The organism is Pseudomonas sp. 13B_2.1_Bac1, from assembly GCF_025466155.1.
Lineage (GTDB): Bacteria > Pseudomonadota > Gammaproteobacteria > Pseudomonadales > Pseudomonadaceae > Aquipseudomonas > Aquipseudomonas aylmerensis.
Genome location: NZ_JANLOH010000115.1, coordinates 1 through 57671 on the forward strand (window position 1 = coordinate 1; position 57671 = coordinate 57671).

47 protein-coding genes (1 of these 47 running past the window's edge) are annotated in these 57671 nt (G+C 60.7%); 21 read left to right on the forward strand and 26 right to left on the reverse strand.

Annotated features, from left to right (window positions below):
* Positions 1 to 227 precede the first annotated feature (227 nt).
* The 5 genes from NTD80_RS29895 to kdgD all read right to left on the reverse strand — a co-directional run bounded on the left by NTD80_RS29895 (position 228) and on the right by kdgD (position 6879).
* Entirely contained in the window at positions 228 to 1169 is a 942-nt protein-coding gene (locus tag NTD80_RS29895; RefSeq protein WP_021491890.1) for an AEC family transporter, read from the reverse strand.
* A gap of 187 nt (positions 1170 to 1356) precedes the next feature.
* Entirely contained in the window at positions 1357 to 2910 is a 1554-nt protein-coding gene (gene garD, locus NTD80_RS29900; RefSeq protein ID WP_106805154.1) for a galactarate dehydratase, read from the reverse strand.
* An 11-nt stretch (positions 2911 to 2921) separates the two neighbouring features.
* Entirely contained in the window at positions 2922 to 4286 is a 1365-nt protein-coding gene (locus tag NTD80_RS29905) for an MFS transporter (RefSeq protein ID WP_065900680.1), read from the reverse strand.
* A 181-nt stretch (positions 4287 to 4467) separates the two neighbouring features.
* Positions 4468 to 5913 (reverse strand): aldehyde dehydrogenase family protein, encoded by a 1446-nt coding sequence (locus NTD80_RS29910; RefSeq protein WP_065900678.1) that lies wholly within the window; start codon positions 5911 to 5913, stop codon positions 4468 to 4470.
* Between the two features lie 54 nt (positions 5914 to 5967).
* A complete protein-coding gene (gene kdgD / locus NTD80_RS29915) occupies positions 5968 to 6879 on the reverse strand; it encodes a 5-dehydro-4-deoxyglucarate dehydratase (protein WP_034102171.1) in 912 nt (303 codons plus the stop codon).
* A gap of 245 nt (positions 6880 to 7124) precedes the next feature.
* Between kdgD and NTD80_RS29920 the strand changes: the two genes are divergently transcribed.
* Positions 7125 to 8282, forward strand: coding sequence for a phospholipase (locus tag NTD80_RS29920; protein WP_262135817.1), 1158 nt, complete (start codon positions 7125 to 7127; stop codon positions 8280 to 8282).
* Between the two features lie 127 nt (positions 8283 to 8409).
* Here the strand turns inward: NTD80_RS29920 and NTD80_RS29925 are convergent, their stop codons facing one another.
* The 8 genes from NTD80_RS29925 to rplM form a co-directional block, all read right to left on the reverse strand.
* Positions 8410 to 9159 carry a FadR/GntR family transcriptional regulator gene (locus tag NTD80_RS29925; protein ID WP_025856285.1) on the reverse strand — a complete coding sequence of 250 codons (750 nt, stop codon included), beginning with the start codon at positions 9157 to 9159 and terminating at the stop codon, positions 8410 to 8412.
* A 158-nt stretch (positions 9160 to 9317) separates the two neighbouring features.
* The gene (locus NTD80_RS29930) at positions 9318 to 9737 is read right to left on the reverse strand and encodes a ClpXP protease specificity-enhancing factor (protein ID WP_065900671.1); all 420 of its coding nucleotides are present in this window, start codon (positions 9735 to 9737) and stop codon (positions 9318 to 9320) included.
* Between the two features lie 17 nt (positions 9738 to 9754).
* Positions 9755 to 10372: a glutathione S-transferase N-terminal domain-containing protein gene (locus NTD80_RS29935; RefSeq protein ID WP_010213164.1), complete on the reverse strand. Its 618-nt coding sequence runs from the start codon at positions 10370 to 10372 to the stop codon at positions 9755 to 9757.
* A gap of 146 nt (positions 10373 to 10518) precedes the next feature.
* On the reverse strand, positions 10519 to 11298 hold the full coding sequence (locus tag NTD80_RS29940) for a cytochrome c1 (RefSeq protein ID WP_065900669.1): 780 nt from the start codon (positions 11296 to 11298) through the stop codon (positions 10519 to 10521).
* Positions 11298 to 12509: a cytochrome b gene (locus NTD80_RS29945; RefSeq protein ID WP_065900667.1), complete on the reverse strand. Its 1212-nt coding sequence runs from the start codon at positions 12507 to 12509 to the stop codon at positions 11298 to 11300. Before NTD80_RS29945 ends, NTD80_RS29940 begins: the two co-directional genes overlap by 1 nt.
* Entirely contained in the window at positions 12509 to 13105 is a 597-nt protein-coding gene (gene petA, locus NTD80_RS29950; protein ID WP_065900662.1) for a ubiquinol-cytochrome c reductase iron-sulfur subunit, read from the reverse strand. The genes NTD80_RS29945 and petA overlap by 1 nt, the downstream gene beginning before the upstream one ends.
* 266 nt (positions 13106 to 13371) lie before the next feature.
* Positions 13372 to 13764: a 30S ribosomal protein S9 gene (gene rpsI, locus NTD80_RS29955; protein WP_002555064.1), complete on the reverse strand. Its 393-nt coding sequence runs from the start codon at positions 13762 to 13764 to the stop codon at positions 13372 to 13374.
* Positions 13765 to 13778: 14 nt separating this feature from the next.
* Positions 13779 to 14207 carry a 50S ribosomal protein L13 gene (gene rplM, locus NTD80_RS29960; RefSeq protein WP_003171742.1) on the reverse strand — a complete coding sequence of 143 codons (429 nt, stop codon included), beginning with the start codon at positions 14205 to 14207 and terminating at the stop codon, positions 13779 to 13781.
* Between the two features lie 248 nt (positions 14208 to 14455).
* Here rplM and NTD80_RS29965 point away from each other — a divergent pair, with 248 nt between their 5' ends.
* Positions 14456 to 15496 (forward strand): NADP(H)-dependent aldo-keto reductase, encoded by a 1041-nt coding sequence (locus NTD80_RS29965; protein WP_101266500.1) that lies wholly within the window; start codon positions 14456 to 14458, stop codon positions 15494 to 15496.
* Positions 15497 to 15679: 183 nt separating this feature from the next.
* Here the strand turns inward: NTD80_RS29965 and NTD80_RS29970 are convergent, their stop codons facing one another.
* Positions 15680 to 16816: an acyl-CoA dehydrogenase family protein gene (locus NTD80_RS29970; RefSeq protein WP_201143534.1), complete on the reverse strand. Its 1137-nt coding sequence runs from the start codon at positions 16814 to 16816 to the stop codon at positions 15680 to 15682.
* Between the two features lie 220 nt (positions 16817 to 17036).
* Between NTD80_RS29970 and NTD80_RS29975 the strand changes: the two genes are divergently transcribed.
* Positions 17037 to 17957: a GlxA family transcriptional regulator gene (locus NTD80_RS29975; RefSeq protein ID WP_177343923.1), complete on the forward strand. Its 921-nt coding sequence runs from the start codon at positions 17037 to 17039 to the stop codon at positions 17955 to 17957.
* Positions 17958 to 18696: 739 nt separating this feature from the next.
* On the opposite strand, the gene zapE is transcribed toward NTD80_RS29975, so the two are convergent.
* The 3 genes from zapE to NTD80_RS29990 form a co-directional block, all read right to left on the reverse strand.
* Entirely contained in the window at positions 18697 to 19791 is a 1095-nt protein-coding gene (zapE, locus tag NTD80_RS29980) for a cell division protein ZapE (RefSeq protein WP_065900657.1), read from the reverse strand.
* Positions 19792 to 19870: 79 nt separating this feature from the next.
* Complete coding sequence (locus NTD80_RS29985) at positions 19871 to 21226, reverse strand: tryptophan--tRNA ligase (protein ID WP_262135818.1); 1356 nt, start codon at positions 21224 to 21226, stop codon at positions 19871 to 19873.
* A gap of 24 nt (positions 21227 to 21250) precedes the next feature.
* Complete coding sequence (locus NTD80_RS29990; RefSeq protein WP_213550585.1) at positions 21251 to 21880, reverse strand: alpha/beta hydrolase; 630 nt, start codon at positions 21878 to 21880, stop codon at positions 21251 to 21253.
* A gap of 147 nt (positions 21881 to 22027) precedes the next feature.
* On the opposite strand from NTD80_RS29990, the gene NTD80_RS29995 reads away from it, so the two are divergent.
* On the forward strand, positions 22028 to 22465 hold the full coding sequence (locus NTD80_RS29995) for a YhcB family protein (protein WP_017138275.1): 438 nt from the start codon (positions 22028 to 22030) through the stop codon (positions 22463 to 22465).
* Positions 22466 to 23446: 981 nt separating this feature from the next.
* Here the strand turns inward: NTD80_RS29995 and NTD80_RS30000 are convergent.
* The 3 genes from NTD80_RS30000 to NTD80_RS30010 all read right to left on the reverse strand — a co-directional run bounded on the left by NTD80_RS30000 (position 23447) and on the right by NTD80_RS30010 (position 27088).
* Complete coding sequence (locus tag NTD80_RS30000) at positions 23447 to 25171, reverse strand: ABC transporter ATP-binding protein/permease (RefSeq protein WP_065900650.1); 1725 nt, start codon at positions 25169 to 25171, stop codon at positions 23447 to 23449.
* Positions 25172 to 25272: 101 nt separating this feature from the next.
* On the reverse strand, positions 25273 to 25833 hold the full coding sequence (locus NTD80_RS30005; protein ID WP_003171731.1) for a response regulator transcription factor: 561 nt from the start codon (positions 25831 to 25833) through the stop codon (positions 25273 to 25275).
* Entirely contained in the window at positions 25826 to 27088 is a 1263-nt protein-coding gene (locus NTD80_RS30010) for an ATP-binding protein (RefSeq protein WP_065900649.1), read from the reverse strand. Before NTD80_RS30010 ends, NTD80_RS30005 begins: the two co-directional genes overlap by 8 nt.
* Positions 27089 to 27337: 249 nt before the next feature.
* Between NTD80_RS30010 and NTD80_RS30015 the strand changes: the two genes are divergently transcribed.
* From NTD80_RS30015 to NTD80_RS30060, 10 genes are all read left to right on the forward strand, one after another.
* On the forward strand, positions 27338 to 28051 hold the full coding sequence (locus NTD80_RS30015; RefSeq protein ID WP_106805161.1) for an SIMPL domain-containing protein: 714 nt from the start codon (positions 27338 to 27340) through the stop codon (positions 28049 to 28051).
* A 90-nt stretch (positions 28052 to 28141) separates the two neighbouring features.
* A complete protein-coding gene (locus NTD80_RS30020; protein WP_262135819.1) occupies positions 28142 to 29743 on the forward strand; it encodes an ABC transporter substrate-binding protein in 1602 nt (533 codons plus the stop codon).
* Between the two features lie 258 nt (positions 29744 to 30001).
* Complete coding sequence (locus tag NTD80_RS30025; protein ID WP_065900641.1) at positions 30002 to 31630, forward strand: ABC transporter substrate-binding protein; 1629 nt, start codon at positions 30002 to 30004, stop codon at positions 31628 to 31630.
* 305 nt (positions 31631 to 31935) lie between these two features.
* Entirely contained in the window at positions 31936 to 33540 is a 1605-nt protein-coding gene (locus NTD80_RS30030) for an ABC transporter substrate-binding protein (protein ID WP_065900636.1), read from the forward strand.
* Between the two features lie 171 nt (positions 33541 to 33711).
* Positions 33712 to 35106 carry an OprD family outer membrane porin gene (locus tag NTD80_RS30035; RefSeq protein ID WP_065900634.1) on the forward strand — a complete coding sequence of 465 codons (1395 nt, stop codon included), beginning with the start codon at positions 33712 to 33714 and terminating at the stop codon, positions 35104 to 35106.
* An 80-nt stretch (positions 35107 to 35186) separates the two neighbouring features.
* Positions 35187 to 36785: an ABC transporter substrate-binding protein gene (locus NTD80_RS30040; protein WP_262135820.1), complete on the forward strand. Its 1599-nt coding sequence runs from the start codon at positions 35187 to 35189 to the stop codon at positions 36783 to 36785.
* Between the two features lie 76 nt (positions 36786 to 36861).
* Positions 36862 to 37872: an ABC transporter permease subunit gene (locus tag NTD80_RS30045; protein ID WP_017739471.1), complete on the forward strand. Its 1011-nt coding sequence runs from the start codon at positions 36862 to 36864 to the stop codon at positions 37870 to 37872.
* A 10-nt stretch (positions 37873 to 37882) separates the two neighbouring features.
* Positions 37883 to 38794 carry an ABC transporter permease subunit gene (locus tag NTD80_RS30050; RefSeq protein ID WP_027604858.1) on the forward strand — a complete coding sequence of 304 codons (912 nt, stop codon included), beginning with the start codon at positions 37883 to 37885 and terminating at the stop codon, positions 38792 to 38794.
* Positions 38795 to 38804: 10 nt separating this feature from the next.
* On the forward strand, positions 38805 to 39773 hold the full coding sequence (locus NTD80_RS30055) for an ABC transporter ATP-binding protein (protein WP_024073411.1): 969 nt from the start codon (positions 38805 to 38807) through the stop codon (positions 39771 to 39773).
* Positions 39773 to 40744: a peptide ABC transporter ATP-binding protein gene (locus NTD80_RS30060; RefSeq protein WP_025856265.1), complete on the forward strand. Its 972-nt coding sequence runs from the start codon at positions 39773 to 39775 to the stop codon at positions 40742 to 40744. The genes NTD80_RS30055 and NTD80_RS30060 overlap by 1 nt, the downstream gene beginning before the upstream one ends.
* Before the next feature lie 129 nt (positions 40745 to 40873).
* Here NTD80_RS30060 and NTD80_RS30065 read toward each other — a convergent pair whose 3' ends face one another.
* From NTD80_RS30065 to NTD80_RS30075, 3 genes are all read right to left on the reverse strand, one after another.
* Positions 40874 to 41140: a hypothetical protein gene (locus NTD80_RS30065; RefSeq protein WP_262135822.1), complete on the reverse strand. Its 267-nt coding sequence runs from the start codon at positions 41138 to 41140 to the stop codon at positions 40874 to 40876.
* Between the two features lie 97 nt (positions 41141 to 41237).
* On the reverse strand, positions 41238 to 41495 hold the full coding sequence (locus tag NTD80_RS30070; RefSeq protein WP_262135823.1) for a hypothetical protein: 258 nt from the start codon (positions 41493 to 41495) through the stop codon (positions 41238 to 41240).
* Positions 41496 to 42530: 1035 nt separating this feature from the next.
* The gene (locus tag NTD80_RS30075; RefSeq protein ID WP_065900628.1) at positions 42531 to 44114 is read right to left on the reverse strand and encodes a peptide chain release factor 3; all 1584 of its coding nucleotides are present in this window, start codon (positions 44112 to 44114) and stop codon (positions 42531 to 42533) included.
* A 295-nt stretch (positions 44115 to 44409) separates the two neighbouring features.
* On the opposite strand from NTD80_RS30075, the gene NTD80_RS30080 reads away from it, so the two are divergent.
* The 5 genes from NTD80_RS30080 (at position 44410) to NTD80_RS30100 (ending at position 49533) form a co-directional block, all read left to right on the forward strand.
* Positions 44410 to 45162 (forward strand): ABC transporter permease, encoded by a 753-nt coding sequence (locus tag NTD80_RS30080; protein ID WP_257235904.1) that lies wholly within the window; start codon positions 44410 to 44412, stop codon positions 45160 to 45162.
* Between the two features lie 20 nt (positions 45163 to 45182).
* Complete coding sequence (locus NTD80_RS30085; protein ID WP_262135824.1) at positions 45183 to 46076, forward strand: glycine betaine ABC transporter substrate-binding protein; 894 nt, start codon at positions 45183 to 45185, stop codon at positions 46074 to 46076.
* 11 nt (positions 46077 to 46087) lie between these two features.
* Positions 46088 to 46741, forward strand: coding sequence for an ABC transporter permease (locus NTD80_RS30090; RefSeq protein WP_065900622.1), 654 nt, complete (start codon positions 46088 to 46090; stop codon positions 46739 to 46741).
* Positions 46738 to 47895, forward strand: coding sequence for a betaine/proline/choline family ABC transporter ATP-binding protein (locus tag NTD80_RS30095; RefSeq protein ID WP_065900620.1), 1158 nt, complete (start codon positions 46738 to 46740; stop codon positions 47893 to 47895). Before NTD80_RS30090 ends, NTD80_RS30095 begins: the two co-directional genes overlap by 4 nt.
* 474 nt (positions 47896 to 48369) lie before the next feature.
* Positions 48370 to 49533, forward strand: coding sequence for a type III PLP-dependent enzyme (locus tag NTD80_RS30100; protein ID WP_025856258.1), 1164 nt, complete (start codon positions 48370 to 48372; stop codon positions 49531 to 49533).
* Positions 49534 to 49620: 87 nt separating this feature from the next.
* Here the strand turns inward: NTD80_RS30100 and NTD80_RS30105 are convergent, their stop codons facing one another.
* Positions 49621 to 50373, reverse strand: coding sequence for a tetratricopeptide repeat protein (locus NTD80_RS30105; RefSeq protein WP_262135825.1), 753 nt, complete (start codon positions 50371 to 50373; stop codon positions 49621 to 49623).
* Position 50374: 1 nt separating this feature from the next.
* Positions 50375 to 51055 carry a Fe2+-dependent dioxygenase gene (locus tag NTD80_RS30110; protein WP_065900613.1) on the reverse strand — a complete coding sequence of 227 codons (681 nt, stop codon included), beginning with the start codon at positions 51053 to 51055 and terminating at the stop codon, positions 50375 to 50377.
* A gap of 205 nt (positions 51056 to 51260) precedes the next feature.
* On the opposite strand from NTD80_RS30110, the gene NTD80_RS30115 reads away from it, so the two are divergent.
* Both NTD80_RS30115 and NTD80_RS30120 read left to right on the forward strand, forming a co-directional pair.
* Positions 51261 to 53564, forward strand: a complete 2304-nt coding sequence (locus NTD80_RS30115; protein ID WP_262135826.1) for a TonB-dependent receptor — start codon at positions 51261 to 51263, stop codon at positions 53562 to 53564.
* Positions 53565 to 53700: 136 nt separating this feature from the next.
* A complete protein-coding gene (locus NTD80_RS30120) occupies positions 53701 to 56226 on the forward strand; it encodes a sulfite reductase flavoprotein subunit alpha (RefSeq protein WP_262135827.1) in 2526 nt (841 codons plus the stop codon).
* A gap of 54 nt (positions 56227 to 56280) precedes the next feature.
* Here the strand turns inward: NTD80_RS30120 and NTD80_RS30125 are convergent, their stop codons facing one another.
* On the reverse strand, positions 56281 to 57671 hold the 3' portion of the coding sequence (locus tag NTD80_RS30125; protein WP_262135828.1) for an alkaline phosphatase D family protein. 151 nt of this gene lie beyond the right edge of the window; only the last 1391 of its 1542 coding nucleotides appear in the window; its start codon lies off the right edge, out of view — the gene reads right to left on this strand; its stop codon occupies positions 56281 to 56283.

Below are 57671 nucleotides of genomic sequence, written 5' to 3' on the forward strand. Positions count from 1 at the left end.
ATTTGATCTCCATATGCCCGGGGGCCTGAGCCATACCTCAATTCCTGTGGGAGCGGGCTTGCTCGCGAAGGCGGCGTGTCAGTTGATGCATCAGGTGCCTGATACGCCGCCTTCGCAGGCAAGCCGGCTCCCACATTTGATCTTCATATGCCCGGGGGCCTGAGCCATACCTCAATTCCTGTGGGAGCTGGCTTGCCTGCGATTGGCCCTCAAGAGCCCAGCAACCTTCAGATCCAACCCCCCGCCTGCAACACGAAAATCCCGATATTGGTGGTCACCGCCGCCATCAGCGTGGTGATCACGATAATCGCCGCCGCCAGCTCATGATTGCCCTCGGCCGCCCTGGCCATGACAAAGCTGGCCGCTGCGGTCGGCGCGCCGAAGTACAGGAACAAGATCCCCAACTCCGGCCCGCGAAAGCCCAGCAGCCATGCGCCCAGCGTCGCCACCACGGGCAAGCCGATCATCTTCACCAGACTCGCACTCAGCGCCATGCTGCCGCTTTTGCGCAAAGCCGCCAGCGACAGCGTGCCACCGATGCAGATCAGCGCCAGGGGCAGGGTCATGTCCGCCAGGTACTGGCCCGACGACTCCAGCCAACCCGGCAGGCCAATCTGGAACACCGCGAACGGCGTGGCGGCGATCACGCTGATGATCAGCGGGTTGGCCACCACACTCTTGCAGATGCTCCACGGGTCGGACTTGATCACCGGGCTGTACACCGCCAGCACGATGGTCGACAGGGTGTTGTAGAACAGGATCACCAGCGCCGCGAGAATCGCACCGAGGGAGATACCGTAGTCGCCGTACATGCTGGCGGCCAGCGCCAGGCCGATCACGCCGTTATTGCCGCGAAACGCGCCCTGGGTGTAGATGCCACGGTCTTCACGCGGGCAGCGAAAAATCGCCCACCCCCAGGCCAGGGCAAAGCTCAACAGCGTGGCGACAGCGAAGTAGATCAGCAGGCCCGGCTTGAGCGCCGAGTGCAGGTCGGCATGCAGGATGCCAAGAAACAGCAGCGCCGGCATGGTGACGTTGAACACCAGGGACGAGGCCGTGTGGATAAAGTTGTCGTTGATCCAGTTGACGCGCTTGAGCAACACCCCCAGAAACAGCATGGCAAACACCGGCGCGGTGATGGTGAGGGTTGTGAGGAAAATTGCCAGCATGCCGGGGAGAACCTTGGTGAGCGTCGTCAGGTGGCTAATGATAAGCCAGTACGAACCGGTTCGTCTGGTTGACACTCGCTCAATGTGGGAGCTGGCTTGCCTGCGATGGCGGTGTGTCAGGCGTTACATCGGTTACTGATACACCGCCATCGCAGGCGAGCCAGCGCCTACAAGGTCCGCGCCAGTCTCAGGTAATCGGCGCGGGGTTGAACAAGGTGATGTCGTTATGCAGCTTATGCTGCTCGGCCCACGTCTGCTTCTTACCGCTGGCCACGTCCAGGTAGAAATGGAACAACTCCCAGCCCAGCTCCTCGATGGTCGCGCGCCCGGTGGCGATGCGCCCGGCGTCGATATCGATGAGGTCCGGCCAGCGCTGTGCCAGCTCCGTACGCGTGGAAACCTTCACCACCGGCGCCATCGCCAGCCCATACGGCGTGCCGCGCCCGGTGGTGAACACGTGCAGGTTCATCCCCGCCGCCAGTTGCAAGGTGCCACAGACAAAGTCGCTGGCCGGTGTCGCGCAGAAGATCAGGCCCTTGCTCTTGAAGCGTTCGCCCGGGCCCAGCACGCCGTTGATCGCGCTGCTGCCGGACTTGACGATAGACCCCAGGGACTTCTCGACAATATTCGACAACCCGCCCTTCTTGTTACCCGGTGTGGTGTTGGCGCTGCGATCTGCCTCGCCCTTGGCCAGGTAGCGGTCGTACCAGTCCATTTCCCGCACCAATTCCTCAGCGACTTGCCGGGTCTGCGCGCGGGAGGTCAGCAGGTAGATCGCGTCGCGCACTTCGGTGACTTCGGAAAACATCACCGTCGCCCCGGCCCGCAACAACAGGTCCGACGCATACCCCAGCGCGGGGTTGGCGGTGATGCCGGAAAACGCATCACTCCCTCCGCACTGCATGCCCAGGATCAACTCGGATGCCGGCACGGTTTCGCGGCGGCGCTGGTCGAGCTTTTTCAAACGGGTTTCGGCCAACGCCATGATCTGCTCGATCATCTCGGTAAAGCCGTGGCTGGAATCCTGCAATCGATACAGCCACGGCTCGCTCAGGTCGACGGAGCTGTCGTTGTCGTGCATCACCTGCCCGGCCTGCAATTTCTCGCAGCCCAGGCTGATCACCAGTGCTTCGCCGCCCAGGTTCGGGTTGCGCGCCAGATTGCGCACCGTGCGGATCGGAATGTAGGCATCCGTCGCGGTGATGGCCACGCCACAGCCATAGCTGTGGGTCAGCGCGACCACGTCATCCACATGCGGGTACTTGGGCAGCAATTCGTCCTTGATGCGCTTGACCGCATGGTCCAGCACACCGGTCACGCATTGCACCGTGGTGGTGATGCCGAGGATATTGCGCGTGCCCACGGTGCCGTCGGCATTGCGGTAGCCTTCGAAGGTAAAGCCTTCGAGGGGAGCCTGGGTTTCGGGCACATCGGTGGACAGCGGCAGGCTGTCCAGCGGCGGCGCGGTCGGCATGCGCAGTTGATCTTCCTGGACCCAACTGCCGCGCGGAATCGGCGCCAGGGCGTACCCGATGGTCTGGCCGTAGCGAATAATCTGACCGCCCTCGGGAATATCTTCCAGGGTCACCTTGTGGCTCTGGGGGATGAAATCCACGGTCACCAGGCCGTCCGGAAACTCAGTCCCGGCCGGTACGCCCTGGTCATTGACCACGATCACCACATTGTCGCGCTCGTGCAAACGAATCGAGCGCGGCGAGTCGGCATGTTCAATCAACTGCATTACATCGCCCCTCAGGAATGCGCTTCGGTAAGGTTAGTCAACTCAGGCCCTTTGCTTGGCGGCTCTTTGAGTACCACACGTTTGATCGGACCCACGATCACCAGGTAGCTGAACACCGCCAGCAGCGCGTTGGCGCCCACAAACACCAGTGCCCACTTGAACGAGCCGGTGGTGCTGATGATGTAGCCGATCACGATCGGCGTGCTGATCGACGCCAGGTTGCCAAACATGTTGAACAAGCCGCCACTGAGCCCGGCGATTTGTTTCGGCGAAGTGTCGGACACCACCGCCCAACCCAGTGCACCAACGCCTTTGCCGAAGAAGGCCAGGGCCATGAAGCCCACCACCATCCATTCGATATCCACGTAGTTGCACGCCACGATGCTGGAAGACACCAGCAACCCGCCAATGATCGGCGCCTTGCGCGCGAAGGTCAGCGAGTGGCCCTTGCGCAACAGGTAGTCGGAAATCACCCCGCCCAGTACCCCGCCGATAAAGCCGCAGATCGCCGGCAACGAGGCAATGAAACCGGCCTTGAGAATGGTCATGCCGCGGTCCTGCACCAGGTACACCGGGAACCAGGTGAGGAAGAAATAGGTGATGCCGTTGATGCAGTACTGGCCCAGGTAGACGCCGAGCATCATGCGGTTGGTCAGCAGTTGGCGGATGTAATCCCACTTCGGACCGTCAGTTTTCTTACCCTTGACCTTGTCCTGGTCCATATCGACCATCGCGCCATTGGCGGCGATGTGATTGAACTCGGCCTCGTTGATCATCGGGTGCTGGCGCGGGCTGTGGATAACTTTGAGCCAAATCAGCGAGAACACAATGCCGATCCCGCCCATCACGATAAACACGTGCTGCCAGCCGAAGCTGTAGACGATCCAGCCCATCAACGGCGCGAACAGCACCGTGGCGAAGTATTGCGCCGAGTTGAAGATCGCCGAAGCCGTGCCGCGCTCGGCGGTGGGGAACCAGGCCGCGACGATTCGCGCGTTGCCGGGAAAGGACGGCGCTTCGGCCAGGCCCACCAGGAAGCGCAGCATGAACAGCGCAACCACTGCGGTGGAGACGCCGAACTCACCGACATAGCCTTGCAGCACGGTGAACAGTGACCAGGTGAAGATGCTCAGGGCATAGACTTTTTTCGAGCCGAACCGATCCAGCAGCCAGCCGCCGGGGATTTGCCCGGCCACGTAGGCCCAACCGAATGCGGAGAAGATATAACCGAGGGTGACCGCGTCGATGCCGAGGTCTTTTTGCAGGCTGGAGCCGGCGATAGCGATGGTGGCCCGGTCGGCGTAGTTGATCGTGGTCACCAGGAACAGCATGAGCAGGATCAAATAGCGGACGTGGGTCGGCTTGGTCGCTTGCATGTAGAAGTACTCCCACTAATTATTTTTTTTGCGGGTAATGGTCTATTTGTCGGTGGGACCGCTTTCATGTGGGAGCCGGGCTTGCCCGCGATACAGGCACCTCGGTGTGTCAGGCACACACCGGTGATGCTATCGCAGGCAAATCAGCTCCCACACAAAGCAGGCGCCACGGTGTCGCGTATTACGAACCGATGTAGCTGGTTTTCACCACGGTGTAGAACTCTTGCGCGTAGCGACCCTGCTCGCGCGAACCATAGGAGGAACCTTTGCGGCCACCGAACGGCACGTGGTAATCCACGCCGGCGGTCGGCAGGTTGACCATCACCATCCCGGCCTGGGAGTGGCGCTTGAAGTGATTGGCGTACTTCAACGACGTCGTGGCAATGCCCGCCGACAAGCCGAACTCGGTGTCGTTGGCCATGGCCAGCGCCGCCTCGTAGTCCGCCACGCGCACCACGTTGGCCACTGGGCCGAAGATTTCTTCACGGCTGATGCGCATGGCGGCTTCGCTGTCGGCAAACAGCGTCGGCGCCAGGAAGTAGCCTTCGGTGTCACAGGTGACCAGGCCGCCACCGCTGACCAGCCGCGCGCCTTCGCTCTGGCCGATGTCGATGTACTTGAGGTCCTGGTCCAACTGGGCCTGGGACACGACCGGGCCGATATCGGTGCCGCTTTTGAGGGCGTGGCCGACCTTGATCGACTTCATGCGCTCGGCCATGGCCGCGACGAACTGGTCGTGAATCCCGGCGGTCACGATCAAGCGGCTCGAGGCCGTGCAACGCTGGCCGGTGGAGTAGAACGCACTCTGCACCGACAACTCGACCGCCTGCTTGAGGTCGGCGTCGTCGAGAATGATCTGCGGGTTCTTGCCGCCCATTTCCAACTGCACTTTGGCCTGGCGCGACACGCAGCTGACGGCGATCTGGCGACCTACGCCAACCGAACCGGTGAAGCTGATGCCATCGACTTTCGGGCTGTTGACCAGCACGTCGCCGACCACGCGGCCGCTGCCCATCACCAGGTTGAACACACCGGCGGGGAAGCCTGCGCGAGAGATGATTTCGGCCAGGGCCCAGGCGCAGCCCGGTACCAGTTCAGCCGGCTTGATCACCACACAGTTGCCGTAGGCCAGGGCCGGGGCGATCTTCCAGGCGGGGATCGCAATCGGGAAGTTCCACGGGGTGATCAGACCGACCACGCCCAGGGCTTCACGGGTAACTTCGACGTTGACGCCCGGGCGTACCGACGGCACGTAGTCACCGGACAGGCGCAGGCATTCACCGGCGAAGAATTTGAAGATGTTACCGGCGCGAGTCACTTCGCCAATGGCTTCGGGCAGGGTCTTGCCCTCTTCCCGGGCCAGCAAGGTGCCGAGCTCTTCGCGGCGGGCGAGGATTTCGCTGCCGACTTTATCCAGCGCGTCGTGACGCGCCTGGATCCCGGAAGTGGACCAGGCCGGGAACGCGGCGCGGGCGGCGTCGATGGCAGCATTGACTTGGGCTACGTCAGCCTTGGCGTATTCGCCAATGACATCAGACAACTCCGACGGGTTGAGGTTAACGCAGTAGTCGGCACCGGCCACCCACTGGCCATTGATGTAGTTTTCATAACGCTGAGCTTGGGACACAAATCTTCTCCTGACGCAAAAGGCCGCTGATTACTCAGCGGCCTTGTAGATAAGTTATTGCGCGCCTTGCTTGTCGATCAGCGCGGCCAGGGCTTCGTATTCTTCCGGCAGCAGATCGGTCAGCGGCGTGCGCACCGGGCCGGCGTCGTAGCCAGCGATTTTCGCACCGGCCTTGACGATGCTCACCGCATAGCCCGCCTTGCGGTTGCGGATGTCCAGGTACGGCAGGAAGAAGTCGTCGATGATCTTGGCGACAGTGGCGTGATCGTCCTTGGCAATGGCGTGGTAGAAATCCATCGCGGTCTTCGGAATGAAGTTGAACACCGCCGAGGAGTACACCGGCACGCCCAGGGCCTTGTAGGCAGCGGCGTAAACCTCTGCAGTCGGCAGGCCACCCAGGTAGCTGAAACGGTCACCGAGACGACGGCGGATCGACACCATCAACTCAATGTCGCCCAGGCCGTCTTTGTAGCCGATCAGGTTCGGGCAGCGCTCGGCCAGGCGTTCCAGCAAAGGCGCAGTCAGGCGGCAGACGTTGCGGTTGTAGACCACCACGCCGATCTTGACCGACTTGCACACTGCTTCGACGTGGGCGGCAACCCCGTCCTGACTGGCTTCGGTCAGGTAGTGAGGCAGCAGCAGCAGGCCTTTGGCACCAAGGCGCTCGGCTTCCTGGGCGTATTCGATGGCCTGGCGAGTCGAACCGCCCACACCCGCGAGGATCGGCACGCTGGTGGCGCAGGTATCAACGGCGGTCTTGACCACCTGGGAATATTCGCTGGCGGCGAGGGAGAAAAACTCACCGGTACCACCGGCGGCGAACAAGGCAGTGGCGCCGTAAGGGGCCAGCCATTCCAGACGCTTGATATAGCCCGCCTGGTGGAAGTCACCCTGGGCGTTGAAATCGGTCACCGGGAAAGACAGCAGACCGTGGGAGAGGATGGACTTCAGTTCTTGTGGATTCATTATTCGAACACCCTGGGCGAAAACTTTCGATGGAAAGGTTGTTGTTGGTTTTGATGATGTCGTACGTCATCGTACAACTATAAATAATTTCGTCAACTGCAATTCATCGCCGTGGTGCACGTGCGGGTGGGCGACACCTCCTGCAGAGGCGTTCTTGACGTAGGAAATTATTCCTCTATGCTCGACATAGCTGTATATACATACAGTTATTACGGAAGATTCCTACGACATAGCAAGGAGCTAACATGTCAGGTCCAGAACTCGCAGCACCCGAAAAGAACCCGCCTACCCTGCGCTTCGAAGGGGGTGAACACACCGCCATCGGCGACGACACCCTGTTGCGCTTTGCCAAGGACGCCCCGGCGATTCCTGCGCGACAGGTCGAGTTGCACCTGCCCAACGGGCTGGCCCTCACCTACGGCCAAGTGATCGCCCTGGGCGGCGACTTTTATGGCATTCCCGGCCAACCCATCAGCGACGGCGCCTCCCCCGCCGAGCGCATCCAGCGCTTTACCGCCGCGTTCAACTCCCTGGCCGTGTTGCCCGCTTCACGCGAGGAAGCGCACAAGATCCTCGCGGTCATGCAAAAGGAGATCAACGCGGTCAACCAGGCGATCAAGGACGGCAAGCAAGCCCATGAAGCCTATGACGCGCTGGGTGATACGTTGTCCGAGGAATGGAACCGCATCACCGGTGGCGGCAGTGCGGTGTCGGCACTGATTCCCCTGGGGCGCTATTTGAAACTGGCGGCGGACAATGCCGACCACTTCGGCGAATGGGCACTCTCGGCGTACCTGGCAGGCCATACGGCCGCGCTGCAGCAAGCCGTCGTGGCGCATCAGACCGGCACCGACCAGGCGCTGGAACTGGCGTATGCGATGAACAGTTTTGCCGATCACTTCCTGACCGACCTGTTTTCCGCCGGGCACCTGCGTGTGCCGCGCAAACAGCTGGCCGCCGTGGTCACGCCGGGGGAACTGGGTTCGCTGATCAGCCGCTTCATGCACGATGAAGACAGCAAGTTCGGCCTCAAGGTACGCAACGCCATGGGCGACCAATGGCACGCCTATGGGGACAAGCGTTACTTCGACGCCATCGACGCGGACAATCGGCTGCAGGTCAAACGCGCGGTACAGGCCTCGGCCGATGAAATCTTCGCGACCTTTATCAGCGGCGTGGCGCCCTCCCCGGCCACCTTCAAGGCGCCGCTGTATGTGCCGGACCTGAATGCCGCGCAGAACCCGGCGAACAACTTCTCGCCGCTGTTCAAGGTGGAGGGAGACAAGGTGCTGCGGCGCAAGGATGTGAATGACCTGAACGACAGGCACTGGACCAATGATTGGTGGGGGTGGAGTACGTACCTGCTGCTCAAGGACTACAAGCCCAACCAGCCCGCAAGCTAAGGACACGCATTGCTCCAGACAATGGAGATCAACTGTGCGAGCTGGCTTGCCTGCGATGGCGGAGTGTCAGTCAAACCTCACTGGCTGATACTCCGTGGCGCCGGCAAGCCGGCACCTACAGGACCCTTCAGCCGCGCTGCGCTTCTGCCTCTTCGTGGGCATGGCGCAGCCGCTCACGGCTATTGGTCAGGTGCAAGCGCATGGCCGCCCGCGCCGCATCCGAATCCTGGCGCGCAATCGCCTCATAAATCTCTTCGTGCTCGCGGCTCAGGCGACTCATGTAGTGCTGCTGGTCATCGTGGGCCAGGCGCGCCGAATTCAGGCGGGTACGCGGAATGATGCTGGTGCCCAGGTGGGTCATGATGTCGGTGAAATAGCGGTTGCCGGTGGACAACGCGATTTCCAGGTGGAAGGCGAAGTCTGAGGCGACCGCATCGCCTGCGTGCGCAGCGCTTTCATTCAGGGCGTCGAGGGCGGCACGCATGGCTGCCAGTTGCTCGTCGCTGCGGCGCAATGCGGCCAGGCCAGCGGATTCGACTTCCAGGCTGATACGCAACTCGAGAATCGCCAGCACATCACGCAGGGTCACCACCGTGGCCGGGTCGATGCGAAAGCCGCTCGGGCTTGGCGTATCGAGCACGAAGGTGCCGATGCCATGCCGGGTTTCCACCTGCCCCGCCGCCTGCAAGCGCGAGATGGCCTCGCGCACCACGGTACGGCTGACACCATGGGCGTCCATGATGGCCGATTCGGTGGGCAGCTTGTCACCGCGCTTGAGCTGGCCGTCACGGATCTGCTCGGACAACACCGTGACCAATTCTTGGGCAAGGCTGCGACGCTTGCGGGGAAGACGAGGGGCGGTGTTGGCGTTTTCCATGATGAATCATCTTTCTCGGTGAACTTGAGCACGCATCATAGCCCATGGCGGTTGTACGATCACCGTCCTGTCACGACTTTCATCCATATCCTGCGCGCAAAAAAATGCCCCGACACAGGTCGAGGCATCTTCCCGGCTCATCCGAAGATGAAAGCCGCTTACTTCACCACTTTCAGGCTTGGCCGACCGCTTGGACGCGGTGGCTCGGCATCCGGTGGCGGCACATCATCACCGTCTTCGCTTTCGATCGCTTCGTCATCCTCGAAAGGCGACTCCAGATCGAACACCATGCCTTGGCCATTTTCCCGGGCATAGATCCCGAGGATGGCGCCAATCGGCACGAACAGCGTGTGCGGCACACCGCCGAAACGCCCTTCGAAACTGACCGCTTCATTGTCCATGTGCAGGTGGCGCACGGCACTCGGTGATACGTTCAGCACAATCTGTCCATCACTGGCAAAACCCTGCGGTACCTGAACCGCAGGAAATTCGGAATTGACCAGCATGTGCGGGGTGCAATCATTGTCCACAATCCACTCATAGAGCGCGCGGACCAGGTAGGGTCGACTGGAGTTCATCAGCGGCTCCTTAAGCCTTAGCGCATATCGCGTTCGACACCAGACAGACTCGCCTGGAAAGCCTCACGTGCAAACTGGCGCTCCATGTAATCAAGCAACGGCTTGGCCGGCCGTGGCAGTTCAATGCCCAGGATCGGCAAGCGCCAGAGTATGGGTAATAGGCAGCAATCCACCAGGCTTTGTTCCTCGCTGAGGAAAAAAGGTTTGTCGGCGAACAGCGGCGAAACACCGGTCAGGCTCTCACGCAATTCCTTGCGTGCCTGCACCCGAGCGGCTTCTTTGCTACGTGTATCCAGGATCACATCCACCAGCCCGCACCAGTCACGCTGGATCCGATGGATCAGCAGGCGGCTGTTGGCACGCGCTACCGGGTACACCGGCAGCAAAGGCGGATGAGGGTAACGCTCATCCAGATATTCCATCACCACAGTCGACTCCCACAACGCCAGGTCACGATCGACCAGGGTGGGCAAGCTGCCGTAAGGGTTCACTTCGATCAGTTTCGGCGGCTGACGGCCCGCCTCCACACTGATGATCTCGGCGCTGACACCCTTCTCTGCGAGCACGATACGTACTCGGTGGGAATAGTGGTCGGCGGGGTCGGAGTAACAGGCCAACCGGTTGGTCACGCCCATGGCGGTCCTCCTCGCTTGTTGAAATTATCGAAAGCTCAAAAACGAGCGCGCCCAGGGAGCATCTCTGTAGTGGGAGTTACCCGATCACTACGTGTTCAGAGATGCCGCTGGGCGCGCAAGATTAACAGCAATTGCTTACGGTTGGATCAATGCACATCCTTCCAGTATTCGCGTTTGAGCAGATAGGCGAATACGAAGAAGAAGGCCAGGTACAACAATACATAGGTACCAATGCGCTGGTGCTGCAGTTTGACCGGGTTGGCCGAGTAGGCCAGGAAGGTCACGAGATTCTTGACCTTCTCGTCGAACTGCTCGTCAGTCAGTGCACCGGGGGTGTCTATCTTCAGTTGATCGCACGCCTCATGCGTCAGCGGCGTGCCGGTCAACGGATCGTATTGCTTCTTGCCGTCTTCAACGACCTGGACCTGCTTGCATCCTACCACTTGCTTGCCTTGCAGGCTGACCAGAACGTTAGGCATACCGACGTTCGGGAATACCCGGTTGTTCACGCCCCAAGGGCGCGTCGGGTCTTCATAGAACGATTTCAGGTAGCCGTAGAGCCAGTCGGTGCCACGAACGCGCGCCACCAGGGTCAGGTCAGGCGGTGCAGCACCGAACCAGGCCTTGGCGTCTGCAGGCTGCATGCCGATGTTCATGTGGTCGCCGATCTTGGCGCCGGTGAACACCAGTTTTTCCAGCATCACTTCATGGGGAATCCCCAAGTCATCGGCAACACGCTCATAGCGCTGGAATTTGGCGCTGTGGCAGCCCATGCAATAGTTGGCAAACGTACGGGCGCCGTCTTGCATGGCGGCTTTGTCCGAGACGTCGATATCGACCGATTCCAGCTCCGGACCGCCGTGCTCGGCGGCGAAGGACAGTAGCGGCAGGGCCGCAAGCATCAATGCAACGAATAACTTTTTCATCAGCCAGTCACCCTTTCCGGAACCGGTTTGGTCTTCTCGAGCCGGGTGTAGAACGGCATCAGAATGAAGTAGGCGAAGTACAGGAAGGTGCAGACCTGCGACAGCAACGTCAGCTGCGGTGTCGGCGCCTTGACGCCCGTCCAGCCCAGCAGCACGAAGCAGATGCAGAACACCCACAGCCAGATCTTGCTCAGCCAGCCCTTGTAGCGCATGGACTTGACCGGACTACGGTCGAGCCAGGGCAGCACGAACAACAGCGCGATCGAAGCCCCCATGGCAACCACACCCATGAGCTTGTCGGGGATCGCCCGCAAAATGGCGTAGAACGGCGTGAAGTACCAGACCGGTGCAATGTGCTCTGGAGTCTTGAACGCGTTGGCTTGTTCGAAGTTGGGTTTTTCGAGGAAATACCCGCCCATTTCCGGAAAGAAGAACACGATCGAGCAGAAGATGAAGAGGAACACCACCACACCGACGATATCTTTCACGGTGTAGTACGGGTGGAAGGGAATGCCGTCCAGCGGTACGCCGTTTTCGTCTTTATGCTTCTTGATGTCCACACCGTCCGGGTTGTTCGAACCCACTTCGTGCAGCGCCAGGATATGCAGCACGACCAGGCCGAGAATCACGATCGGCAGGGCCACGACGTGCAAGGCGAAGAAGCGGTTCAAGGTGATGCCGGAGATCAGATAGTCACCCCGGATCCACTGCGTCAGGTCGTTGCCGATCACCGGGATCGCACCGAACAGCGAGATGATCACCTGGGCGCCCCAGTACGACATCTGGCCCCATGGCAGCAGGTAGCCCATGAAGGCCTCCGCCATCAGCGCCAGGTAGATCAGCATGCCGAAGACCCACACCAGCTCACGAGGCTTCTGGTAGGAACCGTAGAGCAGGCCACGGAACATGTGCAGGTAGACCACGATAAAGAACGCCGACGCGCCGGTGGAGTGCAGCAGGCGCAGGATCGAGCCGTACTCGACATCGCGCATGATGCCTTCAACGGAGGCGAAGGCTTCTTCGGCTGACGGCGTGTAGCTCATCGTCAGCCAGACACCGGTGACCAGTTGGTTGACCAGCACCAGCAGGGCCAGGGAGCCGAAGAAGTAGAAGAAGTTGAAGTTTTTCGGAGCGTAATATTTGCTGAGATGGTCTTCCCACATCTTGGTGGCAGGAAAACGCGCATCCACCCAATCCATGAACTTGCTCATCAGGCTTTCTCCCCCTCGTCGACGCCAATGACAATGATGCTGTCAGTCTCGTAGTGATGTGGCGGAACTGGCAGGTTCAGTGGTGCGGGTTGTGACTTGTAGACGCGGCCAGCGAGGTCATAGTGAGAACCGTGGCAGGGGCAGAAATAGCCGCCGACCCAGTCCTTGCCCAGATCCGCAGGCGCCACTTCCGGGCGGAAGGTGGGGGAGCAACCCAAGTGGGTGCAGATACCGATCAGCAGCAGAATCTCAGGCTTGATCGAACGCATTTCCTTATCGACGTAGGCGGGCTGGTCGGAATTCTTCGAATCGGGATCAGACAAGCGATCTTCGATTTTCTTCAGATTCCCCAGGATCTCCTCAGTACGACGAACAATGAAGACCGGCTGACCGCGCCACTCAGCAATCATCTGCTGGCCTGGGTCGATCTTGCTGACATTCACTTTCACCGGTGCACCTGCGGCTTTCGCCTTGGCACTGGGAAACCATGACCCCACGAACGGGACCGCAGCCCCCACCGCTCCTGCAGCACCCACCACGGATGTGGCTGCTACCAAGAAGCGACGCCGGCCTGCATTCACGCCGTCATTGCTCATTCAGTCCTCTCCCATCAGCTTTTTGGCCTGTTAAATCAGGCGTCTACTAAGTGTTGAATCTTTACTTATAAAAATTTTGCCGAATGGTAATGAAAAGCCCCACGTATGACAAGGGAATTGCCCGGGCCTCCGCCTCCAGGCCTTGTAGTATAGGGGGTCTACGGATGTGGCAAGTTGTCACGCGCAAATTTGTGCATAAATCGCAGGCAATAAAAAACGCCCAGCTCCGTGAGGAGGCTGGGCGTTTTTGTGGAACGTAAAGCGAATTAACGCTTCGAGTACTGCGGACGCTTACGCGCTTTACGCAGACCGACTTTCTTACGTTCAACTTCACGGGCATCGCGAGTTACGAAGCCAGCTTTGCGCAGAGCGCCACGCAGGGTTTCGTCGTACTGCATCAGAGCGCGAGTGATACCGTGGCGGATTGCGCCAGCTTGACCACTTACACCGCCACCGATAACGGTGACGTAGATGTCGAACTTTTCAACGGTCTCGGTCAGTTCCAGCGGCTGACGAACTACCATGCGGGCAGTTTCGCGGCCGAAGAAGTTGTCCAGGGAGCGGTTGTTGATCGAGATGTTACCAGTGCCCGGACGCAGGAAAACGCGTGCGGTTGCGGTTTTGCGACGGCCAGTGCCGTAATTTTGAGTCGCCGACATAATGAACTATTCCGTTAAAACTTCAGTTCTTGGGGCTGCTGAGCAGCATGAGGGTGTACAGCGCCCGCATAGACTTTCAGCTTGCGAAACATATCGCGACCCAGTGGGCCCTTCGGCAGCATGCCTTTGACCGCGATTTCGATCGGGGCTTCAGGCTTCTTGGAAATCAGGCCTTCAAAGTTGGAAGACTTGATACCGCCTGGGAAACCGGAGTGACGGTAGTACATTTTGTCTTGCGCTTTGTTGCCGGTAACACGAACCTGCTCAGCGTTGATGATCACGATGTAGTCACCGGTGTCAACGTGAGGGGTGTACTCAGGCTTGTGCTTGCCACGCAGACGGCTGGCGACTTCAGTGGCCAGACGACCCAGGGTCTGACCAGCGGCGTCGACGACAAACCAGTCGCGCTGAACTGTTTCCGGTTTTGCAGTAAAAGTTGTCATTCTTTAATAGCCTCAGGGGCCGCCCTGTAAATTAGACGGCGGATCTTACTGAATAGTGCGTACTTTGACAAGTCAAAGGCAGCCGGATACAGACGCTATCGGGGGCTCGGGTCGGCGCGTCCGTTCAACGGCAAGATTCTTCGGCAGGCGGCGCATCACTTCCACTGCAGAAAGAGGTGGGCAATTATGCAGATTGCGAAAAAAAATTCAACCTGCTTTTATGATTGTTTTCCCCGAAGGAGTACCCGATGGATTATCGACAGCTGGGCCGCACCGATCTGAACGTGAGCGCGATCGCCTTGGGCACCATGACCTGGGGTGAGCAGAACAGCGAGGCAGAGGCCTTCGCTCAGATCGAACGGGCCAAGGCCGCGGGGATCAACTTCCTCGACACGGCGGAAATGTACCCGGTACCGCCCAAGGCCGACACCTATGCCACCACCGAGCGTTATATTGGTAATTACTTCAAGAGCCGCGGCGACCGTGCCGACTGGGTGCTCGCCAGCAAGATCGCCGGCCCCGGCAACACCATCGACTACATTCGCGACGGCCACCTGCGCCACAACCGCAAGCACATCGTCGAGGCCCTCGACGCCAGCCTCAAGCGCCTGCAAACCGACTGGATCGACCTCTACCAGCTGCACTGGCCGGAGCGCAGCACCAACTTCTTCGGCCAACTGAGCTACAAGCACAAGGACGAGGACGACCTCACCCCGCTGGAGGAAACCCTCGAAGCGCTGGACGAGCAAGTGAAGGCCGGCAAGATCCGCCACATCGGCCTGTCCAATGAAACGCCATGGGGCACCATGAAATTCCTCGCCCTGGCCGAAGCCCGTGGCTGGACCCGCGCGGTGTCGATCCAGAACCCCTACAACCTGCTCAACCGCAGCTTTGAAGTGGGCCTGGCGGAAGTCGCGATCCGCGAACAGTGCGGCCTGCTCGCCTACTCGCCCCTGGCGTTCGGCATGCTCAGCGGCAAATACGAAAACGGCGCACGCCCGGCCAAGGCGCGCCTGACGGAATACAGCCGCTTCAGCCGCTACTTCAACCCGCAGTCGGAAGCGGCGTGCAGCCGCTACGTGGCACTGGCGCGCGAGCATGGCCTGGACCCGGCGCAGATGGCCCTGGCGTTTGTGACACAGCAGCCGTTCGTGACCAGCAACATCATTGGCGCGACAAGTCTGGAGCAACTGGACAGCAACATTGCCAGTGCCGACCTGAAGCTGTCGAAGGAAGTGCTGGAAGGGATCGAGGCGATTCAGAAGGATCATCCGAACCCTGCGCCTTGATTAATTAACCAGCCCGACACCGCCCCTGTGGCGAGCGGGCTTGCCCCGCGTTGGGCTGCGCAGCAGCCCCAAAACCTCATCCCTCAATCTTTCTGAAGGAAAAAGGGGATGGGCGGGATCAGGGCTGCTGCGCAGCCCAACGCGGGGCAAGCCCGCTCGCCACAACAGCCCAGCGTTCCGTGGTCAAAGTGCGCGCGCAATAATCTCCTTCATGATCTCATTGGTCCCCGCGTAAATCCGCTGCACCCGCGCATCCGCCCAGGCCCGGGCAATCGGGTATTCCCACATGAAACCGTAGCCGCCGTGCAACTGCACGCATTCGTCGAGCACCTTGCATTGCAGGTCCGTGGCCCAGTACTTGGCCATCGCGGCGGTGGGCACGTCCAGCTTGCCTTCCAGGTGCAGCGCCATGCACTTATCGACGAACACGCGGCCGATCTGAATCTCGGTAGCCATCTCCGCCAACTTGAACCGCGTGTTCTGGAAGTCGGCGATGGCCTTGCCGAACGCCTTGCGCTCACGGGTGTATTCCAGCGTCCACTGCAACGCCGCCTCGGCTGACGACAGCGCGCCAATTGCCACGGTCAGGCGCTCCTGGGGCAACTCCTGCATCAGGTACGCGAAGCCCATGCCCGCTTGCCCGAGCAGATTCTCCTTGGGCACGCGCACATCCTGGAAGAACAGCTCCGAGGTGTCCTGGGCCTTCATGCCGACCTTCTCCAGGCGCTTGCCCTTGTCGAAGCCCGGCGTGTCGGCTTCCACCAGGAACAGGCTGGTGCCCTTGGCGCCGGCCTTGGGATCGGTCTTGGCGACCACGATCACCAGCTCGGCAAGAAAGCCGTTGGTGATGAAAGTCTTGGAGCCGTTGATCACATACTCATCGCCATCCAGCACGGCCGTGGTCTTGACGCCTTGCAGGTCGGAGCCGGCACCGGGCTCAGTCATGGCGATGGCGGTGACCATTTCGCCGGAGATCAATTTAGGCAGGTACTTGTGCTTCAGCGCCTCACTGCCGTAATGCAGGATGTACGGCGCGACAATGTCCGAATGCAGGGAAAACCCGATGCCGGTCAGCCCGAGCCGGCTGATCTCCTCGATCACCACCGCGCTGTAGAGAAAATCCGCCCCCAGGCCGCCGTACTCCTCCGGCAGATGGGAGCACAGCATCCCCGCCTCCCCCGCCTTGCTCCACAGGGCACGGTCGATATAGCCCTGCTTCTCCCATTGCCCGTGGAACGGTGCAGCGTCTTTTTCAAGGAAGGTGCGCACGCTCTCGCGAAAGAGTTCGTGCTCCGGGCTGAACAAGGTTCTGGGGATCATGGGTCACCTGCTGGGATTGTCGGACAAGAAGGAGCCCACAGAGCCTATGCCGCGAAGGCATCACAGGACACTGGACACATGCGACAAAAAATAAGACGATCCAGCCGTCTGGTGACCACTTTCCCCTATAAGAATAAATGAAATTATGTCTAACCAAATCTCCACGCCGTTGCGGCGCGTCAGCATTTTGGCCATTGATCGGGTATTCGCTTCAACCCTCATGCAAGCCAAGGATTTCTTCCACCTCGCCAGCCTGCGGTATGGCAAACAGCAAGGCCTGGGCCTGACCCCGGCATTCGAGACGCGCCTGGTCAGCCCCGACGGGCAATCGGTGCGCAGCTTCAGTGATGTGATCATGCCGGTGGACGGCGGCCTCGAAGACGCCGACATCATTGTGTTGCCGGCCTTCTGGGATGATTTCGACGCCCTGTGCACGCGCTACCCGCAAGTGCTGCCCTGGCTGCGCGAACAACACGCCCGTGGCGCCGTCCTCTGCGGCGAAGCCACCGGGGTGTTCTGGCTGGCCGAAGCCGGCCTGCTCGATGGCAAGGAGGCGACCACCTACTGGCGTTTCTTCAATGCCTTCGGCGAACGCTTCCCCAAGGTCCAGCTCAACCAGGACAAGCACCTCACCGACGCCGACAACCTGTACTGCGCCGGCGGCACCACCTCGGCGTGCGATCTTTATATCTACCTGATCGAGCGCTTCTGCGGCGCCAACATCGCCCAGGCCGTGGCCCGCGATATTCTCTACGAAGTGCAGCGCAGTTACTCGCCTGGGCGCATCGGGTTTGGGGGGCAGAAGCTGCACCAGGACGTGATCATCCTGCAGATCCAGCACTGGCTTGAAGAGCACTTCGCCGACAAGTTCCGCTTCGAAGACGTCGCCCGGGAACACGGCATGAGCATCCGCAACTTCATGCGCCGCTTCCAGACTGCTACCGGTGACAAGCCGCTGCATTACCTGCAGCGGCTGCGCATCGAAACCGCCAAGGGCCTGCTCTCGGCCAGCCGCAAGAGCATCAAGACCATCAGTTATGAGGTGGGTTACGACGATGCAAGTTTCTTTGCGCGGCTGTTCAGACAGCACACGGAGCTGTCGCCCAACCAGTACCGCCAGCAGTTCCAGCAGGCCGCATAACCAAGGCTAAACGCGGTAGAAAACTGTGGGAGCGGGCTTGCTCGCGAATGCGGAGCGTCAGTCGAAACATTCGTCACTGATACACCGCATTCGCGAGCAAGCCCGCTCCCACCTGTGATCTGCGCTGTGCGGGAGATCACGCATAAAAAGGCCCGTATCCAGCAATTCCAGCAAAGCCGCATAACCGAGGCTGTACACAACCCCATGTGGGAGCTGGCTTGCCTGCGATAGCGATGTATCAGTGAGTGTATCTGTCGCTGACCCACCGCCATCGCGGGCAAGCCCGGCTCCCACTTCTGATCTGCGCTGTGCGGGAGATCCCCCATAGAAAAGGCCCGCATCCAGCAATTCCAGCAAAGCCGCATAACCGAGGCTGTACACAACCCCATGTGGGAGCTGGCTTGCCTGCGATAGCGGTGTATCAGTGAGTGTATCTGTCGCTGCCCCACCGCCATCGCGGGCAAGCCCGGCTCCCACCTCTGATCTGCGCTGTGCGGGAGATCCCCATAAAAAAGGCCCGCATCCAGCAACTCCAGCAAAGCCGCATAACCGAGGCTGTGCACAACCCCATGTGGGAGCTGGCTTGCCTGCGATAGCGGTGTATCAGTGAGTGAATCTGTCGCTGACCCACCGCCATCGCGGGCAAGCCCGGCTCCCACCTGTGATCTGCGCTGTGCGGGGACACACGCATAAAAAAGGCCCGCATCGCTGCAGGCCTTTTTAATTTCGGGCACATCGACTACGGCTTGTGGCCGCGTGACAGGAACTCGTGGGACTGCATTTCCAGCAAGCGGCTCAGCGTGCGTTGGAACTCGAAGTTCAAGCGGCCGCCGGTATACAGGTCCTTGAGCTCGACTTCCGCCGAGATGATCAACTTGACGTTGCGGTCATAGAACTCGTCGACCATGTTGATGAAACGGCGCGCAATGTCGTCGGTGGTGACGCCCATCTGCTCGACGCCGCTCAAGATCACCGCGTGGAAGATCTTGCCCAGTTCGATGTAGTCGTTCTGGCTGCGCGGGCCGTCGCACAGTTGACGGAACTCGAACCAGGCCACGTCATCGCAGGTGCGCAACGCGATGATTTCGCGGTTCTCGATCATCAACTTGTCGTTTTCCACCGCCTTCGTGCATTCCGGCGTCAGCGCGCGGAAGCTTTTCTTCAGGCTGTCATGCGCGGCTTCGTTCAGCGGGAAGTGGAACAACTCCGCTTGCTCGAGGTGACGCAGGCGGTAGTCGACGCCGCTGTCGACGTTGACGATCTCGGTGTTCTGCTTGATCAGCGCGATGGCCGGCAGGAAGCGCGCACGCTGCAGGCCGTCCTTGTACAAGCCGTCGGGCACGATGTTGGAGGTGGCGACCAGGGTCACGCCGTTCTTGAACAGCTCTTCCATCAGGGTGCCGAGGATCATGGCATCGGTGATGTCGGAGACGAAGAACTCATCGAAGCAGATCACCCGCGCTTCTTCGGAGAAGCGCTTGGCGATGATGGTCAGCGGGTTCTTCTCGCCCGGCAGGGTCTTCATCTCTTCGTGCACACGCTTCATGAAGCGGTGGAAGTGCGTGCGGACCTTTTCCTTGAACGGCAGCGCCTCGAAGAACGTGTCGACCAGGTATGTCTTGCCCCGGCCGACGCCACCCCAGAAATACAGGCCCTTGACCGGCACGTGGTCTTTCTTGCCAAACAGCTTGCTGAACATCCCTGGTTTGCTCTGCGAGGCCGCGACCAGGTCGTCGTACAGGCGCTGCAAATGACGCACAGCATTTTCCTGGGCGGCGTCGTGGAAGAACTCAGGGCGTTTCAGATCAGCTTGATATCGTTCTAGGGGCGTCATAATTTCGTTAGCAAGGCAACAAAAACGGGCCGTCACTGTAACGACGGCCCTGGATAATGGCAATCAACCCTTGGTCGGGTTAATCCTCGATTGGGGTCAACGCAACGCGCAGCGCTTCAACGGCGGCATCGCGCGCCGTGCTGTCGGCGAACTCGGCGCTGTCGGCGACGGCGGCGCCGTCCAGCCATACGCTGAAGCTCAGGGCCTCGGTGCGTACGTCCAGCGCGCTGCCACTTTGCAGTTGCTTGGTCACTGCGCCCGCCGCCTTGCCATCGGCAAAGTTGCGCGACAGCAGCAATTGCTCGCCATCGGCGGCCAACAGGCGGAAACGGAAGCTGCCGTCGTCCTCACGAAAGCTCACGAAGCGCGCGGCTTTCGCGGCTTTTTTCTTGGTAGCAACCGGCGCGGCCGCCTGGTTGACGAACGAGCGCAGGCCAACTGCTTCGCGCAACTGCGCGAGGAACGGCGCAGCGACGGCACGGGCTTTCTTGGCGCCGATCAGCAGCAGGTCTTCCATGTCCGAAGGGCGCGACATCAGCTGGTGGTAACGCTCACGCGGCTCGGCCAGTTGGCTGTCCAGCAACTGGAACAGACGGTTCTTCGCCTCGCCCCAACCCAGCCCTTGCAGCAGCTCGGCGCGGAACTCTTCTTCCTGGGCCTTGGTTGCAAAGGCCTGGTACAGGGTGAACAGGTGCGAGTTGTCCGGATCCTTGGCTTCGCCCGGCGCGCGGGAGTCAGTGACGATCCGCGAGATCGCGTCCTTCATGTCCTTGGCGCTGGTGAACAGCGGGATGGTGTTGTCGTAGCTTTTCGACATCTTGCGGCCATCCAGGCCCGGCAAGGTGGCGACGCTTTCTTCGATCAACGCTTCGGGCATGGTGAAGAATTCCTGACCGTTGCCGAACAGGTGGTTGAAGCGCTGGCCGATGTCGCGAGCCATTTCCACGTGCTGGATCTGGTCGCGGCCGACCGGCACCTTGTGCGCGTTGAACATCAGGATGTCCGCCGCCATCAGCACCGGGTAGCTGTACAGGCCCATGCTGATGCCCGCATCCGGGTCTTCGCCGGCTTCGACGTTCTTGTCCACCGAGGCCTTGTAAGCGTGGGCGCGGTTGAGCAGGCCCTTGGCGGCCACGCAGGTGAGCAGCCAGGTCAGCTCGGGAATTTCCGGTATGTCGGACTGGCGATAGAACGTCACCCGGTTCACATCCAGGCCACCGGCCAGCCAGGTCGCGGCGATTTCCATGCGCGAGCGCTGGATGCGCTGCGGGTCATCGCACTTGATCAGGGCGTGGTAGTCGGCCAGGAAGTAGAAAGAGTCGGCATTGGCGTCCTGGCTGGCGAGAATCGCCGGGCGGATCGCGCCGGCGTAGTTGCCCAGATGCGGCGTGCCGGTGGTGGTGATGCCGGTGAGGATACGGGTACGAGTCGTCATGGGTAATCGCTTATCAGACTGCTATCAATTCGAGAGACGCGGCAGCACCAGATCCTTGAGATCGGTCAGCTTGCCGTGAAAAAAGTGTCCGCATTCTGCCACTTTCAGCAGCTCATGGGGGCGTTTCAGGGCGGCGGACCAGTCGTAGACGACTTGCGGGTCGACCACTTCGTCGGTTTCCGGCTGGATCAGGGTCAATGGGCAGCCCTGGGGCAGCACGTCGGAATCGCGCAGGCGCATCACCGCCGCGGCGACCATGAACAGGTGCGCGAGCTTTTCGCCCTTGGCTTCCAGGCGACCGCCCAGGCTGGCGGCCACGTAGCCACCGAAGGAAAAACCCAGCAGCGTGATCGGCAGGTCGGGGTGCTTTTCCCGTAGCCAGGTAGCGGCCGCTTCGGCATCGTCCACTTCACCGGTGGCCATGTCGTGGGTGCCGGCACTCGCGCCGACGCCACGATAATTGAAACGCAAAGTAATCAAACCGGCATCGCGGGCGGTGCGTTGCAGGGTCGATACAACTTTATTGAGCATGGTCCCGCCTTGCACCGGGTTAGGGTGGCAGATCAGCGCCAGGCCACGTGGCTCGGGGTGATCAAGGTACAGGGCTTCCAGTTGGCCTACCGGGCCATCGATCAAAACGGGGGTTTCACGCATGAGCAAGGAATGAACTCCGTGACCTCTCAAAGGGTCGACTCGTCTAGCTAAAAGTCTGTGCATGGCATCATTGCGAGCTTAATCGCGGTATACAGCGCAGGTCCGAGCCGTTAACGTAAAGCAAAGCCGTTTATAGAGGAAGGACTCGTGGAACACTCGCTCTTAGTTTGGTTGTTGCCGACTCTTGCCCTGGTTGCCGGTGTCGCCATTGGTTTCCTGGTTGCTCGCTTGCTGCCGAATGCCGCGCCTAACCGCACGCAGCGTCAGCTGGATGACATCCAGGAACGTTTTGACAGTTATCAGAACGAGGTTGTTACCCACTTCAACAGCACCGCGACCCTGGTCAAGAAGCTCACTCAGAGCTACCAGGAAGTACAGGATCACCTCGCCGATGGCGCCAACCGCCTGGCCCTCGACGACATCACCCGCCAGCGCCTGCTGGCCGCGCTGCATTCCGATGCACCGCAAGCTCCACGCGAGCGCCTGACCCCACCCCGGGAAAACCAGGAGCCGCCACGGGACTACGCGCCAAAAACGCCAAACGCCCCGGGCATGCTGGATGAGCATTACGGCTTGAAGAAGTAAGTCATCTTCAAGCACTGAAAAAGCCCGGCTGATCGATGATCAGCCGGGCTTTTTTGTGGGCGCCAAATCCATCAGGCAACCCCGCTCAACTGTGGGAGCTGGCTTGTCGGCGATGGCGGTGGGTCATTCAGCCTTTGTGTCACTGACACACCGCATTCGCGGGCAAGCCCGCTCCCACATTTTGATTGAGCCGAGGCTCGGGAGAGGCGTCGCTGCTGCAGCAACTCGCGCTCGATCTACACATGCTGCCCTTGGGAGCCAAATCCATCAGGCAACCGCGCTCAACTGTGGGAGCTGGCTTGCCGGCGATGGCGGTGGGTCATTCGGCATCTGTGTCACTGACACACCGCATTCGCGGGCAAGCCCGCTCCCACATTTTGATTGAGCCCAGGCTTGGGAGAGGCGTTGCTGCTGCGGCAACCCGCTCTTGATCTACATATGCTGCCCTTGGGAGCCAAATCCATCAGGCAACCCCGTCCAACTGTGGGAGCTGGCTTGCCGGCGATGGCGGTGGGTCATTCAGCCTCTGTGTCACTGACACACCGCATTCGCGGGCAAGCCCGCTCCCACATTTAGATTGAGCCCAGGCTTGGGAGAGGCGTTGCTGCTGCAGCAACGCGCTCTCGATCTACACATGTTGCCCTTGGAAGCCAAATCCATCAGCCAACCCCGCCCAACTGTGGGAGCTGGCTTGCCGGCGATGGCGGTGGGTCATTCAGCATCTGTGTCACTGACACACCGCATTCGCGGGCAAGCCCGCTCCCACATTTTGATTGAGCCCAGGCTCGGGAGAGGCGTTGCTGCTGCAGCAACCCGCTCTTGATCTACACATGCTGCCCTTGGGAGACAAATTTATCAGCCAACCCCGGTCAACTGTGGGAGCTGGCTTGCCGGCGATGGCGGTGGGTCATTCGGCCTCTGTGTCACTGACACACCGCATTCGCGGGCAAGCCCGCTGCCACATTTTGATTGAGCTCAGCCTCAGGCCACGGGTTGCTCTTGCAGCAACCCGCTCTCGATCCGCACGTGCCGTCCATGGAAGCGCTTGAGGCTGCTGCGATGGCCGACGCTGACAATGCTCAAACCCGGCAGCTCATCGATCAATGCCTGATACAGGCTCGCCTCATCCTCTTCATCCATCGCCGAAGTGGCTTCGTCCATGTACAGCCATTGCGGTGCAAACAACAACGCGCGCGCGAAGGCCAGGCGCTGCTGCTCGCCCGGCGAGAGCATGCGCTGCCAGTGGTTGGCCTCGTCCAGGCGTGCGACCAGATGCGGCAGGCGGCAGGTTTCCAGCACCTGAGCATAACGTTCTGCCGGATAGACGCTGTCGTCCTGTGGATAACTCAACACGGCCTTCAAGGTGCCGATCGGCAGATAAGGTTTCTGCGGCAGGAACAAATAACGCGCCGCCGGCAGGCGAATACTGCCGTGCCCCGCCGGCCACAGATGGCCCATCGCGCGCAACAGGGTACTTTTGCCACTGCCGGAACGCCCGCTGAGCATCAGGCGCTGGCCAGGCTCCACGGTCATGTCGGCGGCGGTGAGCAAGTGGCGGCCATCGGCCAGGTCCATGCCGAGGTCCTGCACCACCAGGCGCTCGCCTTCCGCGCGCACGTCAATCGCCGGCGCACGCTGCTCGTTATCACGCATGGCCTGGTGGAAGCTCAGCAGACGATCACTCGTGGCGCGCCACGACGCCAGCTCCGAATACGCACTGATAAACCAGCTGAAATTCTCTTGCACATTGCCGAACGCCGAGTTGATTTGCATCAGCTCTCCCAGCTCGATCTTGCCGGTGAAATAACGCGGCGCGGCGACGATAAAGGGGAAGATGATCGCGATCTGGCTGTAGCCAGCGGTGAAGAAAGTCAGGCGCTTGGACACTTTCATGATGTCCCAGAAGTTGTGCCAGACCTTGGCGAAGCGGGCGCTCAAGCGCTGGTTTTCATTCGGCTCGCCGTTGTACAGGGCGATGCTCTCGGCGTTTTCGCGCACGCGCACCATGGAGAAACGCAGGTCCGCTTCGAAGCGTTGTTGTTGGTTGCTCAGGCCGATCAAGCGACGGCCGATGAGGTGCGTGAGCCAACTGCCGACGGCGGCATAAAGCAGCGCACACCAGAACATGTAGCCCGGGATGGTGATGCCGAACACTTCGATGCTACCCGACACGCCCCACAGGATGATCGAGAACGACACCAGGCTGACCACGTTGCGTAACAGCCCCAGGCCCAGGCTCAGGGTGCTTGAAGTGAAGTTGTTGAGGTCTTCGGAAATCCGCTGGTCCGGGTTATCGGTGTAACCGCCCTGCTCCAGCTGGTAGTAGTTCTTGTGGCCCAGCCAGCGCGCGAAGTGCTGCTCGGTGAGCCAGGCCCGCCAGCGGATGGTCAGCATCTGGGTCAGGTACAAGCGGTACACCGCGCCGAGAATCGCCACGGCGGCGATCCCGCCGAAGTAGCCGATCAACTGCCAGAAAGCCGCCGTGTCCTTCTTCTCCAAGGCGTTGTAGAAGTCTTTGTACCAGTGGTTGATCCAGACCGAAATTGCCACGCTGAACAACGACAGGCCAATCACCGCGGCCAGCAGCAGCCAGGCCTTGCCCTTCTCTTCACTGCGCCAATACGGCGTGATCATCGCCCAGGTTCGGCGGAAGAATTGCCCACGCACCGCGTCATTGACCGCGGAATACTCAGCGTTCTGATTCATCGTTCAGGCTCGGTAGGGTAAAGAATGACAGGCGTTTGAACCGATCATAGACGATCGGTTCAGGGCTCCGTGCGGCCTGAAGCAGATTGTTCAGACTTCGTTCAGCGCCGTACCGGGCGCTTCTGCAACTTGCGCTGCAAGGTGCGGCGGTGCATGCCGAGGGCGCGGGCAGTGGCGGAGATGTTGCCTTCGTGCTCGGTCAGCACGCGCTGGATGTGTTCCCACTGCAGGCGGTCAACCGACATCGGGTTTTCCGGCACCAGGGTGTCGAGGTCGGCGTGCTCGGAGAGCAAGGCGGCCAACACGTCATCGGCGTCCGCCGGTTTGCACAGGTAGTTACAGGCGCCGCGCTTGATGGCTTCGACAGCGGTGGCAATGCTGGAATAACCAGTAAGGATCACCACGCGCATTTCCGGGTCGAGCTCCAGCAGCTTGGGCAGCAGCACCAGGCCGGAGTCGCCATCCATTTTCAGGTCGAGCGCGGCATAGTCCGGCAGGTCGGCCTGGGCGATGGTCAGGCCCTCCTCGGCCGAACCAGCGGTGCTCACGCGAAAGCCGCGACGGCTCATGGCGCGCGCCATCACGCGGGTAAAGGTGGCGTCGTCATCTACCAGCAGCAGGTGCGGCAGTTCTTCGCCTTCGACTTGGATCTCGTCACTCATCGATATCTCCTCGTGCGACACGGGGCAGGCGCAGCTCGGTGAGCGTGCCACCTTCCTCATGACTATAGAGCTTCACTGAGCCGCCCGCGCGGGTCACGCTGGCCTTGCTCAAAAACAGGCCGAGGCCGAAGCCTTTGCCCTTGGTGGTAAAGAAGGGTTTGCCGATCTGCTCGGCAATGGCCAGCGGCACGCCCGCGCCGTGGTCGCGAATGCTGATGGTGACGTTTTCGGCGTCCCAGTCCAGTTGCACGCCCAGGCCTTCGGGGCAGGCGTCGGCGGCATTGTTCAGCAGGTTCAGCAGCGCTTGGGTCAAGTCGGGCGGCGGCGCCATGCGTGGCACGGTGCCCTGCCCCAGCAGGTTGAAACGGTAACTGGCCTCGGGACGCATCAGGTGCCAGCGGTTCAGGGCTTCGTCGAGCCACTGGGTCACATCCTGCATCTCCACCGCCAGGCGGCGATTGGCCTCGGCGGCGCGCACCAGTTGCTGCAAGGTCTGCTTGCACTGCTTGACCTGTTCCTGCAGCACGCTCAAATCGTCCTGCAGGGCCGGGTCGTGATGGTCCTGGGTCATTTCCTTGAGCAGCACGCTCATGGTCGCCAGCGGTGTGCCCAATTCATGGGCGGCGCCGGCAGCCTGGGTGGCGACCGCGAGCAGCTGTTGGTCGCGCAGGCCTTCTTCACGACGGATGGCGCGCAATTCTTCCTGGCGGCGCAACTCTTCGGCCATGCGCGCAGCGAAGAAGGTGATCACGGCGGCGGACAGCGCAAAACTCAGCCACATCCCGTAGATCTGCAGGTTTTCGCGGGCGATGGGGAAGGTTTGCAGCGGATAGAAGCGCGCCAGCAACAGGGTGTACAGGGTCAGGGCGATACCCGACAGCACCACCGAGTAGCGCCACGGCAAGGTCACGGCGGCGATGGTCAGTGGCACCAGGTAATAAGACACGAACGGGTTGGTGGAACCGCCGGAGAAATACAGCAACACACTGTGGATAAACAGGTCGCAGGCCAATTGCAGGGCGTATTCCAGCTCGGTCACCGGCCACGTGGTGCGCAACCGGATCGCGGTGAACACGCACAGCACGATGGAGAAACCGAGGGTCACGGCCAGTTGCAGCCACGGCAGCGGCAACAGGTCGAACCAATAGGCGAGACCGACGGAGCCAGCCTGTGCGGCCAGTACCAGCGTGCGGATGAACGTCAGGCGCCAGAGGTTCTGGCGGGTGGCGGAAGTCAGTTTTACGGCGGCGAGCATGAGCTCTCCCGGTGAGCGCTGCAGGCGGATCGGCACGAGTATAAACGAAGCGGCGCCTCGGACATTGGGTGTGTGGCTCTTTGACGCAGGGCGCCGCAGCTTCACGTGGCACGCTTCAAACAGCAGGAATCCGCGTGCCTTTTAGCTTGTAGCACGCAGCTTGAAACTTTTTTTTCTAATTCGTAAACCCGAAGAACCCGATGCCACCGTCTACAGTCATACCCGATACGAACACCCTAAGGAGCTTCCATGTCTCGTTTCACTCGCAGTGCAGCCATTTTCACCCTCAGCGCCAGCGCCCTGGCCAGCCTCCCGGCCCTGGCTGCCGATGAACTGCATTACAACCAGATTTCCCTGCGTGCCGAGGTCAGCCAGGAAGTGGCCCGCGACAAGATGATCGTCACCCTCTACACCGAGTCCCAGAACACTGACCCTGCCAAGCTCGCCGCCGAAATCACCACCACCCTGAACAAGGCCCTGGGCGAGGCGCGCGAAGTCAAAGGCGTGACCTTGCGCCAGGGCAGCCGCAACAGCTACCCGATCTACGACAACAAGAACCAGAAGATCACCGGCTGGCGTGAGCGCGCCGAACTGCGCCTGGAAAGCGCGGACTTCCCGGCACTGTCGAAACTCACCGGCGAATTGCTCAACACCCTGAAAATGGAAAACATGGACTTCGCCATCGCCGACGCCACGCGCAAGGCCAGCGAAGATGCCCTGCTCAAGGACGCGGTTGCCGCCTTTAAAGCCCGCGCACAACTGGCCACCGACGCGCTGGGCGGCAAGGGTTACAAGATCGTCAACTTGAACTTCAACACCAATGGCTACCCACAACCTTATGCCCGTGGCGGGATGATGATGAAGGCGGCCATGGCCGATTCGGCACCAACGCCTGAAGTGGAAGCGGGCACCAGCCAGGTCAACATGAGCGCCGATGGCGTGATCGAAGTGCAGATGCAGTGACCCCTACCTGAGAAACCTGAACGGCGTTACCCTCGGTAGCGCCGTTTTCGTTTGGGCAGCTTATATATGCCTGCCACTTCAGGGGTCTCCATGGAAAGAATTGCTTTCAAACCGCTACTCCTTGCCGCAGGCCTGCTGGCCTTTATGCCGATGGCCCACGCGGCCAGCACCCTGGTCTATTGCTCCGAAGCCAGCCCCGCCGGCTTCGATCCCAGCCAGTACACCAGCGGCACCGATTTCGATGCCTCCGCCGAAACCGTGTTCAACCGCCTGACCCAATTCAAGCGTGGCGGCACCGAAGTCGAACCTGGCCTGGCGACGAGCTGGGATGTCTCCAAAGACGGCCTGACCTACACCTTCCACCTGCGCGATGGCGTCAAGTTCCACACCACCGATTTCTTCACCCCTACCCGCGACTTCAATGCGGATGACGTGCTGTTTACCTTCAATCGCCTGCTCGATGCCGACAGTCCGTTCCGCAAGGCCTACCCCTCCGAGTCGCCGTATTTCACCGACATGGGTTTGAACACCACGATCAAAAACGTCGAAAAAATCGACGAACACACCGTGCGCTTCAACCTCAACAATGTGGATGCCTCGTTCGTGCAGAACCTGGCCATGAGCTTTGCTTCGGTGCAGTCCGCCGAATATGCCGCCCAACTGCTGAAACAAGGCAAAGCCGAAGACATCAACCAGAAGCCCGTGGGCACCGGGCCGTTCGTGTTCAAGCGCTACCAGAAAGACTCGCAGATTCGCTACGTGGCGAATAAACAGTACTGGAAGCCCGAGGATGTGAAGCTCGACAACCTGGTGTTCGCCATCACCCCGGACGCCGCCTCGCGCCTGCAGAAGCTCAAGGCCGGTGAGTGCCAGGTCAGCGGTTACCCGCGCCCTGCCGACATCGACGTGATGAAACAGGACCCCAACCTGCGCGTGCTGCAGCAAGCCGGTTTCAACCTGGGTTTCCTGGCCTACAACGTGACCCACCCGCCGCTGGACCAGCTCAAGGTGCGCCAGGCCCTGGACATGGCCATCGACAAGCCGGCGATCATCAAGGCCGTGTACCAGAGCGCCGGGCAATTGGCGCAGAACGCGTTGCCTCCGGCGCAGTGGTCTTATGACCCGAACATCAAGGATGCGCCCTACGATCCGACCAAGGCGCGGGCGCTACTAAAAGAAGCAGGGGTTGCACCGGGTACGACCATCAACTTGTGGGCGATGACGGTCCAGCGTGCCTCCAATCCAAATGCGCGCATGTCGGCGCAGATGATCCAGCAGGATTGGGAGAAAGTCGGCATCAAGGCCAATATCGTCAGCTATGAGTGGGGCGAATACATCAAGCGCGCCAAAAATGGCGAGCACGACGCGATGATTTATGGCTGGACGGGCGACAATGGTGACCCGGATAACTGGCTCGGCGTGCTCTACAGTTGTGCTGCGGTCAAGGGCAGCAACTACGCAAAATGGTGTAACCCGGCGTACGACAAACTGGTCCAGGAAGCCAAAGTCAGCAGCGACCGCGAGCAGCGCATCAAGTGGTATCAACAGGCGCAAAAAATACTTAAGGAACAAGTACCTATAACGCCTATTGCGAATTCGACGGTTTTCCAACCGCTGCGCAAGGAAGTGCGCGACTTCAAGATCAGCCCGTTCGGCCTGACGCCGTTCTACGGCGTGAGTCTAGATAAGTAACAGCAGCGCCCCAACCGAGTGCGCTAGACGCCTCGTTTGGGCTTTTTTGGTGCGCCTGTTGCACCGAAAAAACCCTCGAAATAGACGCAATTGTGTAGAAACTTTCATAATTGCGACATTCCTGTACGTTCGTACCACTGTTTCAGCCTCGCAACGGTTCAGCATCTTGCAATGGGTATGGCGCCTGCATAAGTATCCGCAGGCCGACTCACGAGGTCGCCCTCACCACCAAAAATGACAACAAATCATGAGGCCAACATGCTTAAACACGCAGTCCTTCCGTTATTAGTGAGCGCTGGCCTTATGGCCGCGGCCCCTTTCGCCCATGCGGCGACTAACCTGGTGTTCTGCTCCGAAGGGAGCCCGGCTGGTTTCGATCCAGGCCAGTACACCACCGGAACAGACTTCGATGCTTCGGCCGAAACCATGTTCAACCGCCTGACCCAGTTCGAACGCGGCGGCACCGCTGTGATTCCTGGGCTCGCCACCAGCTGGGACGTGTCCCCGGATGGCCTGACGTACACCTTCCACCTGCGCGACGGCGTCAAGTTCCACACCACCCCGTACTTCAAGCCGACCCGTACCTTCAATGCCGATGACGTGCTGTTCACGTTCAACCGCATGATCAACAAGGACGACCCGTTCCGCAAAGCCTACCCCACCGAGTTCCCGTACTTCACGGACATGGGGATGGACACCAACATCAAGAACATCGAGAAAGTCGATGACCACACCGTCAAGTTCACCCTTGGCACCGTGGACGCCGCTTTCATCCAGAACCTGGCCATGAGCTTCGCCTCGGTCCAGTCCGCCGAGTACGCAGCCCAACTGCTGAAGAACGGCACGCCGCAAGACATCAACCAGAAGCCGATCGGCACCGGTCCGTTCGTGTTCAAGAGCTACCAGAAAGACTCGAACATTCGCTACACCGGCAACAAGGACTACTGGAACCCTGCCGATGTGAAGATCGATAACCTGATCTTCGCCATCACCACCGACCCGTCGGTGCGTATCCAGAAGCTCAAGAAAAACGAATGCCAGATCACCTTGTTCCCGCGTCCGGCCGACCTCAAGGCGCTGGGCGAAGACAAGGACCTGAAACTGCCGCACCAGGCCGGTTTCAACCTGGGCTACATCGCCTACAACGTCATGGACAAGGTCAAGGGCAGCGACCAGCCGAACCCACTGGCAGACCTGCGCGTGCGCCAGGCGCTGGACATGTCGGTGAACAAGCAGCAGATCATCGACTCCGTGTACCAGGGCGCGGGCCAACTGGCCGTCAACGCCATGCCGCCAACCCAGTGGTCGTATGACACCACCATCAAGGATGCCAAGTACGACCCTGAGAAAGCCAAGGCGCTGCTCAAGGAAGCGGGCATCAAGGAAGGTACCGAGATCGTGCTGTGGGCCATGCCGGTCCAGCGTCCGTACAACCCGAACGCCAAGCTGATGGCTGAAATGCTGCAGAACGACTGGAAGAAGATCGGTCTGAACGTAAAAATCACCAGCTATGAGTGGGGCGAGTACATCAAGCGCTCCAAAGGCGGCGAGAACCAGGCCATGATCATTGGCTGGAGCGGTGACAATGGTGACCCGGACAACTGGCTGAACGTGCTGTTCGGCTGCGACTCGCTGGCCGGTAACAACTTCTCCAAATGGTGCGACAAGAAATTCGATGGCATCGTGAAAGAAGCCAAGGCCACCTCGGATGTCGCCAAACGCACCGAGCTGTACAAGCAGGCGCAACATATCCTCAAAGATGCAGTCCCGATGACACCTATCGCGCACTCGACGGTGTATCAACCCATGCGCACCACCGTGCAGGACTTCAAGATCAGCCCGTTTGGCTTGAACTCCTTCTACGGCGTGAGCGTAAGCGGCAAGTAAGGATCACTGACGGCGACGTTTCATAACGTCGCCGTTATTGCATCCGCCTGGACCGTAGGAAACAGACCACGTTCGCAGTCGTTGCCTCCTACAGCAACGCACTGCGATACGCAGCTCTTTTGCCTACAAGGTCAGTCCGATTTTGCGCATTTACTGCGAAGTCCGCGACCCATAACGTCGTAGGACAGCAGAGGCTGCAATCTGGGAAAGGCACTTGCCGTGTGTGGGATCAGTGATGTCGCTCTGGCCACAAGGCCTGGGTGATTGCTCGCTGATGACAACTACAAACAAGGATCGGGATCGTCATGCGCCATACCACCGTTCTATCCGCAATTTTTGGCACCAGCCTGCTGGCTGTCGCCACGCTGGGCCAGGCCGCCGACAAGAAGAGCCTGGTGTTCTGCTCCGAAGGCAGCCCGGCAGGGTTTGACACTGCGCAATACACCACCGCCACCGACAACGATGCGGCCGAGCCGCTGTACAACCGCCTGGTTGAGTTTGAAAAGGGCGCGACTAATGTCGTACCTGGGCTGGCGACCAAGTGGGATATTTCCGAAGATGGCTTGACCTACACCTTCCACTTGCGTGAAGGGGTGAAATTCCACAGCAATAAGGAATTCAAGCCGACGCGCGATTTCAACGCAGACGACGTGCTGTTCACCTTCAACCGCATGCTTGACCCCGACCATCCGTTTCGCAAGGCCTACCCCACCGAGTTTCCGTACTTCAACGGGATGAGCCTGAACAAGAACATCGCCAAGGTCGAGAAAACCGGCCCGTACACCGTGGTGATGACGCTGAACACGGTCGATGCTGCCTTCGTGCAAAACATCGCCATGAGCTTCGCCTCGATCCTGTCGGCCGAATACGCCGACCAGTTGCTCAAGGCCGGCAAACCCAGCGACATCAACCAGAAGCCGATCGGCACCGGACCGTTCGTGTTCCAGCGCTACCAGAAAGATTCGCAGATCCGTTATGCAGGCAACAAACAGTACTGGGACCCGAGCAAGGTCAAGCTCGATCAGTTGATCTTCGCCATCAACACCGACGCCTCGGTGCGCGTGCAGAAGCTCAAGGCCGGCGAATGCCAGGTCACCCTGCACCCGCGTCCGGCGGACGTGGAGGCCCTCAAGGCCGACCCGAACCTGCAACTGCTGACCAAGCCTGGCTTCAACCTCGGCTATATCGCCTACAACGTGCGCCATAAGCCGTTCGACCAACTCGAAGTGCGCCAGGCGCTGGACATGGCGGTGAACAAGCAGAGCATCCTGAATGCCGTGTACCAGGGCGCGGGCCAATTGGCGGTCAACGCCATGCCGCCGACGCAGTGGTCCTACGACGACACCATCAAGGACGCCGCCTACAACCCGGAAAAAGCCAAGGAACTGCTCAAGGCTGCCGGGGTGAAGGAAGGCACCGAAATCACCCTGTGGGCGATGCCGGTGCAACGGCCGTACAACCCCAACGCCAAGCTGATGGCCGAGATGCTGCAAAGCGATTGGGCCAAGATCGGCCTCAAGGTCAAGATCGTCAGCTACGAGTGGGGCGAATACATCAAGCGCACCAAGAACGGTGAGCACGATATAAGCCTGATCGGCTGGACCGGCGACAACGGTGACCCGGACAACTGGCTGGGCACCCTCTACAGCTGCGACGCCATCGGCGGGAACAACTACTCCATGTGGTGTGACCCGGCGTACGACAAGCTGATCAAGCAAGCCAAGGTCGTCACCGACCGAGAACAAAGGACTGTTCTGTACAAACAGGCGCAGCAACTGCTCAAGCAGCAGGTGCCGATCACGCCGGTCGCCCACTCGACGGTCAACCAGCCGTTAAGCGCCAAAGTCGAAGATTTCAAAGTGAGCCCCTTCGGCCGCAACGTGTTCTCGGGCGTCAGTATCAACCCATAAAAAAATAACCGGATGCAGGGGAGCGAAACTCGCTCTCCGGCAAACGTGCAGCCTTTTGTTGGGAGTTTTCCTACGGCAAACGTTTGCAATAGCTTGAACGAGTTACACACCCAATAGCCGGATCACCAAAAAAGACCGGCATAAAAAAGAGAACCAAAGGAGCTTCAACCCATGAAACTGAGCAGCAAAGCGCTTCTGGCCCTGGCCATCAGCAGCATCACGGCTACCGCCTTCGCTGAATCCGCCAGCCAGGAATTCGTCCCCACCACACTGGCCGGCACCAGCGCTCAAAGCGAGGCCAAAGGCTTTATCGAAGATTTCAGCCTGGGCGGCACCACGCGCAACTGGTACTCCCACGAAAGCAAATACCGTGGCGGCACCTTCGAATACAAGAAGAACGGTGTAACCCGTACCGACCGTAACCGTACCAACTGGGTACAGGGCACCATCATCAACGGCAGCTCGGGCTTCACCCAAGGCACCGTAGGCGTCAAGACCGAATTGGCGGTCTACAACGCGCTGGTCCTGGACCGTAACAAGCGTGACATCAAGGGTGGTTCCAACCGTACCCTGGCTGACTCCGACGGTGATGCAGTAGGCCAGTGGAGCAAACTGGGCCTGGCCAACGTGCAGTTCCGCGTATCGAACACCACGTTGACCGCCGGTCGTCAGAACTTCAGCAGCGGCATCGTCGACACCATCGGCAACCGTGCACTGCCATCGAGCTTCGAAGGTGTGAGCTTCAACAGCGAAGAATTCAGCAACCTGTCGTTCCAGGGCGGCGTGTTTGACCGCGTTTCGCCACGTACCGAACAGAGCCTGTCGAAATTCCGTACCGAATACGGCAATGGCGCGGAGACCGATAAGGTGTCCACACTGGGCCTGAACTACCAGCCGCTGAAAAGCCTGAAAGTCAGCGTCTTCGGCGCTAACGTGAAGGACTTCTGGAACCAGTACTACTTCGGCGCAACCCACGAGCTGGGCGATGCACAGCAACTGGCGCTGACCACCGGTTTCAACTACTACAAAACCGTCGATGAAGGCAAAAAAGAGATGGGGAAAATCGACAACGATACCTTCTCCCTGTCCCTGGGCCTGGCTCACCAGGCTCACAGCCTGACCTTCTCCTACCAGCAAGTGAACGGTAACGAGTACTTCGATTACCTGCACGAAACCAACGGCATCTACCTCGCCAACTCCCTGACCTCTGACTTCAACGGTCCGAACGAGAAATCCTTCCAGATCGCCTACGGCATCAACATGGCCGAATACGGCGTGCCAGGCCTGAAGTTCAACGCCTACTCGGCGCGCGGCTGGGACATCGACGGTACTCACTACACCGGCAACAACGGCCGGGCCAAGTTCGCCTACGACGGCATCCAGAAACAAGACGGCGAAAAACACCAGGAATACGGTGTAGGCGCTTCTTACGCCATCCAGAGCGGCGCTCTCAAGGCCACCACCGTGCGCGCAACCTACGTTGAGCACCGTGGCAGCGAGTTCCAATCCGACGGCAGCATCAAAGAATTCCGCCTGGTCACCACCATCCCGTTCAACATTCTTTAATTAGCACCAGGTAAACGGCGGGCTCAGGACGAGCCTGCCGTCTACGCTTGTCTGGTCCCATCGATTGCAGAGGGCTCTGAATGAAAATGCTCCCGCTACAAGCCGCCATTGCCGCTGCGCTGTTAAGCGTGGCGATCGGCGTTTCGGCCAAACCGCTGGTAGTCTGCACCGAAGCTAGCCCGGAAGGCTTCGACCCGGTCCTGTACACCACGGCCGTCACCGCTGACGCCGCCGCTGAAACCCTGTTCAACCGTCTGGTGGACTTCAAGCCCGGCACCACCGAAGTGATCCCCGCGCTGGCCAAAGACCTGCCGCAGATCAGCGACGATGGCCTGACCTACACCTTTCACCTGCGTGACGACATCAAGTTCCACACCACCGACTACTTCAAACCCACGCGCAACATGAACGCCGACGACGTGCTCTGGAGCTTCCAGCGCCAGCTGGACCCGAATCACCCGTGGCATAACAAGTCCCTCGTGGGCTACCCGTACTTCGAAAGCATGGGCTTCAAGGAACTGCTCAAGAGCGTGGAAAAGACCGACGATCACACCGTCGTCTTCACCCTGACCCGCCCTGAGGCACCGTTCCTGGCCGACCTGGGCATGGCATTCTCTTCAATCCACTCGAAGGAATACGCCGACCAGTTGCTGAAATCCGGCAAGACCGAAGACCTCAACGCCAAGCCCATCGGCACGGGTCCGTTCGTCTTCAACCGATATCAGAAAGACGCCCAGGCACGATTCAAGGCCAACCCGGACTACTTCCGCGGCAAACCAGCAGTCGACCCGCTGATCCTGGCGATCACCACCGATAACAACGTGCGCCTGCAGAAGCTCAAGGCCAACGAATGCCAGATCGCGCTGTTCCCCAAGCCGGATGACATTCCAAGCATCAAGCAGGACCCGAACCTGAAAGTCGACGAACTGGCGGCGATGACCACCAGTTACACCGCGTTGAACACCACTCACAAATACATGAGCGATGCGCGTGTACGTCACGCGATCAACATCGCGTTCGACAAGACCGGCTATACCGAAGCCCTGTTCGGCAAAGGCAATGCGGTGGTAGGTACTGGCCCTTATCCGCCGACCTTGCTGGGTTTCAGCGACAAACTGAAAAACCCGCCCCGTGATCTGGACAAGGCCCGCGCCCTGCTCAAGGAAGCCGGCGTACCGGAAGGCACCGAGTTCACCCTGTTCACCCGTAACGGCGGCGGCCCGACCAACCCCAACCCGATGCTCGGCGCCCAGCGCATGCAGGCGGATCTGGCGCAGATTGGCCTGAAGATCAACATCAAAGTCATGGAATGGGGCGAGATGCTCAAGCGCGCCAAGAACGGCGAGCACGACATGGTTTCGGCTGGCTGGGTCGGTGACAACGGCGACCCGGACAATTTCCTGACCCCAAACCTGAGTTGCGATGCTGCGAAAAACGGCGAAAACTACGCCCGCTGGTGTAACAAAGAGTTTCAAGACTTGATCGACAAGGCACGCGCCATCGCTGAACCCGGCCAGCGCGCTGCACTCTATGAACAAGCACAGGACGTTTTCGAGAAGGACCAACCATGGCTTCCCATGGCTTACCCGAAACTGTTCACCGCCATGCGCAAGAACGTAGAAGGCTTCACCCAAAGCCCTCTGGGGACAAATAACTTCGCCACCACCCAGGTGAAGTAAATAAGAAAAACGCTCGGCGCCTTCGCTATTGAAGGCGTCGAACCTGCCTAACCGGCTGATTGAGGTACACAACAAGATGTTTAGTTTTATTGCCCGCCGACTGGGGTTACTGATCCCCACGTTTTTCGGCATCACGTTGCTGACGTTTGCGTTAATTCGCATGATCCCTGGCGACCCCGTAGAAGTCATGATGGGCGAACGCCGCGTCGATCCCGAGATGCACGCACAGGCAATGGAACGCCTTGGCCTTAACAAGCCGTTGTATGCGCAATACCTGGACTATGTCGGCAAGCTCGCCCAGGGCGACCTTGGCGAATCGCTGCGCACCCGCACCAGCGTGTGGACCGAGTTCACCGCGCTTTTCCCGGCGACCCTGGAACTGTCCATGGCCGCCCTGTTGTTCGCCGGCATCCTGGGCCTGCTGGCCGGGGTGATTGCGGCACTCAAGCGAGGATCCCTGTTCGACCATGGGGTGATGGGCATCTCCCTCGCGGGATATTCGATGCCGATCTTCTGGTGGGGCCTGATCCTGATCATGTTCTTCTCGGTGAGCCTGGGCTGGACCCCGGTATCCGGGCGTATCGACCTGCTCTACGACATCGAGCCGCGCACCGGCTTCATGCTCATCGACACCCTGCTGGCTGACGAGCCGGACGCGTTTTTCGACGCCCTGCACCACCTGATCCTGCCGGCCATCGTGCTGGGCACCATCCCGCTGGCGGTGATTGCGCGGATGACCCGTTCGTCGATGCTCGAAGTGCTACGCGAAGACTACATCCGCACCGCCAAGGCCAAAGGCCTGTCGCCGGCGCGCGTGGTGTTCGTGCACGGCCTGCGTAACGCGCTGATCCCGGTACTGACCGTGGTCGGCCTGCAAGTCGGCACCCTGTTGGCCGGTGCGGTCCTGACCGAAACCATCTTCTCGTGGCCCGGCATCGGCAAATGGCTGATCGAAGCCATTGGCGCGAGGGACTACCCGGTGGTGCAGAACGGCATCCTGTTGATCGCCTGCCTGGTGATCCTGGTGAACTTCGTGGTGGATATCCTCTACGGCTTCGCCAACCCACGCATCCGTCACCAGCGCTGAGATCATGACCATGACCACACCTACTCAAGTGTCAGCAGTCGATCAGAGCCTGCTGTACCCGTCCCCGTACAAAGAATTCTGGCAAGCCTTCTCCAAGAACAAAGGCGCGGTTGCCGGCCTGCTGTTCATGTTGCTGATCGTGTTCTGCGCGATCTTCGCCCCCTGGGTGGCCCCGCATAACCCCAGCGAGCAATACCGTGACTTCCTGCTGACCCCGCCATCGTGGCTGGAAGGCGGGCAGATCCAGTTCCTGCTCGGTACCGATGAACTGGGCCGTGACCTGCTCTCGCGCCTGATCCAGGGCTCTCGCCTGTCCTTGCTGATCGGCCTGTCGTCGGTGGTGATGTCGCTGATCCCGGGGATCCTGCTGGGGCTGTTCGCCGGGTTCTTCCCGCGCTTGCTTGGCCCGACCATCATGCGCCTGATGGACATCATGCTGGCCCTGCCGTCGCTGCTGCTGGCAGTTGCCATTGTCGCGATCCTCGGCCCTGGCCTGATCAACACCGTGATCGCCATCGCCATCGTGTCGCTGCCGTCCTACGTCCGCCTGACCCGCGCGGCGGTGATGGGCGAGCTGAACCGTGACTACGTGACCGCCGCCCGCCTCGCCGGTGCCGGCCTGCCGCGCCTGATGTTCATCACCGTGCTGCCCAACTGCATGGCACCGCTGATCGTCCAGGCCACCCTGAGTTTCTCTTCGGCGATCCTCGATGCCGCAGCCCTGGGCTTCCTCGGCCTTGGCGTCCAACCGCCAACCCCTGAGTGGGGCACCATGCTGGCTTCGGCCCGTGACTACATCGAACGCGCCTGGTGGGTGGTGAGCTTGCCTGGTTTGACCATTTTGCTCAGCGTGCTGGCAATCAACTTGATGGGTGACGGCCTGCGCGACGCGCTGGACCCGAAACTCAAGAACGCCGCCTGAGGAGATTCCCATGTCACTGTTAGAAATCAAGAATCTCAACGTGCGCTTCGGCGACAAGACCGCCGTGCCGGTGGTCGATGGCCTCGACATTTCCGTCGACAAAGGCGAAGTACTGGCAATCGTTGGCGAGTCGGGCTCAGGTAAATCCGTGACCATGATGGCGCTGATGGGCCTGATCGAGCACCCCGGCATCGTCACCGCCGACGCGCTGAACTTCGACGGCAAGGACATGCTCAAGCTGAGCAACCGCCAGCGCCGCCAGATCGTCGGCAAGGACCTGGCAATGGTGTTCCAGGACCCGATGACCGCGCTGAATCCCAGCTACACCGTGGGCTTCCAGATTGAAGAAGTACTGCGCCTGCACCTGAAGATGTCCGGCAAGCAAGCGCGCAAGCGGGCCATCGAGCTGCTCGAAAAGGTAGAAATCCCAGGCGCTGCCAGCCGTATGGATGCCTACCCGCACCAACTGTCCGGCGGGATGAGCCAGCGTGTGGCCATCGCGATGGCAATTGCCGGCGAGCCGAAACTGCTGATCGCGGATGAGCCGACCACCGCCTTGGACGTCACCATTCAAGCGCAGATCATGGACCTGCTGCTGGCCCTGCAGAAAGAGCAGAACATGGGCCTGGTGCTGATCACCCACGACCTCGCCGTCGTGGCCGAAACCGCCCAGCGCGTGTGCGTGATGTACGCCGGCCAGGCCGTGGAAGTCGGCCAGGTGCCGCAACTGTTCGACATTCCGGCGCATCCGTACAGCGAAGCGCTGCTCAAGGCGATCCCCGAGCACAGCCTCGGCGCCACGCGCCTGGCCACGCTGCCGGGTATCGTGCCCGGCCGCTATGACCGTCCGCAGGGTTGCCTGCTGTCGCCACGCTGCCCGTATGTGCAGGAAAGCTGCCGCCAGACCCGCCCGGGCCTGGACCCTAAATCCAACAGCCTTGCACGCTGCTTCTACCCCTTGAACCAGGAGGTGGCGTAATGGCCGTCGTTCTTACCGCCCGCGACCTGACCCGTCACTACGAAGTGTCCCGTGGCCTGTTCAAGGGCCACGCCACCGTGCGTGCCCTCAATGGTGTGTCCTTCGAGCTGGAAGCCGGCAAGACCCTCGCCGTGGTGGGCGAGTCGGGTTGCGGCAAGTCCACCCTGGCCCGTGCACTCACGCTGATTGAAGAGCCGTCGTCGGGCTCGTTGAAAATCGCCGGCCAGGAAGTTGCCGGCGCCGACAAAGCCCAGCGCAAGCAATTGCGCAAAGACGTGCAGATGGTGTTCCAGAGCCCGTACGCCTCGCTGAACCCTCGGCAGAAAGTCGGTGATCAACTCGGCGAGCCGCTGTTGATCAACACCAACCTGTCCGCTGCCGAACGCCGCGAGAAAGTGCAGGCGATGATGAAGCAGGTGGGCCTGCGCCCCGAGCATTACCAGCGCTACCCGCACATGTTCTCCGGTGGCCAGCGCCAGCGCATCGCCCTGGCCCGGGCGATGATGCTGCAGCCCAAGGTGCTGGTGGCGGACGAACCGACTTCGGCACTCGACGTGTCGATCCAGGCCCAGGTGCTCAACCTGTTCATGGACCTGCAGCAGGAGTTCAACACTGCCTACGTGTTCATCTCCCACAACCTGGCGGTGGTCCAGCATGTGGCCGACGACGTGATGGTGATGTACCTCGGTCGCCCGGTGGAAGTGGGCCCCAAGGAAGATATCTACGCCCGCCCCTTGCACCCCTACACCCAGGCGCTGCTGTCGGCGACCCCGACGATTCACCCGGACCCGAACAAGCCGAAGATCAAGATCGTCGGCGAGTTGCCCAACCCGCTGAACCCGCCGCCGGGCTGCGCGTTCCACAAGCGCTGCCCGTATGCGACCGCGCGATGCAGCACCGAAGAGCCGCAATTGCGGGCGCTGGATAACCGTCAGGTGGCCTGCCACTACGCGGAGCAATTCGTCGCCTGAGATCATCCGTGCCCTGCACGGGAATGATAAAGGCCCTGGGGGGTTAGCCCAGGGCCCTGCAGAAGTTGTACCGCCCCACCTGTCGGATTGCGCATCAGTCCGGCAGGCGGGGCTTTTTTTTACCTCGACTTACGTATCGCTGTCACCGTCAGCATCGGCGTCATCGTCGTCTGGTGGGGCTTGCTGGTCGTCATCATCCTTGGAGCCGCCCTGGTCTTCATCACCCGGCTCGGACTCGCTCTTGGCCAGCTGCAAGCCACCCGCCTGCGCCGTCTTCGCCGCGACAAACCCTGGGGCCTGGCTCTGCACGGCCGTACTGGCCCACGCAGAGGACGCGCCCAGCGACAACATCACCAGCACTTTCAGCAGCAGCACTAAACGTTGAAAAATACTCATGGTCGATTTCCGTCCAGTCAGTGAATCACGTGCGCCGGCGTTCGACCGTCGCTGTGAATTAAGCTAGTTCCGATCCTGGGTTTGCGCCACTCGCGCTTCAGGTATCACCGTCGTCATAGGTGTCACTGTCTTCCCCTTCGTTGTAGGGGTTTTCTGCATCCTCCTTGGGCGCCGGCTGGGCCTGTGGCTGCCATCCGCCCGAGTTGACCTCGTTCTGCTTTTTCTTGGTCACCGGTCCGGTGTCCTTCCACTGGGGCGTGCCCGCATCCGCCAGCGTCGAGGTGTATGCCAAGGTAGTGGACACGCCCAAGGCTCCCAGCAGCACCAGTTGGATGGCGCGTTGAGTTATACGCAAGGTCCTCTCCTGATCCGTCGGTGAGTGGGTGAAGTAGTTCAAACGCTAGACTGGATGTGGGCTTCTCGCCAATCGTCCTGACAGATGAAAATCAACGGCGGGCACCCGATTCAGCCCCCCACCCTGTAGGTGCTGAGCCAGGCACAGGATTCAGGCCCACACAAATAAGTGTGGGAACTGCGCCAGGCACAGAAATCAGGCCACACATAAATAAGTGTGGGAGCTGGCTTGCCTGCGAAAGCGTTGGGTCAGCCAGCCTATTTATCACTGACACACCGCTTTCGCGGGCAAGCCCGCTCCCACATTGGAACTGCGCCAGGCACAGAAATCAGGCCACACACAAATAAGTGTGGGAGCTGGCTTGCCTGCGAAAGCGTTGGGTCAGCCAGCCTATTTATCACTGACACACCGCTTTCGCGGGCAAGCCCGCTCCCACATTGGAGCTGCGCCAGGCACAGGAATCAGGTCCCACACAAATAAGTGTGGGAGCTGGCTTGCCTGCGAAAGCGTTGGGTCAGCCTGCCTATTTATCACTGACACACCGCTTTCGCGGGCGAGCCCGCTCCCACATTGGAACTGCGCCAGGCACAGGAATCAGGCCCCACACAAATAAGTGTGGGAGCTGGCTTGCCTGCGAAAGCGTTGGGTCAGCCAGCCTATTTATCACTGACATACCGCTTTCGCGAGCAAGCCCGCTCCCACATTGGAACTGCGCCAAGCACAGGATTCAGTCCCCACACAAATAAGTGTGGGAGCTGGCTTGCCTGCGAAAGCGTTGGGTCAGCCAGCCTATTTATCACTGACACACCGCTTTCGCGAGCAAGCCCGCTCCCACATTGGAGCTGCGCCAGGCACAGGAATCAGGCCCACACAAATAAGTGTGGGAACTGCGCCAGGCACAGGATTCAGTCCCCCACAAATAAGTGTGGGAACTGCGCCAGGCATAGAAATCAGGCTTTCGACCCTTAGCTTTATGCCACCCACAAAAAAGGGCAAAGCCATGACAGCTTCGCCCTTCTCTTTACCACTCAGACCTTAATGATGCTCACGGGTCGCGCGGAATTTCACGTCCGGCCAGCGCTCTTCCATCAGCGCCAGGTTGACCCGGGTCGGGGCCAGGTAGGTCAGGTGGCCGCCGCCATCGACCGCGAGGTTTTCCACGGCCTTGTTGGAGAATTCCTCCAGCTTCTTCTTGTCGCTGCAATCGATCCAGCGCGCGGAGTACACGGTGATCGGCTCGTAGGAGCATTCGACCTTGTATTCCTCTTTCAGGCGGCTGGCGACCACATCGAACTGCAGCACACCGACGGCGCCAAGAATGATGTCGTTGCTGCGCTCGGGGAAGAACACCTGGGTGGCGCCCTCTTCCGCCAGTTGCTGCAGACCTTGGCGCAGTTGCTTGGATTTCAGCGGGTCACGCAGGCGAACGCGGCGGAACAGTTCCGGGGCGAAGTGCGGGATACCGGTGAAGCCCAGGGTTTCGCCTTCGGTGAAGGTGTCGCCGATCTGGATGGTGCCGTGGTTGTGCAGGCCGATGATGTCGCCGGCGTAGGCTTCTTCGAGCTGTTCACGCTCGGAGGAGAAGAACGTCAGCGCGTCGCCGATGCGCACGTCCTTGCCGGTGCGCACGTGGCGCATCTTCATGCCTTTTTCGTATTTGCCGGAGCAGATGCGCATAAAGGCGATGCGGTCACGGTGCTTGGGGTCCATGTTCGCTTGGATCTTGAACACGAAGCCGGAGAATTTCTCTTCCACAGGCTCCACGGTGCGCTCGTTGGCCACACGGGCCAAGGGACGCGGCGCCCAGTCGACAACAGCGTCGAGCACGTGGTCGACACCGAAGTTGCCCAGGGCGGTCCCGAAGAACACCGGGGTCAGCTGGCCGTCGAGGAATTCCTGCTGGTTGAACTCATGGCAGGCGCCCTGCACCAGTTCCAGCTGGTCGACAAAGCGATCGTACTCGTCACCCAGGTGGGCGCGGGCTTCGTCGGAATCAAGTTTCTCGATGATCTTGGTTTCGGTGCGCTCGTGACCGTGACCGGCGGTGTAGACAATGATGTAGTCGTCAGCCAGGTGGTACACGCCCTTGAAGTCGCGGTAGCAACCGATCGGCCAGGTGATCGGCGCGGCCTTGATCTTGAGGACCGCTTCGATTTCATCGAGCAGTTCGATCGGGTCGCGGATATCGCGGTCGAGTTTGTTGATGAAGCTGACAATCGGCGTGTCCCGCAGACGGCACACGTCCATCAGCGCGATGGTGCGTGGCTCGACGCCTTTACCGCCGTCGAGGACCATCAGGGCCGAGTCCACCGCGGTCAGGGTGCGGTAGGTGTCTTCGGAGAAGTCTTCGTGGCCCGGGGTGTCGAGCAGGTTGACCATGTGGTCGCGATACGGGAACTGCATGACCGACGTGGTAATGGAAATACCGCGCTGCTTTTCCATTTCCATCCAGTCGGATGTCGCATGGCGGTCGGATTTGCGCGACTTCACCGTGCCGGCCACAGCGATTGCCTTGCCCATCAGCAGGAGCTTCTCGGTGATGGTGGTTTTACCGGCATCGGGGTGGGAAATAATGGCGAAAGTGCGGCGTTTCGCGACTTCGGCGGCCTGGTGGGTCATGGGAAATCGCCTGGCAGGTGAGTCAAAAAAGGGCGGCGAGTATAGCGCAAACCCAGGGTCACGGACCACCGTTCACCCCATTGGGGGTGGCTAAATGCTGCCAAGTGTGGAACCTTTTAAAAGGTAGAGACGTCCACTCCCCTGCTGCCGCACTCGTAACAGGGGCTGAAAAATCAGCAAGTTAGCCTGACGAGGCTGCGCTCATGGCTCGAATACATACTGCATTGCCGGTATCGACGAGCTGCTTTTCGCGACCCTATTCGCCGACAGCCAGGAATGGCATTGCCGCTCGGAAATGTGGTCGCCGACAAAAGAAAAAAGGAGTCCGCCTGTGGCTATTCGCTATGGCAAAGGGCTGATAGGAGGAGCGGTTGTCGTCGCTCTCCTGGCCCTGCTGGTCCACTGGATCGGCATCAACACGATCGAACTGTACCGCGACGATTTGTTGTTTTACCTGCAAGCTCATCTGATCCTCGTTCTTGTCTCCATGCTGGCCGCCCTGATTGTGGGCATCCCCGCCGGTATCCTGCTCAGTCGACCGACTATGGTCGGGCGCGCAGAACGCTTCATGCAAATCTTCAACATCGGCAACACCGTCCCTCCCCTGGCCGTACTGGCCATCGCCCTCGGCGTCCTCGGCATCGGCAGTGGCCCGGCTATCTTCGCGCTGTTCCTCGCCTCCCTGTTGCCCATCGTGCGCAACACCTACGAAGGCCTGAAAAACGTTCAAGGCTCGCTGAAAGAAGCCGCCACCGGCATCGGCATGACGCCGCGCCAGGTGCTGTTTCGCGTGGAATTGCCCAACGCCGTGCCGATCATCATCGGCGGTGTGCGCGTGGCCCTGGCGATCAACGTCGGTACCGCGCCGCTGGCCTTCCTGATTGGCGCCAACAGCCTGGGCAGCCTGATTTTCCCCGGCATCGCCCTGAACAACCAGCCGCAATTGCTGCTTGGCGCCGCGTGCACCGCGTTGCTGGCATTGCTGCTCGACGGTCTGGTGACCATGGCCAGCCGCCTCTGGCTGGAACGCGGGTTGCGTCCGTCTTAAGGCTTGGCAAAGGAAATCACATGAAAAGACTGACCCTGATATTGAGCTGCGTCCTGCTGTTTGCAGGCATCGCGCAAGCTGCCGAAAAACCGGTGATCCGCATCGGCGCCCGGGTGTTCACTGAACAGACCCTGCTCGCCGAAATCACGTCCCAGTACCTGCGCACCAAGGGCTACGACGCCCGCGTGACCGGCGGCCTGGGCAGCAACCTGGCGCGCAGTGCCCAGGAAAGCGGGCAACTGGACCTGATCTGGGAATACACCGGCGTGTCGCTGGTGGCCTACAACCACGTCGACGAGAAACTCGACAGCGAACACTCCTACGCCCGGGTGAAAGAACTCGACGCGAAAAAAGGCCTGGTCTGGCTCTCGCCGTCGAAATTCAGCAACACCTACGCGTTGGCACTCCCCGAGAACGTGGCCAAGGAATTCCCGCAGATCAACAGCATCAGCGACCTCACCCAAGCCCTTGCGGAAAAAACCAAAGGCACGCGCCTGGTCGCCCTGGACACCGAGTTCGCCAACCGTTCCGACGGCATGGCGGGCATGGTCAAGCTGTATGACATGAACCTCACGCGCAAAAACACCCGGCAGATGGACGCCGGCCTGGTCTACACCGCCCTGCGTAATGGCCAGGTGTTTGCCGGCTTGGTCTACACCACCGATGGTCGCCTGAACGCCTTCAAATTGAAGCTGCTGGAAGACGACAAGCACTACTTCCCGGACTACACCGCAGCGCCGGTGGTGCGTCAGGTTTATCTCGACGCCCACCCTGAGTTGGCCGCCGACCTCAAGCCGCTGGCTGCCCTGTTCGACGATGCAACCATGCGCGAGCTGAACGCGCGGGTCGACGTCGAGCATGAAAGCCCGTCCGCCGTGGCTGCCGATTTCCTGCGCCAGCACCCACTCAACTAAGAGGAGAAGACATGGAATTCCTGAACGCCTTTTCCCATCTTGATTGGGCACAAGTCCTGCACCTGACCTGGCAGCACATTACCCTCGTGGGGATCGCCGTACTGCTGGCGATCTTTATCGGCGTGCCCCTGGGCATCCTGATGACCCGCTTCCCGACCCTGGCCGGCCCGCTGCAAGCCAGCGCCACGGTGCTGCTGACCGTGCCGTCGATCGCCCTGTTCGGCCTGCTGCTGCCGTTCTACTCCAAATTCGGCCAGGGCCTGGGGCCGATGCCGGCGATCACCGCCGTGTTCCTCTACTCCCTGCTGCCGATCATGCGTAACACCTACCTGGCCCTGACCGGCGTTGAACCGGGCATTCGCGAGGCCGCACGCGGCATCGGCATGACCTTCGGCCAGCGCCTGCGCATGGTCGAATTGCCCATCGCCGTGCCGGTGATCCTCGCCGGTGTGCGCACCGCCGTGGTGATGAACATCGGCGTGATGACCATCGCCGCCACCATCGGCGCCGGTGGCCTGGGTGTACTTATTCTGGCTTCCATCAGCCGCAGCGACATGTCGATGCTGATCGTCGGCGCCGTGCTGGTCAGTCTCCTGGCCATCTTCGCCGACCTGCTTCTGCAATGGCTGCAACGCTCGCTGACTCCAAAAGGACTGCTCAAATGATCGAACTTCAAAACCTGACCAAGACTTTTCAAAGCAACGGCAAGACTGTTTCCGCCGTCAACGACGTAAGCCTGACCGTCAACGAAGGCGAGATTTGCGTATTCCTCGGCCCCTCGGGCTGCGGCAAGAGCACCACGTTGAAAATGATCAACCGCCTGATCAAGCCCACGTCGGGCAAGATCCTGATCAACGGCGAAGACACTACCGACCTTGACGAGGTGACCCTGCGCCGCAACATCGGCTACGTGATTCAGCAGATCGGCCTGTTTCCCAACATGACCATCGAAGAAAACATCGTGGTAGTGCCCAAGCTGCTCGGCTGGGACAAGCAGAAATGCCATGACCGCGCTCGCGAGTTGATGAGCATGATCAAGCTGGAACCCAAGCAGTACCTGCACCGCTACCCGCGCGAGCTGTCGGGCGGCCAGCAACAGCGGATCGGCGTGATCCGCGCTTTGGCCGCCGATGCGCCGCTGCTGCTGATGGATGAGCCGTTCGGCGCGGTCGACCCGATCAACCGCGAGATGATCCAGAACGAGTTTTTCGAGATGCAGCGCGCGCTGAACAAGACCGTGATCATGGTCAGCCACGACATCGACGAAGCCATCAAGCTAGGCGACAAGATCGCCATCTTCCGCGCCGGCAAGCTGCTGCAGATCGACCACCCGGACACCCTGCTGGCGCATCCGGCCGACGAGTTCGTCAGCAACTTCGTGGGCCAGGACAGCACCCTCAAGCGCCTGCTGCTGGTGAAGGCCGAAGACGCCGCCGACAACGCCCCGTCGGTGAGCCCGGAAACCCCGGTGGCCGAGGCCCTGGAGTTGATGGACGAACATGACCGCCGCTACATGGTGGTCACCTGCGCCGAGAACAAGGCGCTGGGTTATGTACGACGTCGCGACCTGCACCGTCAGACCGGCACCTGCGGCCAGTACCTGCGCGAGTTCAACGCCACCGCGGCGTACGACGAGCATTTGCGCATCCTGCTGTCGCGCATGTACGAGTTCAACCGCTCGTGGTTGCCGGTGATGGATGCGGAGCGGGTATTCCTCGGCGAGGTGACCCAGGAGTCGATCGCCGAGTACCTGAGTTCCGGTAAGTCGCGTGGCGGCAAGACCAGCATCGTCTCCCCTGCGGAAACTGCGCTGGCATGACCTGACACACCGCGGTCAACATGTGGGAGCGGGCTTGCTCGCGAAGGCGGAGTGTCAGTCACCGGATGCATTGGCTGATACGCCGCATTCGCGAGCAAGCCCGCTCCCACATTGGATCTTCACTGTGCCTGCAACACCCCAAATTGCCCCTCCCGGGGAACATCAATCCGTCACACCTGTCGGTTACATAAGTAGCTGCACGCCATCGCGCGACGAACGCGTGCAAAAACGCGACATTTTTAGTTGATCTATGGCCCCTCACGTCCTAAAGTTCGCGCCGAACGTCCATGCTGGAAACGATCCATCCGGCTCAAGTACTGACGACGAGACAGCAAGGCCAAGGGAAGCGGTTATTCCCATGGCCTTTTTGCTTTCGGCGACATGCCTTGGGAAGTAGGCGAACCAAAGTGGGGATACGGAGGACGTTCATTTGCACCCATTGATCAATACAGTTTGCCCTTAGGAGTTCCCAGCATGTCGATCAACGTCGAAGATTATTTCGCGCGCGCCACTTTTGACAAAATGAAGGCGTTCGCCGACAAGCAAGAAACCCCGTTCGTGGTGATCGACACCGCGATGATCAGCCAGGCCTACGATGACCTGCGCGCCGGTTTCGAATTCGCCAAGGTGTACTACGCCGTCAAGGCCAACCCGGCCGTCGAGATCATCGACCTGTTGAAAGACAAAGGGTCGAGCTTCGACATCGCCTCGATCTACGAGCTCGACAAGGTGCTCGGCCGCGGCGTCAGCCCGGACCGTATCAGCTACGGCAACACCATCAAGAAATCCAAGGACATCCGCTACTTCTACGAGAAGGGCGTGCGCCTGTTCTCCACCGACTCCGAAGCCGACCTGCGCAACATCGCCAAGGCCGCGCCGGGCTCGAAAGTCTATGTGCGCATCCTCACCGAAGGCTCGACCACCGCAGACTGGCCTCTGTCGCGCAAATTCGGCTGCCAGACCGACATGGCCATGGACCTGCTGATCCTTGCCCGTGACCTCGGCCTGGTGCCTTACGGCATCTCCTTCCACGTCGGCTCGCAACAGCGTGACATCAGCGTGTGGGACGCGGCGATCGCCAAGGTCAAAGTGATCTTCGAGCGCCTGAAGGAAGAAGACGGCATCCACCTCAAGCTGATCAACATGGGTGGCGGCTTCCCGGCCAACTACATCACCCGTACCAACAGCCTGGAAACCTACGCCGAAGAGATCATTCGCTTCCTCAAGGAAGATTTCGGTGATGACCTGCCGGAAATCATCCTGGAGCCAGGCCGTTCGTTGATCGCCAACGCCGGCATCCTGGTCAGTGAAGTGGTACTGGTGGCACGCAAATCGCGCACCGCCGTCGAGCGCTGGGTGTACACCGATGTGGGCAAATTCTCCGGCCTGATCGAAACCATGGACGAAGCCATCAAGTTTCCGATCTGGACCGAGAAGAAAGGCGAGATGGAAGAAGTGGTCATCGCCGGTCCTACCTGCGACAGCGCCGATATCATGTACGAAAACTACAAGTACGGCCTGCCGCTGAACCTGGCGATCGGTGACCGCCTGTACTGGCTGTCGACCGGTGCCTACACCACCAGCTACAGCGCGGTTGAGTTCAATGGCTTCCCGCCGCTGAAGTCGTTCTACGTCTGATCATCCCGCCCGGGACGATCACCCTCTGTAGGAGCCGGCTTGCCGGCGATAGCGATCTTCAAGACGCCATCGCCGGCACGCCGGCTCCTACGGGTTCAGGTGTGTGGCGCGCTCTTTGTAAGCCTCGGCCATCGCCCGGATCTGCGGGTCATTCGCCGCCGCCAGCGCCTTGTGCGCCGTGCGCAGGAACTTCAGGTTGCCGCCGGCCAGCGCCTTGCGCAGCCACTCCAGCGCCGCCTCGATCTGGCCTCCGTCCGCCAACACCGCTGCATAACTGAACTGCCCACGGAAATCCCCGGCTTCGGCTGAGCGGCGATACCACGTCACGGCCGTCTCCAGATCCCTGGGGCAACACCGGCCGTCTTCCAGATAGCGCCCCAACAGGTTCATCGACTTGGCATGCCCCTGCTCCGCCGCCTGGCGGTATAACGCCAGTGCCTGCGGTTGGTCTTCAGCAACGCCCCGTCCGGTCGCCAACAGATTGGCATAGTTGTACTGCGCCCAATCCAGTCCGGCCTCGGCTGCCACGCGGTATTCACGCGCCGCGGCGGCCTCATCCACCGCGCAGCCCCAGCCATGCTCCAGGCAGCGACCAGTCATATTGCGCGCCATCAAGTGGCCGCCCTTCGCCGCGATCTGGAACCAGCGCAGCGCCAAGGCTTCATCGCGGGCGATGCCACGGCCTTTCAGCAGGATTTGCCCGAGCAGGGCCTGTGCATCCACCACGCCCTCTTTCGCCGCCATCAGGATCGCCTGGGCCGCGCGCACCGGGGAGTCGTCGAGCATGCTCTGCAACTGCTCGACGTTGAGCACTTCTTCGCGACGCAACAAAAAGCCCATGTCAGACCTCGACCCAGCGGCGCAGCAGGTTGTGATACGTGCCGGTGAGCTGGATCAGGGCCGGATGGTCAGGCACATCGCGGGTCAGTTGCTGGATCGCGCCGTCCATCTCGAACAGCAGGGTGCGCTGGCTGTCTTCGCGCACCAGGCTTTGCGTCCAGAAAAACGAGGCATAGCGCGCACCACGGCTCACGGCGTTGACTTTGTGCAGGCTGGAGCCGGGGTACAGCACCATGTCGCCGGCCGGCAACTTCACGCGCTGCAGGCCGAAGGTGTCCTGGATCTCCAGCTCGCCGCCGTCGTATTCCTCCGGGTCGCTGAAGAACAGCGTCGACGACAGGTCGGTGCGCACCCGCTCGTGACTGCCCCGGGCCTGGCGCACGGCATTGTCGATATGGAAGTCGAAGCTGCCACCCGCGGTGTAGCAGTTGAACAACGGCGGGAAAACTTTGTGCGGTAACGCCGCTGACATAAACAGCGGATTTTTCCACAGGCGCTCAAGCATCGCCGCACCGATTTCCTTGGCCAATGGATGACCTTCGGGCAATTGCAGATTGTGCTTGGCCTTGGCGGATTGGTGCCCGGCGGTGATTTTTCCGTCGGCCCACTCGGTGTTTTCCAGGGCTTGGCGAATGCGCTGCACTTCCTCACGAGAGAACAGGCCGGGAATGTGCAGCAGCATGGGCAGTACCTGATATCGAAGAGACATCAATGATATTGATTCTTATCCACGCTGTAAAACATGCCAGACGAACGACTTCGTAAAAACCGTAAGCAAAAAGTGTAAAGAATGTAAATTCAGTGCGAATAGCAATGTATCGCAATTGATAGAAAGTCTTGTTGACCCTATATTCCGCGGCCTCACATCCTTGGGGAAAGGACACGTCATGTCGCGCACCACTACAAAAATACCTGCCAGTTCACCACGCATGCTGGCTTCGGCCATCGGCGTCGCCCTCAGCGCCGGCTCTGTCGCCCATCTGGCGCAGGCGGCCGAAGACACTGAACAAAAAGGCCAGCGCAACAGCATCTCCCTGGGCGCCACCAGCATTACCGGGGAAGAGCAGGACACCACGTCCTACCAGGTCGAGAAAGCCTCTTCGCAGAAATACACCGCCCCGCTGGTGGACACGCCGCGCTCGGTCACCGTGGTGCCGCAACAAGTGCTCAAGGACACCGCCGCCACTTCATTGCAGGATGCCTTGCGCACCGTCCCGGGGATCACCTTCGGCGCCGGCGAAGGTGGCAACCCCCAGGGCGACCGCCCATTCATCCGCGGTTTCGACGCCCAGGGCGACACCTACCTGGACGGCGTGCGCGACACCGGCGGCCAGAGCCGTGAGATCTTCGACATTGAATCCATTGAAGTCAGCAAAGGCCCGAACTCCTCGTTCGGCGGCCGTGGCTCGGCCGGTGGCAGCCTCAACCTGGTGAGCAAGACCCCACAAGCGCGGGACTTCACCAACGGCGGCTTCACCTATGGTTCCGACCAGACTCGCCGCTATGTGCTCGACGTCAACCGCCAGTTCCTCGACGACAGCGCCGCGTTCCGCCTGAACCTGATGAGCCACGAGCAAAACGTGGCCGGTCGCGATGCGATCAACTATGACCGCTGGGGCGTGGCGCCGTCGCTGACCTTCGGCCTGGGCACGCCGACCCGCGTCAACCTCAGTTACTACCACATGGAAAGCGACGACCTGCCGGATTCGGGCATTCCGTATGGCTACGGCTCCTCGACGGCCACCGCCCACGTGCATGACAAACCCAACGATGGCGGCGACAGCACAAACTTCTATGGCTTGAAGGACCGTGATTTCCGCAAGACCCGCGCCGATATCAGCACGATCTCCATTGAGCACGACCTGAGCGACACCATGACGCTGAAAAACACCCTGCGTCATGGCAGCACCGGCCAGGACTACGTGCTCACTCAGCCGGATGACAGCCAGCGTAACGTCAGCCGTTTTGGCACGGTGTGGCGTCGCGCGAACACGCGGGTCTCCACTACCACGACCACCACCAACCAGACCGATCTGTTCGGCAGCTTCCAAGCCCTGGGCTTCAAGCACAGCTACTCGACCGGCCTGGAGTTCACCGGCGAAGAAACCCGTGTCAGCGGCTACACCGTCACACCTAACACCAACCCGACCTGCACCGTGGCTGGTGGCGGTCGAGGTGGTCAGTGCACCTCGCTGAGCAACCCGAACCCGGACGACGCCTGGAACGGCACCATCGCACGCAATTACAACGGCACCAATACCAAGGCCACCAGCCGCGCCGCTTATGTGTTCGACACCATTGAACTCGACCCGAAATGGCTGTTGAACGTCGGCCTACGTTACGACACTTTCGACACCGAAGCCAACACCAACGCCGTACCAAGCTCCACTGTCCAGGCCCGCAGCAAGGTCAAGGACGACAGCCAATTCTTCAACTGGCAAGCCGGCCTGGTGTGGAAGCCGCTGGACAACGGCAGCATCTACACGTCCTACGCTACCTCTGCCTCGCCCGCAGGCGGGCTGGTGGGTGAAGGCGTGGACAACAACTCGATCCCGACCGGCATCAACACCAGCGACCTCAAGCCGGAAGAAACCGTCAACTACGAGCTGGGCACCAAATGGGACCTGTTCCACAACCGCCTGTCCCTGTCTGCGGCAGTGTTCCGTACCGAGAAGAAAAACACGCGCATCCTGGTCGATTCCAACACCTACGAAACCGCGGGTGAATCTCGTGTCGACGGCCTGGAGCTGTCGGCCAGTGGCAAAATCACCGAGCAATGGCAAGTGTTCGCCGGCTATAGCTACTTGAAAGCCGAGCTGGTTGATCCCGGGAAGAACGGCAACCGCCTGGGCGTCGTGCAGGCCGGTTCCAACAAAGGCAACCAGATGCCCAACACGCCGAAAAACTCGTTCAGCCTCTGGACCACCTATGACGTGACCCCGAAGCTGACCATCGGCGGCGGCGCGTTCTACGTCGACCAGGTTTATGGCGATGCGGCCAACACTCTGTACGTGCCGTCCTATACCCGCTACGACGCCATGGCCAGCTACAAGCTGACCAAGAACGTCGACCTGCAATTGAACGTGCAAAACCTGACCGACAAGACTTACTACGACAAGGCCTACGCTTCACACTTCGCCAACCAGGCAGCCGGGCGTACTGCGTTGTTGACCACCAGTTTCCACTTCTAAACGCGCTCGACGCGCAACCAGGAGCCCCACGCATCGGATGCGCGGGGCTTTTGCGTGTAAAACAGAATGTTTCTCGACAACTCACGGCATAATGCGCGCCGTGGCATTTACAGACAGATGAGCGAGGCGGTCCGACGTGTTGAAGAAAACCCTGTTCCAGTTGCACTGGTTCTTCGGCATCACTGCCGGGCTGGTGCTGGCCTTGATGGGGATCACCGGGGCTGCGGTCTCGTTTCAGGATGAAATACTGCGGGCGCTCAACCCGACGGTGCTCAGCGTGCAAAAACGCGAGGCCGGGGTACTGCCGCCCGCCGAATTGGTGCGCAAGCTCGAAGCCACCGAAGGCAAGACCGTGTCGATGCTGTGGGTCGAAGGCGAAAGCGGCAACGCCGCGCGCGTGTTCTTCACCCCGCCACCCGGCGAGCGCCGTGGCCAGATGCGCTACTTCGATCCCTACACCGGCGACTACATGGGCGACGCTGTCGGCCAGGATGTCTTCGGCTTTATCCTGCAACTGCACCGCTTCCTGGTCATGGGTGAAACCGGCCGGCAGATTACCGGTGCGTGCACGCTGATCCTGGTGTTCTTCTGCCTCTCCGGCCTGTACCTGCGCTGGCCACGCCAGGTGGCAAGCTGGCGTGCCTGGCTGACTCTGGACTGGCGCAAAAAAGGCCGCAGCTTCAACTGGGACCTGCATTCGGTGTTCGGCACCTGGTGCCTGCTGGCCTACCTGTTGTCGGCGCTGACCGGCCTGTCGTGGTCCTACGACTGGTACAGCCAGGGCCTGACCAAGCTGCTGTCCGATGCCCCGCAAAATGAGCGCGTGCGCAAACGTGGACCGGCGCCCGAAGGCCCTTTGCCGGTGGCCAACTATGACGCGATCTGGAGCAGCATCTACAGCAATGCCGGTCCCGGCCTCAGCGCCTACAACATCCGCATGCCCGCCGTCGCGGGGCAGCCGGCCACCGTCTACTACCTGTTGAAAGACTCGCCCCATGACCGTGCGCTGAACCAGATCAACCTGGACCCGGCCACCGGCGAGGTCAAATCCCACGACCAGTACGCGAGCAAGAGCCTCAAGTCGCAGCTGCTGACCAGTATCTACGCGCTGCACACCGGCAGTTACTTCGGCCTGGCGGGGCGCATCATCCTCACCGTCAGCTCGCTGCTGATGCCGCTGTTCTTCATCACCGGCTGGCTGCTGTACCTGGACCGCCGGCGTAAAAAACGCCAGGTGCGCGACGCACGCAAAGGCCTCGGCGCCAACCACAGTGATGCTCCGGCCTGGTTGATCGGCTTTGCCAGCCAGAGCGGCTTTGCCGAGCAGTTGGCCTGGCAGACGGCCGGGCAATTGCAGGCTGCCGGCTTGCCGGTGAAGGTGCAGCCCTTGGGCAGTGTCAGCCAGGACGACCTGCGCCAGTCGCAGAATGCGTTGTTTGTAGTCAGCACCTTCGGTGACGGCGAAGCGCCCGACAGCGCGCGGGGTTTCGAGCGCAGCGTGCTCGGCCAGGACATGTCCCTCAAGGGCCTGAACTACTCGGTATTGGCCCTGGGTGACCGACAGTACGAACACTTCTGCGGCTTTGCCCGCCGCCTGCATTTCTGGCTGACCAACCAGGGCGGCAACCCGCTGTTCGCCCCGGTCGAAGTGGACAGCGGCGACAGCGCCGCGCTGCTCAACTGGCAACAACAACTGGGACAGCTGACAGGGCACGCACCGGCCGCCGCCTGGCCGACCGCCCAATACGAAAACTGGACGCTGAGCCAGCGCACCCTGCTCAACCGCGACAGCACAGGCTCGGATGTCTACCTGCTCGGCCTCACCAGCACGTCGCCACAGCGCTGGGAGGCCGGCGATCTGGTCGAAGTCCTGCCGCGCAACTGCCCATGGGCCATCGAGCACTTCCTGGAAGGACTGGGCCTGGCCGGCAGCGACGGCGTACTGATCGACGGCCTGGCGCAAACCCTCAACCAGGCCCTGGCCACGCGCCAATTGCCGGACAACCGCGCGCACCTGGTAGGCCTGCATGCCCAGGCACTGGTGAATGCACTGGCGCCGCTGGGCATGCGCGAATACTCCATCGCCTCGATCGCCAGCGACGGCGTGCTGGAACTCATCGTGCGCCAGGAGCGCCACCCGGATGGCGGCCTGGGCGTCGGCTCGGGTTGGCTCACCGAGCATGCGGCCATCGGTGCCGCAATCAGCCTGCGCCTGCGCCGCAACAGTGGCTTCCACCTGCCGGACGCGCCCGTGCCGTTGATCCTGCTGGGCAATGGCACGGGCCTGGCTGGCCTGCGCAGTTTGCTCAAGGCGCGCATTGCCGATGGCCAGCAGCGCAACTGGCTGTTGTTCGGCGAACGCAATATCAAGCATGACTTCCTGTGCCAGGACGAGCTGCAAGGCTGGCTCGCCAGCGGTGACCTGGCGTTGCTGGACCTGGCGTTCTCACGCGACCAGGAGGAAAAAATCTACGTGCAGGATCGCCTGCGTGAATCGGCCGAGGTACTGCGCAGGTGGCTGGCAGAAGGCGCGGCGATTTATGTGTGCGGGAGCCTGCAGGGGATGGCGACCGGGGTGGATCAGGCGTTGGTGGACATACTCGGCAGTGACGCGGTGGAGCGCTTGATCGAACAAGGCCGCTACCGCCGCGACGTCTACTGATGATCAACTGTGGGCGCAGGCTTGCCTGCTCCCACAGTGTTGAGCGCAGGCCAATCAGGCGGGTTGCAGCTTTTGCTCGAATACCGAGACGCCATCCAGGTCACGCAGGATCACGGTCAACTCCGCAGTCTGCCCATCGATCTGCACCTCGCCAAAAAACTGGAAACCCGCAAACGGCGACGTGTTCTGCGCCGGTGGGGCCTTTTCGAACACCACCTCGGGGCCAAAGGTCTTGTCCAGCGGATTAGGCCCGAAGCTGCCCGCATTCAACGGCCCGGCGACAAACTCCCAGAACGGCTCGAAATCCTGGAACGCCGCGCGATCCGGATGATAGTGATGCGCCGCGCAATAATGCACGTCTGCCGTCAGCCAGACATGGTTGCGCACCTGCTGTGCACGCAGGAACCCAAGCAGCTCGGCGATTTCCAGCTCGCGGCCCTGGGCCGGGCCCGGGTCATTATTGGCGATGGCTTCCCAACGCGGCACGCCGGGGCTGACTTCGCCGTCGGGCACGCCGAGGCCGATAGGCATGTCGGCGGCGATGACCTTCCACTGCGCCTGGGAAGCCTTGAGTTCACGCTTGAGCCAGTCCAGTTGCTCGCGGCCGAGGAAGGGCTTTTCCGCGCCCAGGTTGTCGTCGTTGGGGCCGCGATAGCTGCGCATATCGAGCACGAACACATCCAGTAGCGGCCCATAGCTGAGCTTGCGATAAATGCGCCCGCCACCGTCGGCGGCTTGCCGGCGCATCGGCGAATATTCCAGCCAGGCCTGACGCGCGCGGCCGACCAGGGTGTGGATGTCCTTGGTCTGGTAGCGCTCGTCGAGTTGCTTGCTCGGCGACCAGTTGTTCACCACTTCATGGTCGTCCCACTGCCAGATCTGCGGCACTTCGGCATTGAAGCGGCGCACGTTTTCATCCAGCAGGTTGTAGCGGTAATTGCCGCGATATTCATCCAGGGTTTCGGCGACTTTGCTCTTGGCCTCGGTGGTGATATTGCGCCAGATGCGCCCGCCTTCGGTGACCAGTTGCGCGGGCACCGGGCCGTCAGCGTAGATGGTGTCGCCGCTGTGGATAAAAAAATCCGGCAGGCGCAGGCGCATGGCTTCGTAGATGCGCATGCCGCCGATGTCCGGGTTGATGCCAAAGCCTTGGCCCACGGTGTCGCCGCTCCACACAAACCGGATGTCACGGCGCTGTTGCGGCACGCTGCGCAGGTGGCCGAACCAAGGTTCGCTGGCCACGCCGGTCTGGGCGTCTTCGAAGTGCACGCGATAGAAGATCGCCTGGTCGGCGGGGAGTCCGGTAAGTTCGACGCGGGCGGTAAAATCGGTGCGGCTGTCGGCCAGCGGCGAGACGAATTTGCGCGGGTTGCTGAACACGCTGCGGGTGTCCCACTCCACCACCATCTTCGCCGGGCGGTCGCTGCGGCTCCAGATCATCGCGC

Bases quoted from the DNA above. Each gene is read 5' to 3' on its own strand.
- NTD80_RS30030 (WP_065900636.1), top strand. From the start codon at position 31,936: ATGCGCCATACCACCGTTCTATCCGCAATTTTTGGCACCAGCCTGCTG.
- NTD80_RS30020 (WP_262135819.1), top strand. From the start codon at position 28,142: ATGGAAAGAATTGCTTTCAAACCGCTACTCCTTGCCGCAGGCCTGCTG.
- NTD80_RS30050 (WP_027604858.1), top strand. From the start codon at position 37,883: ATGACCACACCTACTCAAGTGTCAGCAGTCGATCAGAGCCTGCTGTAC.
- NTD80_RS30075 (WP_065900628.1), bottom strand. From the start codon at position 44,114: ATGACCCACCAGGCCGCCGAAGTCGCGAAACGCCGCACTTTCGCCATT.
- NTD80_RS30115 (WP_262135826.1), top strand. From the start codon at position 51,261: ATGTCGCGCACCACTACAAAAATACCTGCCAGTTCACCACGCATGCTG.
- NTD80_RS30060 (WP_025856265.1), top strand. From the start codon at position 39,773: ATGGCCGTCGTTCTTACCGCCCGCGACCTGACCCGTCACTACGAAGTG.
- NTD80_RS30065 (WP_262135822.1), bottom strand. From the start codon at position 41,140: ATGAGTATTTTTCAACGTTTAGTGCTGCTGCTGAAAGTGCTGGTGATG.
- NTD80_RS30025 (WP_065900641.1), top strand. From the start codon at position 30,002: ATGCTTAAACACGCAGTCCTTCCGTTATTAGTGAGCGCTGGCCTTATG.
- NTD80_RS30095 (WP_065900620.1), top strand. From the start codon at position 46,738: ATGATCGAACTTCAAAACCTGACCAAGACTTTTCAAAGCAACGGCAAG.
- NTD80_RS30090 (WP_065900622.1), top strand. From the start codon at position 46,088: ATGGAATTCCTGAACGCCTTTTCCCATCTTGATTGGGCACAAGTCCTG.
- kdgD (WP_034102171.1), bottom strand. From the start codon at position 6,879: ATGAATCCACAAGAACTGAAGTCCATCCTCTCCCACGGTCTGCTGTCT.
- NTD80_RS29930 (WP_065900671.1), bottom strand. From the start codon at position 9,737: ATGAACTCCAGTCGACCCTACCTGGTCCGCGCGCTCTATGAGTGGATT.
- NTD80_RS30105 (WP_262135825.1), bottom strand. From the start codon at position 50,373: ATGGGCTTTTTGTTGCGTCGCGAAGAAGTGCTCAACGTCGAGCAGTTG.
- NTD80_RS30010 (WP_065900649.1), bottom strand. From the start codon at position 27,088: ATGCTCGCCGCCGTAAAACTGACTTCCGCCACCCGCCAGAACCTCTGG.
- NTD80_RS29895 (WP_021491890.1), bottom strand. From the start codon at position 1,169: ATGCTGGCAATTTTCCTCACAACCCTCACCATCACCGCGCCGGTGTTT.
- NTD80_RS29990 (WP_213550585.1), bottom strand. From the start codon at position 21,880: ATGCGTGAAACCCCCGTTTTGATCGATGGCCCGGTAGGCCAACTGGAA.
- NTD80_RS29965 (WP_101266500.1), top strand. From the start codon at position 14,456: ATGGATTATCGACAGCTGGGCCGCACCGATCTGAACGTGAGCGCGATC.
- NTD80_RS29985 (WP_262135818.1), bottom strand. From the start codon at position 21,226: ATGACGACTCGTACCCGTATCCTCACCGGCATCACCACCACCGGCACG.
- zapE (WP_065900657.1), bottom strand. From the start codon at position 19,791: ATGACGCCCCTAGAACGATATCAAGCTGATCTGAAACGCCCTGAGTTC.
- NTD80_RS30000 (WP_065900650.1), bottom strand. From the start codon at position 25,171: ATGAATCAGAACGCTGAGTATTCCGCGGTCAATGACGCGGTGCGTGGG.
- NTD80_RS29925 (WP_025856285.1), bottom strand. From the start codon at position 9,159: ATGGAAAACGCCAACACCGCCCCTCGTCTTCCCCGCAAGCGTCGCAGC.
- rpsI (WP_002555064.1), bottom strand. From the start codon at position 13,764: ATGTCGGCGACTCAAAATTACGGCACTGGCCGTCGCAAAACCGCAACC.
- NTD80_RS30110 (WP_065900613.1), bottom strand. From the start codon at position 51,055: ATGCTGCTGCACATTCCCGGCCTGTTCTCTCGTGAGGAAGTGCAGCGC.
- NTD80_RS30055 (WP_024073411.1), top strand. From the start codon at position 38,805: ATGTCACTGTTAGAAATCAAGAATCTCAACGTGCGCTTCGGCGACAAG.
- garD (WP_106805154.1), bottom strand. From the start codon at position 2,910: ATGCAGTTGATTGAACATGCCGACTCGCCGCGCTCGATTCGTTTGCAC.
- NTD80_RS30100 (WP_025856258.1), top strand. From the start codon at position 48,370: ATGTCGATCAACGTCGAAGATTATTTCGCGCGCGCCACTTTTGACAAA.
- NTD80_RS30085 (WP_262135824.1), top strand. From the start codon at position 45,183: ATGAAAAGACTGACCCTGATATTGAGCTGCGTCCTGCTGTTTGCAGGC.
- NTD80_RS29945 (WP_065900667.1), bottom strand. From the start codon at position 12,509: ATGAGCAAGTTCATGGATTGGGTGGATGCGCGTTTTCCTGCCACCAAG.
- NTD80_RS30040 (WP_262135820.1), top strand. From the start codon at position 35,187: ATGAAAATGCTCCCGCTACAAGCCGCCATTGCCGCTGCGCTGTTAAGC.
- NTD80_RS29940 (WP_065900669.1), bottom strand. From the start codon at position 11,298: ATGAAAAAGTTATTCGTTGCATTGATGCTTGCGGCCCTGCCGCTACTG.
- rplM (WP_003171742.1), bottom strand. From the start codon at position 14,207: ATGACAACTTTTACTGCAAAACCGGAAACAGTTCAGCGCGACTGGTTT.
- NTD80_RS30015 (WP_106805161.1), top strand. From the start codon at position 27,338: ATGTCTCGTTTCACTCGCAGTGCAGCCATTTTCACCCTCAGCGCCAGC.
- NTD80_RS30080 (WP_257235904.1), top strand. From the start codon at position 44,410: ATGTGGTCGCCGACAAAAGAAAAAAGGAGTCCGCCTGTGGCTATTCGC.
- NTD80_RS30035 (WP_065900634.1), top strand. From the start codon at position 33,712: ATGAAACTGAGCAGCAAAGCGCTTCTGGCCCTGGCCATCAGCAGCATC.
- petA (WP_065900662.1), bottom strand. From the start codon at position 13,105: ATGAGCAATGACGGCGTGAATGCAGGCCGGCGTCGCTTCTTGGTAGCA.
- NTD80_RS30045 (WP_017739471.1), top strand. From the start codon at position 36,862: ATGTTTAGTTTTATTGCCCGCCGACTGGGGTTACTGATCCCCACGTTT.
- NTD80_RS29970 (WP_201143534.1), bottom strand. From the start codon at position 16,816: ATGATCCCCAGAACCTTGTTCAGCCCGGAGCACGAACTCTTTCGCGAG.
- NTD80_RS29975 (WP_177343923.1), top strand. From the start codon at position 17,037: ATGCAAGCCAAGGATTTCTTCCACCTCGCCAGCCTGCGGTATGGCAAA.
- NTD80_RS29920 (WP_262135817.1), top strand. From the start codon at position 7,125: ATGTCAGGTCCAGAACTCGCAGCACCCGAAAAGAACCCGCCTACCCTG.
- NTD80_RS29905 (WP_065900680.1), bottom strand. From the start codon at position 4,286: ATGCAAGCGACCAAGCCGACCCACGTCCGCTATTTGATCCTGCTCATG.
- NTD80_RS30005 (WP_003171731.1), bottom strand. From the start codon at position 25,833: ATGAGTGACGAGATCCAAGTCGAAGGCGAAGAACTGCCGCACCTGCTG.
- NTD80_RS29935 (WP_010213164.1), bottom strand. From the start codon at position 10,372: ATGGGCGTGACCAACCGGTTGGCCTGTTACTCCGACCCCGCCGACCAC.